Here is a 54,033-nt window from a genome sequence, read left to right as displayed (position 1 = left end):
CCTGCGCCTCGATAGGCATCGACTTGGGTGGTGTTGGTGTAAATGCCCTGGTTCGAAAAATATGCTGCCTGCACATCGTAGACACCCATCAACACCTTGGAGGCCAAGTCGCTTTGGATGAATTGCGCGAAGGTTGAGTTATAAGCGCCCATGTTGCTGACCGCGTTTACGCGGTAACCGATGATTTTGTGGTTCTTGTCAAAGGCCAGTTCAGCGGTGGACACCAGATCGCGGCCCGCATTGTCAGACAGCATGGATTCCGTGCGATCTGCTTGCCACCGGACGGGGCGGTTCAGTGAGCGGGCTGCTTGTGCGACGAGGAAATACTCAGGGTAGTCGAACGCCTTCATCCCGAAGCCGCCGCCGACATCAGGCGTGGTCACATGAACGTCTTTCTTGTCGATGCCAAGCGTCGAGGCAAGCGAGCCTTTCAGCCCCCAAACCCCTTGGCCTGAATAGGCCACATGCAAGCGGTTATCTTCGACGGCCGCCCAACAGCCGCGCGGCTCCATGGAATTTGCGATGATCCGGTTGTCGCCGATCTCGACTTTTGTGGTGAACGCGGCCGCCTTGAACGCGGCGTCGGTCTTCTCCGCGTCGCCGATCCCCCAGTCATAGGCGACATTATCTGGTGCCTCGGGATGAATGGCAGGGCCGCCTTCTGACAGGTCCATGTGAACGGGCAGGTCGTTGTAATCGAAACCGATCAGTTCCGCGGCGTCCTTCGCCTGCTCAAGACTGTCTGCCACGACCATGGCAATCGGCTCGCCCACGAAACGCACGCGCCCTTTTGCCAGAATCGGTCGGACAGGGGCAGCACCTTGGGTGCCGTCTCGGTTTGTAATAATCGAAGCGCCCATCTTATTGACGCCACCTGCGTCTTCAAAACTGTCTGCCGTCAGCACCAGATGCACGCCGTCCGCGGCCTCTGCGTCAGTGACATCCAACTCGGTGATCTCGGCATGAGCAACGGAGGAGCGGAACACGTATCCGAACAGCGTTCCGGCTGGCACCGTGTCGTCAAGGTAGTTGCCATCGCCAGTCAGAAACCGCGTGTCCTCACGCCGTTTGACAGGTTGAGCCGTACCGAATTTGCTGTTGCCAAGGGTCATGATGCGGGCCTCCAATTTAGGTCATATCAGACACTAGCGGTAGCGGCCGCACTGTCCAGCCCGCTTACGTCCCGCGCGGTTTTGCGCGCAAAGTCGGGTCCGCGACGGTCGGATCTTCCGGCCAAGGGTGGCGCGGATACCGCGCCCGCATGTCCTTGCGGACATCGGCGTAAGATCCTGCCCAGAACCCTGGCAAGTCGGTTGTCACTTGCACAGGGCGTGAGGCAGGGGACAGCAGGGTGATTTTCAAAGGGAGGCGATCCGGTCCAGTACGCGGGTGTTGCGTGACGCCAAACATTTCTTGCAATCGCACTTCAAGGGCAGGGGTGCCATCCGCATAATCCAGCGCGAGATCGCGGCCCAAAGGTGTAGTGAATTTTGCAGGGGCGCCGCCATCCAAGGCTTGCATTTGGTCCCAGTTCAACTTCGCGCGCAATGCTTCGGCAACGTCTACACCTTTCAGGTCTTCGACGGACCGCATACCGCTTAGATACGGCAACAGCCAGTCTTCGAGGGTGTGGAGCAGCGCCTCGTCCGACCAGTCCGGCATGCCTTCGCGCATGTACAAAACTCGCGCCCGCAGGTATCTGGCGGCTTTCGACCAATTGAGCGATGCCAATCCCAATTGCCGAACTCCGTCCAGCATGGCTTGCGCGATATGATCGGGGTCGGCGTCTTTCCACGCGCGGTCGTCCAAGATCAAAGCCCCGAACCGTTCCTGCCGGCGGGCCAGCACCTTCCGGTCACGTTTGGACCACTCGCACAGTTCAACCCAAGTGATCTGACCAGCGTAAAGCTCACGCAGCTCTGCCTCGCTTATCGCACAAGCCAGCCGCACCTTGGCTTCTCGTGCATCGCCGTCCAAATCCAGAGCCACAATCAGCCGTTGCCCTGCCAACGTGTCACCTCCGTCGATCACGGCGCCTTTGCCGCCCGACAGGACGTAACGCGCATCCTTGCCCGGGCGTCGCAATCCGATGCGGTCGGGGTAGGCGAGCGCTGCCATCTCGCCCAAGCTGCGTTCGGTGCCGCCAGCAAATCGGCTCAGTCGTTTGGCCTCCGCGCGCACCCGTTCCACCACGCCGCGGTTGACCTGCGGTGGTACTGCGCCGTTCAGCAGTTTCATTCGTGCGGACATATCAGTTCCTGCCGCACGCCCTGACGGGTCACGTTCGCCCAGAAGTGCGGCCAAGGCTGGCCCGCCCGTGCCTGAGTTTGCCAGCATGTGCCCCAAACGCGGGTGCAATGGCATGGCGGCGAGCGTGCGCCCGTGTTCAGTGATCCGTCCAGCATCTAACGCGCCCAACATCTCGAGCAGGGCTTGCGCTTCCGCGAACGCGCCTTCGGGCGGTGGGGTGAGAAAGGCCAGATCCTGTGGCGCGGCTCCCCAGTTGGCCAGCTCAAGTGCGAGTCCCGTCAGGTCTGCCGCCTCAATCTCTGCGGGCGGGAACGCGGGCAATGCGCCTTCCTCCGCCCGGGTCCACAACCGGTAGCATATGCCCGGTTGGACGCGCCCTGCGCGGCCTTGGCGTTGGGTGGCCTCCGCACGTGATACTTTTTCCGTGACCAATCTCGACATTCCCGATCCGGGATCGAACCGTGCCCGCCGCGCACGGCCTGCGTCGACGACGACGCGCACGTCTTCAATCGTCAGGGAGGTTTCGGCAATTGATGTCGCCAGCACAATTTTGCGCACGCCCTCTTCCGGCGCAATCGCCGCGCGTTGCTCTTTGAACGGCAACGCGCCGAATAGCGGGCGCACGGCTGCGCCTTTTGGGACGGTCAGTGCGCCCATCACGCGGCGGATTTCTCCTTCTCCAGGGAGGAATACCAAAACCCCGCCCGTGGTCTCGCTGACCGTGCGGTTGACGAGGTCTGCTGCCGCCGTTTCGAACCGAATGTCTTTGTGCAAGGGGCGGTCCAGCCAGCGGGTTTCCACCGGATGCGCCCGCCCGTCGGATGTTACCACGGGGGCGTTGCCCAATAATTCCGCGACGGGTTCTGCGTCCAAGGTGGCCGACATGACCATCAGTTTCAGATCTGGCCGCAACGCCCCGCGTGCTTCCCAGACCAAGGCCAGCCCCAAGTCACCATTAAGCGACCGTTCATGGAATTCGTCGAACACCACGCATCCGACGCCAGAAAGCTCAGGGTCGCTTTGGATCATACGTGTCAGGATGCCTTCGGTCACGACCTCGATCCGCGTGGCTTTCGACACTTTTGCCTCGCCGCGCATGCGGTAGCCGACGGTTTGACCGACTGGCTCGCCCAAGGTCTGCGCCATCCGCTCGGCGGCGGCGCGGGTCGCCAGACGTCGCGGCTCCAGCATGATCAGGCGGCCGTCATATGCGCCTGCCTCTAGCAGAGCCAATGGTACCCGCGTCGTCTTACCCGCACCGGGTGGGGCCTGCAAAACGCAAACGCCCCCGTCGGTCATGTGACCAACAAGGGCGTCAACAACATCTTCAATTGGAAGGCTCATGGCCCCGCATACCGCGCTTGCGCGACCGCGTCTATTTCCGCTTCATCACCGCGTTGCCATAAAGAGTCTGGGTTACGACTTTCTCAACCCGATATCGACCTTCTGCCGTCTTGGCGTAGAACAGGTTGAACGGAAAGCGCGACTTCTCTGCCATATCCTCGGCCGAAAACCCTGCGAGTCGGCGGTATTCACCGTCGCATTTGATCATATCGCCCTCGGCGCGGGGCGTTGCCAGTTTCACCTGAGACCGACGCTTGCCGTCATACATTTTAACGTTCAGTTTACAGACCTCCGCCGCGTCCACGTCGCGAAACGCAGCATAGAGCGCCGTCATCGGGTCGACGGTGCCTTTCTGGGTCGAAGGCTGGACCGTGTTCGGACCCGGCGTGAAGTCGGACACCATCGGAATGCCGCCCTTGTAGGTAATAGACGCTGATGACTTGCGCTTGCCGGTGTCCGCCTTTTCGTCATATCGCGTCGGGCTGAAGTTGCTCCCCGAAACCGACCCGCTGGAAGACGCGGTGTATTTTACCTTGGCCACCAAACCAACAAGCCCCCCACTTTGTAGCACGCCTGACGCGTTATAGGAGTTTCCGGCCTCTTTGCCTTTGATGGTCAGCGATCCAGCAGTCAGCCCGCGGATCGAGACAGAAAACTTCGCATCGGTTGTGCCGCTTGCCGCCGCAATTTGTGGTGCTGCCATCGAAAGGGGCAGGGCGCAAATGCCCAAAACCTTAAGGAACTGTTTCATATCTTAGCCTCGTTGCATAACTTATGCCTCTCAGGGCATATTGGCCCTCGAACCCTCGGATAACACCCCAGCCTACGGGGAAAACAAGCGAAAGATCGCCAATCCTTGAAACATATTGAAGAGATGGCCGCAAAGATACGGTCGGGAGACAGGCGCGCCTTGGCGCGCGCGATAACGTTGGTAGAAAGTGCGCGTGACGATCACCGCACGCAGGCGTTGGCCCTGATTGACGCGCTACGCGTTGATGCGCCGCAAGCCTTGCGGATCGGGCTGTCGGGAACCCCGGGAGTCGGAAAATCTACGTTCATCGAAGGGTTTGGGCTGCATCTGACCGCACAGGGACTTCGGGTGGCAGTGTTGGCAGTGGACCCCAGTTCTACCAGATCGGGCGGGTCGATCTTGGGGGACAAAACCCGAATGGATCTTCTGTCGCGTGATCCCAAAGCGTTTATTCGACCTTCTCCCTCGCAATCCCATCTGGGCGGCGTGGCGCGGCGAACGCGCGAGGCTGTGACGCTGTGCGAGGCCGCTGGCTTTGACGTGGTTCTGATTGAAACCGTGGGGGTCGGGCAATCGGAAACCATGGTGGCCGAGATGTCCGACCTGTTCATTCTTTTGCTCGCTCCCGCCGGTGGGGACGAGTTGCAGGGGGTCAAACGCGGTATCATGGAAATCGCCGACCTTATTTTGGTGAACAAGGCCGACGGCGATCTGAAGCCCGCGGCGACCCGCACACAGGCCGACTATGCAGGGGCGCTGCGCTTGCTGCGGAAGCGTTCTCAAGATCCAGACGGATTTCCAAAGGCGCGGATCGTCTCGGCCTTGACGGGGCTGGGGCTGGATGAAGCTTGGCAAGACATGCAAGCCCTGCGCGACTGGCGCAAAGAGCACGGGCATTGGGAAACCCGCCGCAAAGCGCAGGGCGTTCACTGGTTTGAGGAGGCGGTAAAGGCAGGGCTGCTGGCCAGGATCAGCGCCGATCGCGAAGCCAGCGCTGACATGCAGGCCCTTGCAACGAAGGTGGCAGAGGGCACGCTTTCGCCGGATCGCGCGGCGGCAGAAATGCTGGCCTCTTTGTCTTAGGCGGGCACTTGGCCCGAGTCGTTTGGGGCGATGAAAATGAGGGCGCTGTGTCCTGAATGCCGGTTTCAAATCGCCGAAGCGTGAGTATCTGCCGCCGCCAAGCCAGTATCGGCAAGAAACAAGGCGTTTCCCGCGCGAAAAGCGCCAATCTCTACTTGACCCCCCAAGAATCTCCCCCTATTCCACGCAGACCGAATTCAGGGCATCGCACGGGCGGTGCCTTCATCTGTTTAAGACCCGGAAGGAAACGCACATGTCGCGCGTCTGTGAACTCACTGGCAAGGGCCCCATGGTCGGCAACAATGTCAGCCATGCCAAAAACCGGACCCGTCGTCGCTTTCTGCCGAACCTGAACGACGTCACACTGATGTCCGAGTCCTTGGGACGCGGCTTCAAATTCCGCATCTCCGCTGCTGCTCTGCGCACTGTGGATCACCGCGGGGGCCTTGACGGTTTCATGGCAAAAGCCAAAGACGTTGAACTGTCCACGAAGGCACTCAAAGTCAAAAAAGACATCGCGAAAGCACAAGCCGAAGCTTGAGGCTAACGCATCGCTTTTGAAGCGGCCTCGCCCCTGACGGGCGGGGCCGTTTTCGTTTGATCTGGCGCAACGTCGCGTGGGGCGCGATTTGTATATTGGCTCTGTCGGCACCGCACCGTATTGATAGGCCCATGACCCTTTTCCGTCACCTCTTTGCAGCATTCGTGATGCTCACGATGGTTGCCACGACTGGCTCCATGGCCGTGATGCGTGATCGCGATGCCGGCACGCATGCGATGGTCATCTGTAATGGGGCAGGATTGCAGACGATCTTGCTCGACGCCAATGGCGACGAGGCCGAGCCCGCGCCGATCTGCCCTGACTGCACCATGGTGTTGCTTGCAGAAGGCCCTTTAGAACAGACATTGGTGCTGCTTGGGAACGTTCGAACGCCCGAGCTAGTGGCGCTGCAAACCAGCCAGTCGTACATTCGTCTGGACAAAAGCGACCTCAAGGCCCGCGCGCCGCCTGTTGGTTGATCTGACCAAAGAACCTCCTTCACAGACAATCACACAGACGAAAGGGCATATATTATGTCTCTGAAACTTATCTCTGCGGCCTTGCTTGCCGCCACGCTTTCCACGGCTGCCTTCGCCGAAGATATGGCCTTCAAGGTCACTGATTCATATGCGCGTAGCGCAAGTGCAAACGCTCAAACCGGCGCGGCCTTTATTACCTTGATGAACATGTCAGGCAAAGATGATCGCTTGATCTCTGCGGCCTCTCCGGCGGCGAAGCGGGTCGAGCTGCACACTCATATTGAGAATGATGGCATCATGAGAATGGTCCATGTTGAGGAAGGCTTCCCTGTCGAGGCTGGTGAGATGATCGAAATGCAACGTGGCGGCAAACATGTGATGATGATGGGCCTGAACGGTGCGCTGGAGCAAGGCGCTATGGTTCCCGTCACACTGACATTCGAGAAGGCAGGGGCCATGGAGGTCATGGTTCCCGTCGATCTGGAACGTATGCCAAAATCAGGCCACGGTATGATGAAGCAGGGCGCAGGGCACGGCAAAGCCAGCGATAGCTAAGGCCCACGCCGCATGAAGTAAGAAGGCGGCTCTTAGGGGCCGCCTTTGTTATTCTTGACGCAGGGGAAACCCGCTCATGTCGTGAGGTCTACGGGCTTAGTGCTTGATTAAGCTTCCTAATTGCCGCTAAATAGCGGCAGCTGGGGAGCTACTATAGTGATTAATAAGATATTGTTTGCCTGTTTGGGCAACATATGTCGTTCGCCGTTGGCGGAGGGCATTGTCAGGGCCAAGTTGCAGAATGCGGGCCTAGAGTTGGAAGTCGACAGCGCTGGCACCAGCGCTTGGCATCGTGGAAATCCACCTGATGCGCGTGCGATCGTAGCCGCGCGTGTGAAGGGCTATTCGATTGAAGATCAGATCTCGCGGGTGATCACAGCTAAAGATTTCCAAGCGTTCGATCTGATTGTCGCAATGGATGAAACCAATCGACAAAACATCGAAGACCTGCGCCCAGAGGGTGCGACCGTTCCGGTGGTTTTGATGTCATCCTTTGCACCGGACGATGTGTCAGCAGAAGTGCCTGACCCCTATTACACGGGCAAGTTCGATCCGGTGATTGCGCAGTTGGAAATCTGTGCGGACGCCTTGATATCGCAGCTCAAATCTTAGCGGCAGTAGCTTTCGGCGTTCGCCCCGAATTCCTTGTAGCGCTTCCAGAACTTTTCGTGGCCTTGATTGTCGGACTGTCGGATGACTTGTGCACGATGTGGATCAGAGAAGAAGGTCGCTGCAAGACGCTGATCGCCAGCATCTAGTGTCAGGTCCGCCACTTGCTGGACGCAGTTGCAAAGCGGGCGTGACGCGGCTTTACGGTCGGATTTGAGGCATGCGCGCTCAATCGGACCTGCTGAAGCTGCGCTTGCCGAAAGTCCTGCAATGACGGCAATGAATGCTAGTTTGAAACCCATGACCCTGCTCCGTATTGGTAGGCGCGATATTCTTCGCGCTCGCTCTTTCGGACGACCATACGGCAAACGGCGTGGCGATTTCAATCACCACGCCGATCACATTTTCGAAGGCCGTGGCCGTTTAGTTGCGGGGCAGGTTGGAGCCCAGAACAATCTGACGCGGCGCGTAAGTGCCGTTCAGCGCAGGCAGGTTCTCAACGAAGATTTCGGTAACGGGACCTTCAGACGCGATTGACCCTGCGCCGGAGCGAGTGCGCGGCAAAGGCTTGGTGTTAGCTTCGGAGTAACCGCTAGCGCGGACAATTTCGGCTTCCACGAAGCCGCGGCCATAGTTGTCTCCAGCGGCATTGTGCGGGCGATAATTAATCGGGTTTGTGTAGCTTCCAACGATTGGGGTGTTGGTGTGGACGTGCGGATAGAGGGCCTGATCGCCTGCAAATGCAGGTGCGGCGGTCACAAGGCAGAGGCTGGCAATGGCAACTCGAAACATTGGGGTCATCCTTATAGGAGGGCAGCAGAACAGAGGTGTTAACTGTCCATTAATGCCATGATCTCGTCAAGTTTTCGCCACTTTTCAGTATGTTACAGGCTATATCTGGTGTGATGCATGAGCTAAACCGCTAGGAGAGGCGGCATTGTTTCCGTCTTGGCAACCGCTGCCACATTGTTGCCATGGTTTGACCGTGAGTGTGATTCTGCCATTTACGCCCTTTGGCACCACGAAAGCCGCATTGATCAATCGTTGCTCGGGTCGCGGGAAGCATGGAACATCAGCGGCATTTGCAACGCCGTTTGCTTGCATTGAGGATGCCAGTGCAGCGCATTTTGGGGCAGGACGTATCATCGGTCGCTCTGGGCACGGCGCAACCGTTCAAATGCCAGTCAAAACAGGGGTGTCGAAAGCGCATCAGGGTGAAACAGGCACCTTGACCAACCCCCGAAAGCAAATCATATCCTGCACCATGACCGAGCTTTCAAAAATCCGCAATTTCTCCATCGTGGCCCATATCGACCACGGTAAGTCGACGCTTGCTGATCGCCTCATCCAAGAGACGAACACCGTTGCCGCGCGCGACATGAAAGAGCAGATGCTCGACAGCATGGATATCGAGCGCGAGCGCGGTATTACCATCAAGGCGCAGACCGTGCGGATCGACTATGTGGCCGATGACGGCGAGGCGTATGTCCTCAACCTCATCGACACCCCCGGCCACGTAGATTTCGCCTATGAGGTGTCCCGCTCCATGCGCGCCGTTGAAGGCTCGCTGCTGGTCGTGGACTCGTCCCAAGGGGTCGAGGCGCAAACGCTGGCCAACGTCTATCACGCGATTGACGCCGATCATGACATTGTGCCGGTGCTCAACAAGATCGACCTGCCTGCCTCTGACTGTGACCGCGTGGCCGAGCAGATCGAGGACGTCATCGGGATTGACGCGTCCGGCGCCATTCAGGTCTCGGCAAAAACAGGGCAGGGCATCCATGAGACGCTGGAAGCCATCGTCCACCGACTGCCCGCCCCCAAAGGCACCCGCGATGCGCCGCTGAAGGCCATGCTGGTGGACAGTTGGTATGACAGCTACCTCGGGGTGATCGTGCTGGTGCGCATCATCGACGGGGTTCTGAAAAAGGGCGAGCGGATCAAGATGCTGTCCAACGGCTCCACCCACCATGTGGACCGCATCGGGGTGTTCAAACCGGCCCTGACAGAAATTTCCGAGCTTGGACCGGGGGAGATCGGTTTTCTGACGGCCTCCATCAAGCAGGTGCGCGATACGCGGGTGGGAGACACGATCACCCACGAGAAAAAAGGCACCGAAGATGCTTTGCCGGGCTTCAAACCGTCGCAGCCGGTGGTGTTCTGTGGTCTGTTCCCTGTGGACAGCTCCGAGTTCGAGGATTTGCGCGACGCTATCGAGAAGCTGGCGCTGAACGACGCGTCCTTCAGCTACGAGATGGAAACCTCCGCCGCGCTTGGGTTCGGCTTTCGCTGCGGCTTCCTAGGACTGCTGCACCTTGAAGTGATCCGCGACCGGATCGAGCGGGAATATGACATCGACCTGATAACCACCGCGCCGAGCGTGATCTACCACGTCTACATGCGCGACGGCACCAAGGTGGACTTGCACAACCCCGCCGACATGCCCGACCTGACCCATGTGGATCACTTGGAGGAGCCGCGCATCAAGGCGACGATCCTTGTGCCGGACGAATACCTGGGCGACGTGCTGAAGCTGTGCCAGGATCGCCGTGGCATCCAGATGGATCTGACCTATGCGGGCAGCCGCGCGATGGTTGTCTATGACCTCCCGCTCAATGAAGTTGTGTTCGACTTTTACGATCGCCTGAAATCGGTAACAAAGGGTTACGCCAGCTTTGATTACCAGATGACCGGCTACCGCGAGGACCGCTTGGTCAAGATGCAGATTCTCGTCAATGACGAGCCGGTGGATGCGCTGTCCATCATGGTCCACCACGACCGCGCCGAGACCCGTGGCCGCGCCATGGTCGAGAAGCTGAAAGACCTGATCCCGCGCCACATGTTCAAAATCCCGATCCAAGCCGCCATCGGGGGCCGCATTATCGCCCGCGAAACGCTGGCTGCCATGCGCAAAGACGTGACCGCCAAATGCTACGGCGGCGACGCGTCGCGCAAGAAGAAGCTGTTGGAGAAGCAGAAGGCCGGTAAGAAGCGGATGCGCCAGTTCGGGAAGGTGGATATCCCACAGGAAGCTTTCATCAGCGCACTGAAAATGGACAGCTAGGAGCTGCAAACACTAGTGGCGTGGCGGGTGAGCTGCAGAATCTTACTGCAATTCAGATGGCTATCCAGTGACCTAATATTTAACTGTAATTGGTTGAAGTCTCGAGCATTTTGCCTGATTGTTTCACCTGCAGCTAATTCAAGCATCTGGGAGTAGACATTTGAAAGACCAGCCAAGATTTGAGCAAAATATTGTCGCGTTAGTCTATGATTTTGACGGTACGCTCAGTCCAGAAGCCATGCAGCATTACGGGGTATTGCCAAGTCTTGAACTTACCCCCGAGGAGTTCTGGGGCAAAGTTAAATCTGAACGTAAGGAAAATAGATCGGAGGAACTCCTCGTTTATATGAGGGAGATGATTAACTTAGCAGACCATAAAAAGGTGAAGCTCGATCGGAAGACGTTCCAAGATCATGGAGCAACCGTGAAATTCTTTGAGGGAGTTACTACTTGGTTTGATAGGATCAACAAATTCACTTCAGAAATCTCTGAAGGAAGCGAAATTAAGGTTGAGCACTACATTATTTCTTCTGGTCTGAAGGAAATGATCGAAGGTTGCGCCATTGCTGATCAGTTTAAAGAAATATTTGCATGCGAATTCAGTTACGACCAATATGGGCATCCCGATTGGCCAAGTCGTGTTATTTCTGACACTTCGAAAACGCAATATTTATTTCGGATCAATAAAGGTGTCTTGGATGTAAATGAGTCAATCAATTCACACATGCCAAACGAACAACGCCGTATTCCGTTCGATAATATGATCTACTTTGGAGATGGTGACACGGATGTGCCAAGTATGGCTGTCATGATGGGAAATGGCGGTCATGCAGTTGCCGTTCATTCGCCCAATGAGAATTCAGAGAAGTGCCTAGACTTGAAAAAGGCAAAACGAATTGATTATTACTGCCCGGCTGATTACTCGGAAGGTTCTGAACTTGACCGTCTCGTAAAAGCAACGTTGAGAGTTATAGTCTCAAGAATTGCGCTCAGGCAGGAAATTTTTGAGTTGCCTCCGGTTGGCAAAATCTAATCGACTTCTTGACTGGTCTTTTAGATAAAAGGCCTCATTCCAAAATTTCGGACTCACCGGTCAGCGGTCGCCGTACCTTCGCCATCTCTAGGCGCGCCCTAATTCAACGCTCGCTGCACTGCGTTCGCCGTGTTGCTCACGTCGCGACCGAACCCTTCGATGGTCTCGCAGCCTGTCAGTAGGGTGATCAGGCCAAAGGCGATCAAGCTTATCCGAACACTCATCTGCACAATCCTCTCTATTGATGACCCATAGTATAACAGTCACGGACATATGTATCCAACCAGGGGCTCAGATCGCCTCATTCACCTCAATCAAATTCCCCGACGGGTCCTCCACATACAGATGCCGCATCCCCGGGATCGCGAACTCTCCCGTCAGCGAATACCGTATCCCCGCCCCCTTGAGCCGCGCCACCACGGCGTCCAGATCGTCGACCTGAAACGCCACATGGCCGCCCAGCGACGGGTTGTGGGTCATCCCGTTCTTTTCCGCGAATTCCGCATCGGGTGCGATTAGGTGCAGGCCGGAATGGCTGTCCCGCCCGTCGGCAAACAGCGCCAGCTTATCAGGAGACCCGGGCAGGTAGCCGCGCGACGCCGGGAAGACCCAGTCCTTTTGCGCCATGCCCAGCATTGCCGCATAGAACCGCGCCGTGGCCTGCACGTCGCGGGCCTCCAGATTTACGTGATGAATTGACCAGCTCATGCGCCCCTCCTTGGCATTTCCTAAGTGTTTCATCATGGGGGAGGGCGGTGAATTTGCAACCGCCCGCCTGCATGACCCAGATCAAGGAATTCCGCTCGCGTGCGGGCTATAGACTTCCGCGTAAACCACGACCAAGGAGTTCGACCCGATGTTCCGTCTTGCCTTTATTTTGTATTCCATGATTGCCACCACCGTCGCAGGCAGCTTGGTCATCGCGGCGCTGACGATGGGGTATGACACCTTGGTGCCGATTGTCGCTGTGTCCGTCGTGGGCTTTGTGATCTCGATCCCTGTAACTTGGTGGATCGCCAAGCAGATCACCGCGAAGATCGTCTAGCTGTCGAGAAAGACCCGCACCGCGGCTTCGAACTCGCGCGGCTTTTCCGCGTGGAGCCAGTGGCCAGCGCCGGGAATTTTAGCAAATTTTGCGTTCGGGAACAGTTGCTTGATGAGGGGGCGGTGCTCGGTCTGGACGTAGTCCGAGCTGGCACCTGACAAGAACAGCGCTGGCCCGTCAAATTGGCCCTGAAGCTGTGGGAAGCCGACGATCTTGGCCATCTCGGCGGCGAGCACATCGAGGTTCAGCCGCCATTTCTTTTGGGGCACGTCAACGGACTGGGCCAGAAACTCCGGCAACCCCGGCTCCAGATCGGTGAGTTGGTCCAAGACATCGGAACGTCGCTCCAGACCGTCGAAGTTGACCCGCCGCATCGCCTCGATTGGGCCGAGTTGGGTGTGCGGATAGGCGACCGGAGCAATATCTGCGACGACCAGCTTGTTCACCAAATCAGGCCGTGTTTCCGCCAAAACCATCGCGGCCTTGCCGCCCATGGAATGACCCAACACATCGACCGGCGCGCCAATTTTTTCAATGACTTGCCCAAGATCAGCAGCGAGATCGTGATAGCTGTGGCTATCGTCCCAGAAGCTTTGAGCATGGTTGCGCATGTCAACCGCGTGCACCTCGCCACGGTCAGACAGACGCTTTGCGATGACGCCCCAATTGCGCCCCGATCCGAACAGGCCATGGGCAATCAGCAGGGGGCGTGATGCAGCGTCAGTGCCAAATGTGGTGTAGGTCAGCATAAACAAAGCCCTAGCAGCTTCCCGCAGACCTTGGAAGTGCGCTATGAGGACGTATGGAAAAGGTAGTTGTCGATCAGTTGGTGGAGCGGATTTCTGCGCTTCTGCGCGAAAAGCTCGGGGTGCGGGGCCGGTCGCTGGAAGTGCGAACGCGCCGTGCAGGGCGGCTTCTGCCGCGCCATGTGCGGCGGGCGGCGCAGGTTTTGGTGAACGCGGAGCGTATGGCGCAAGAGCCTAAGATGCTGCTGCGTCTTGATCCTCAAGAGGTCAGCGGAGCCTACGATATATGTCTGCTCCATCTTGAAAATATTGACGAAAAAGCACTGAAAACTAAGGCCTTTTTCGGCTTTGCGGCGCGCCTGATCGTGCAGGTTGTCGTGATCGGCGGGCTGACGCTGGCCGTCCTGCGATGGCGCGGATTTATCTAATGGGCAGGCTTTATGAAGGTGTTGTTGCGTAGGTCACGCATGGCCTGCCTCAGTTCTTCTTGTGTGTTCATTACGATCGGGCCGTGCCACGCGACGGGCTCCTCAATGGGCGCGCCCGAGATCAGAAGAAAGCGAATCCCGCGCTCGCCGGCCTGCACTGTAACCTCGTCGCCTGTCCCGAATTGAACAAGTGTCCGGTCGCCGGACATGTCGCGGATGTTGACTTCCTCGCCCATGACCTCTTTCTCCAGCAATACCCCCTTGGGTACGGAGGCATCGCGAAACGTGCCAGATCCGTCGAACACATAAGCGAATGCACGGCGATAGGTGTCGATCTTGAACACCTTGCGCACGCCAGAAGGCACAAATATATCCAAATACTGCGGGTCGGCTGCGATGCCATCAACCGGGCCTTTCTTTCCCCAGAACTCGCCCACGATCACCTTCACACGTGTGCCGTCATCGTCAATCACCTCTGGGATTTCTTGGCCTTGCACATCTTGGTAGCGCGGCGCGGTCATCTTCATTGAGCCTGGAAGATTGGCCCAAAGTTGAAACCCGTGCATTTGGCCGTTGGCGTTTCCCTTTGGCATTTCTTGATGAAGGATGCCGGATCCTGCCGTCATCCATTGCACGTCGCCTGCGCCCAAAGTGCCCTCGTTCCCAAGGCTGTCTCCATGCTCGACCGTTCCATTAAGAACATAAGTAATCGTCTCGATGCCCCTGTGCGGGTGCCATGGAAACCCTTGAATGAAATCTTCCGGCCGCTCATTGCGAAAATCATCGAACAGAAGAAACGGGTCCAGCATTGTCGGATCCTGAAATCCGAAAGCCCGGTGAAGCTTGACGCCTGCGCCTTCCATTGTTGGAACTGCGGCGGAGGTGGATTTTACGGGTCTGATGGACATGAGCAATCTCCTTTGATCCGAAGATAGGGGCGTAAGGGCATTCCGGCAATCAGCGGCCCGCGCGCAGATTGCGTTCGCGCACGCACAGTGTCGGCTTTGGGATAGACGGGTCGCTGGCGGTCTTACACCCTCCGACCAAATGTCACAGGAGACGAATAATGCGCATTGGGTTTATCGGGTTGGGAAATGTGGGTGGGAAGCTGTCGGGCTCGCTCATCCGAAACGGACATGATGTCATGGTGCGGGATCTGGACACGCAGTTGGTTGCCGCCGCTGTGGCGAAAGGTGCGCGCTCCGCTGACAGCCCACGCGCGCTGATGGAAGCCTGCGATGTCGTTATCACCTGCCTGCCCCACCCGACGATCTCGGCTGCCGTGGTGGAAGGCGAAGACGGCTTGCTGGAGGCCGCAGGCCCTGGGAAAATCTGGCTGGAAATGTCGACCACTGACGAAGCCGAGGTGAAGCGCCTTGGCGCGAAGGTTATCGCGACTGGAGCGGCGGCCGTCGACTGCCCTGTTTCAGGTGGCTGCCATCGCGCCGACACGGGCAATATCTCGATTTTCGCTGGATGCGACCGCGCCACGTTCGAGCGTGTTTTGCCGTTGCTCACCACAATGGGCCGACGTGTTTTGCACACGGGGGAGCTTGGGTCGGCCTCGGTGTTGAAGGTTTTGACCAATTACCTCGCCACAGCCAACCTGATCACCTGTGCGGAGGCGCTGACCGTCGCGAAAGGCGCGGGCATGGATCTGAACGTTGCTTATGAAGCGATGAAGATTTCCTCCGGCACGTCGTTTGTGCATGAGACGGAAAGCCAGGTCATACTGAACGGATCGCGCGACATCTCATTCACAATGGATTTGGTCCTGAAAGATATCGGGCTGTTCCAAGAGGTTGCCGATAGGGCGGGTGTTCCATTGGAGATGAACCCGCTGATGATCAAGATCTTCAAAGACGGGATCGAGCGTTATGGCCCGCGAGAGCTGTCGCCAAACATCATCAAGCGCTTGGAAGACGCGACGGGTCTCGACATCACCGCGCCGGGATTTCCGGCGGAAATGGTGGATGACGAACCCGAAGAGCAGGGCTACGAGATCGTGCCCCATCGCGGCTGAGGGCTGGCTTCCGACCGTGCCTCGCGCTAAGGCGGAGCGGAGCAGCAGGAAGTGAGCTTGATGACAGAGACAGAAAACGACCATCGATCCGAAGTGATCGCAGGACTGATCCCATCAGCGCCGCGCCGCATGTTCGGGACAGGGGTCTTGTATGGTTTGGGGTTTCTTCTGTTCTATCTGGTTGTGACCCAGCCTCCGCAAGGCTTGCATTTGGTTTTTCTACTTATCGTGATTGGTGCCGCCTCGGTTTATGGCGGCTACAAAATGTGGCAGGTTACGGGCCGCATGATTGAGCTGACGGAGGAAGAGCTTCGGCTTTCGGATGGAACGGTGATCTTCCGTATGGATGATGTCGAAAAGGTCGATCGCAGCTTTTTTGCCTTCAAGCCGTCGAATGGATTTCTCGTGACGCTGAAGACGTCGCACTCGGTGTCTTGGGCGCCCGGCCTGTGGTGGCGCTTTGGAAAACGCGTTGGGGTCGGTGGACTGACGTCCGGCGCTGAAGGCAAGCTCATGGCCGATACACTGGCCGCGATGATCGCTATGCGCGACGGGCTCGTGGACCTTGACGGCATAAGGTAATGGGCGAGGCAGTGCCCCGCCCAAGTTAGTTTACAGACCTTTAGCGCGGTAACTGCTCGCGATGCGGTCGATCGAGACAAGATATGCGGCGATCCGCAGGTCTTCGACATCATCGCGCGCATGCCAAACTGCCCGCATTGCCTGATAGGCCGTGCGCATGGTGTCATCGAGGCCGGAGCGGACCAGTTCGATCTCCCCCGCGCCACGCAGGAAGCGTGCTTTGAAGTCCGGGCTCAACTCCCAGCCTAGTTGCTTGTCGGCTGACAGACGTTCAAGCTCGTTGATTAGCAGGTGGTGTTGCGCCTCTTCCTGACGTTTGCCCATACGGCCGAACCTGATGTGACTCAGGTTCTTGACCCATTCAAAATAAGACACCGTCACACCGCCGGCGTTGGCGTAGAGATCGGGGATAATCACGCAGCCCTTTTTGCGTAGAACTTCGTCGCCACCCGCTGTGATCGGGCCGTTTGCAGCCTCGATAATCAAAGGTGCCTGAATGCGGTCCGCATTTGACAGGTTGATGACGCCTTCGAGTGCTGCCGGGATCAAAATATCACACGGCGCTTCTAGGATGCTTGCACCGTCCTCGACATATTGGCCTTCGGGGCACCCTTTGACGCCACCGTGCTCCGCGATCCAGTCATGAACCGCTTCGACATTTAGTCCGGTGTCGCTGGTCAGTGCCCCGTCGCGTTCAATGATGCCGACAATCTTAGCGCCGTCTTCCTCTGACAGGAATTTCGAAGCGTGGTAGCCCACATTCCCAAGACCCTGCACAATCACTCGTTTGCCTTCGAGAGTCCCATCCAAGCCCGCAATCGCGATGTCTTCCGGGTAGCGGAAGAATTCTTGAAGGGCGTATTGCACGCCTCGGCCCGTTGCCTCTACACGACCGGCGATGCCGCCTGCGTTTAGCGGTTTGCCAGTCACGCAGGCGCGCGCGTTGATGTCTGTGGTATTCATCCGCGCGTATTGGTCCGCGATCCAAGCCATCTCACGTTCCCCAGTGCCCATGTCTGGGGCAGGGACGTTCTGGCTGGGGTGGATCAGGTCGCGCTTTGCCAGTTCGTAGGCAAAGCGGCGGGTGATTTGTTCCAGCTCGTGTTCGTCCCACTCGCGCGGGTCAATACATAGGCCGCCTTTGGAACCGCCGAATGGTGTTTCAACCAACGCACATTTAAACGTCATCAGGGCGGCTAGCGCCTCTACCTCGTCCTGATGGACGTTGGGGGCGAACCGGATCCCGCCTTTTACGGGCTCCATATGTTCGGAGTGCACCGCGCGGTAACCGGTGAAAGTGTGAATTTGCCCTCGTAAGCGCACGCCAAAGCGAACGGTATAGGTGGCGTTGCAAACCCTGATCTTGTTTTCAAGCCCGGGTGGCAGGTCCATTAGGCTGACAGCTCGGTTGAACATCAACTCAACGGATTCACGGAAGGATGGTTCGGTATGTGTGTTCATGACAGCTCTCCTGACACAGCAGGGTTTAACAAATCGCTTAAAAAATGTGCGAGTTGAAAACTCAGCGTAGAGCGGCGCGTTGCAGAAAGTAAGCAGTATTTAACGGGTCTATGCGTCGGGTAAGTGATTCCGTAGATAACCCCGCCCATTAGAGCGGTCGCGGGAACAATGCCTTCTAAAGCTATGAAAAGTTGCCAAAAACACCTGTTAAGCGCCGCATTTCTGCCGGATTTCGTCAAATTCTAGCCACAGTGCTCGGGCTTATTAGGGCACAGGGCGAATTGCGCCTGAATACATCGGCGCGTGCTGGCGCTAGGGAAGGGCAGTCATGAGTGACATGCGTAAACAACGTATCAAGGCCGCTACAAGTGCGGGAAAAGATACATCGCTGTTGAGTCAGGTTGGGCAGCGACTAACTGGTCGGTCACGTGGGTTTGCGCGTGACGAGAACGGTACAATGATCATTTTCGGGCTCACTATCTTCTTGATGGTGCTGGTCGCGACAGGCATGGCCATCGACTTTATGCGCCATGAAAACATGAGGTCCCGTTTGCAGGCCACTTTGGACCGCGCCGTTTTAGCTGCGGCCGATTTGGACCAGACCAACGACCCACAGGAGGTCGTGGAGGACTACTTCGCCAAATCCGGCCTCACCAACTATGAATTGGACGTTGTGGTCGAAGAAGGCCTGAACTTCCGCACGGTGACCGCCAACGCTTCAAGTGTTGTCGACAGCATGTTTTTGAACATGGTCGGTATCGAAAGCATCGATGCGCCTGCAGGCGGCGCTGCCGAAGAGCGGATTGAAAAGGTCGAGGTGTCCCTCGTCCTCGATATCTCCGGCTCCATGGATTCCAACGACAAAATCGAGAACATGCAGCAAGCGGCTGACGAGTTCGTCGACACGCTGATCACGGCAGATACCAAAGACCTGATTTCGATTTCGGTGGTTCCCTACACCGGTCAAACGAATGCGGGCGAGACGCTGTTTAACGCGATCAACGTTGATCAAGTTCACGACTATTCGTACTGCGTGGAATTCGAAACCGCTGATTTCCAGACAGTCCCGCTGAGCTTTTCAAAGCAATATGAGCAAGCTCAACACTACGAATACTCGAGCAGTTTCTACGGATCCTGGGCCAACTACAAGATCCAGAACCCTTGGTGTTCGGACAAAGAAGACGAAGAAATCAAAGCTTTCCAGAACAACAACTCGACGCTTAAAACGACTATCGACTCGTACCGCCCTCGTACCGCCACTGGCATCCACTATGCCATGAAGTGGGCTGCGGCGTTGCTTGATCCGTCCATGCGTTCGGTGGTGAGCTCGATGATCTCCGCTGGTGACGTGGACCCCGCGTTCGAAGGTCGTCCTGCGAATTATGACGACGAGGAGACCGTTAAAGTTATCGTTCTGATGACGGACGGGATGAACGTGGACCAGTATCGTATCAAGAGCTGGGCTTACGATTCGACCTCCGAGTATCAGCACTGGGCGCGGTACACCTTGTGGTATTACCTCAACAACTACGTCTACTGGAGAAACCACGGAGACTATTACTACCGGAAGCACAACTCCGGGACAGCAGATGCCCGTTTGGCAGACATCTGCGAAGCGTCTCGCGATGCCGGTATCGTAATCTTCAGCATCGGTTTCGAAATCAATGACAACCCATATGCATCCAGTGTGATGAGCAACTGCGCGACCTCCGACAGCCACTTCTACGCGGTGGAAGGTGTGGAGATCAGTGACGCGTTTGGTGCAATTGCTCGGACCATTAACCAGTTGAGGCTAATCCAATGACGCATTGCAAGCCGTCTTTGCTTGTCCGGTCCTGGCGCACCCTGATGGGGCGCGAGGACGGAAACGCCACAATCGAGTTCGCTATCCTCTTCCCCGGCTTCATGTTGGTGTTCATGTCGATCTTCGAGATTGGTATGCTGATGACACGTTACATGATGTTCGACCGGGCATTGGATGTGGCCATACGCGAGGTTCGCCTGTCCGAAAACCGCAGTTTTACGCAGGACCAGGTTAAGCAGCTTTTGTGCTCTCAGACAGTTATCTTGCGCAACCACTGCTTGGAGGATGTGTCGCTTGAGATGGTGCGCGTCGACGAGGATGACCAGAACTGGACATTCCCGACAGGGGCCACCCCGTGTCGCGACTATGCGCAGAACGTCATACCGACGACGACCTTCGTCACCGGTGACGCAAACGACCTGATTTTTGTGCGTGCTTGTATGTCGATCGAGCCGTTTTTCCCGACTGCGGCTCTGGGGGAATACCTGACCCGAGACAGCGGCGGTCGGTTGAACATGATTGCCATGTCGGCCTTCTCTGTGGAGCCAAACTGATGAAACAGCTTCTCAAAAAGAGTGCGACCCCCTTTGTTCGGTTCCTGCATGAGACGCGGGCATCCGCAACGGTTGAGGCGGTGTTGATCCTGCCACTTCTTATGGCCTGGTTCGTGGGGAGTTTCGTCTTCTTTGACGGGTTCAAGAACCGAAACACATCGCTGAAGGCCACCTATACAATCGGCGATATCCTGTCACGCCGCACGAATGGGGCAACTGCAGAATACATAGACAACCTGCAGGAGCTGTACGATTCGTTGGCTTATACCAGCGGCAGTTCTGCGCTGCGGGTGACCAGCCTTACTTGGAACGGCAAGAAACACCGTGTTTTGTGGTCTCATTCGACCAAGAGCACCGTGCCAGAGCAGACGAACGAAGCTGTCGCGTCCCACGCATTTAAGAATCGCATCCCTTTGATGGCGATCGGCGAGACGGTTATTCTGGTGGAAACCTTCACCGACTATAACCCGGCTTTCAACGTGGGCTGGAACCACCGCATCTTCGAGAATTTCGTGGTGACATCTCCGCGCTTCGCGTCCTGTTTGTCTTGGGATGACGGCGTGAACGTGCCTAGCTGTTAAACTCGGGCGGCGTATTCGTCGCTCAGATACAATGCAATGTCGGGCAGGGCCTTTCGCTCTGCCCGTTTTGCTGTTTTTCTACCCGTGGTGATCACGGGAGACTTCTATGGGCTACAACGCCTTCCAAATCCTCAAAGAGGGTCTGACAGGAAACAAGGGCTGGCGACCAGTCTGGCGCGACCCTGAGCCGAAGTCCGAATATGACGTCATCATCATTGGCGGCGGCGGACACGGATTATCCACGGCGTATTATCTCGCCAAGAACCACGGCATCACCAATATTGCGGTGATCGAGAAGGGCTATATAGGCGGCGGCAATGTCGGCCGTAACACTACTATCGTGCGCGCCAACTACTTCCTTCCGGGCAATTCCGAATTCTATTCCCACTCCCTCAAGCTTTGGGAGGATATGGAGCAGGATTTGAACTACAACACCATGCACTCGGGGCGGGGGCTAATTAACCTGTTCCACTCCGACGGTCAGCGTGACTCCTTCGCGCGGCGCGGCAATATGATGTGCAACCAAGGTGATGACGCGATCCTGCTGGACCGCGAGGGCGTGCGCAAGCATCTGCCGTATCTCGATTTCGAGAACCACCGCTTCCCAGTCTACGGCGGCCTCTACCACCCGCGCGGCGGCACCGCGCGTCACGATGCGGTTGCGTGGGGCTATGCGCGAGCGGCGGACCAACTGGGCGTCGATCTGATCCAGCAATGCGAAGTCACCGGAATCGACGTCAAAGACGGAGTCGTGCAGGGTGTTCAAACCTCACGCGGCGCCATTCGGGCCAAGCGGGTCGGGATTGTCGTTGCGGGCCGGTCTTCACAAGTTGCCGCGATGGCTGGCCTAGAAGTCCCCATCGAATCCCACATCTTGCAAGCCTTCGTGTCCGAGGGGCTGAAACCCGCTGTCGATCACGTTGTCAGCTTCGGTATGGGCCACTTCTATCTCAGCCAGTCCGACAAGGGCGGCTTGGTCTTCGGAGGGGATTTGGATTTCTACGCGTCATACGCCCAACGCGGCAACCTGCCGATGATGGAGCATGTCATGGAGGCTGGGATGTCGCTGGTCCCCGCGTTGGGCAAGGCCAAAGTGCTACGTTCTTGGGGCGGTATCATGGACATGACCCCCGACGGCTCCTTCATCATCGACCGCACCAAGGTCGAGGGCCTCTACATGGATTGCGGCTGGTGCTATGGCGGCTTCAAGGCCGTGCCCGCGTCCGGCTGGTGCATGGCCCACCTGATGGCCGAAGATAAGCCCCACGAGGTCGCCAAAAAACACACGTTCGACCGCTTCCGCACAGGCGAGGGCATCATGGACGAAGAGGGCACCGGCTCTCAACACAATCTGCACTGAGGACGAAACATGCGTATCAATTGCCCCATCTGTGGCGACCGGGACCGGCGCGAGTTCTATTACCTCGGGGCCTCCGATTATCTCAATCGCCCTGCCGAGGGCGATCTGGATGCGATCCACAAATACCTCCACATCCGCGAAAACCCGGCAGGCGTGACGAAAGACCTGTGGCACCATGAGGCGGGGTGTTCCAGTTGGCTTGTGGTGGAGCGCAATGTGACCACCCATGAAGTCCTAGGTGTAGAGCTTGCATCCGAGGTGGCGAAATGAGGCTAGAGAACAAAGGTTTAGTTGACCGTTCCGAGCGGCGCAGTTTCACCTTTGACGGGATGAGCTATGCCGGCTTCAAAGGCGATACTCTTGCGTCCACCTTGCTTGCCAACAACGTCCATCTGGTCGGGCGCTCGTTCAAGTACCACCGTCCGCGCGGTTTGATCTCGGACGGCACGCAAGAACCCAACGGTTTGGTAGAGCTGCACAGGGGCAACCAGATCACCCCCAATGTGCGCCTGACGGGGCAGGAATTGGTTTCCGGATTGGATGCGCGCTCGCAAAACCACTGGGGCAGTCTTGAGTGGGACGTTCTGGAGCTTAACGATCTTGTGTCGCCGTTCCTAAGTGCGGGTTTCTACTACAAAACCTTCATGTGGCCTAAGGCGTTTTGGGAAAAGGTTTATGAGCCGTTTATCCGCCGCGCTGCAGGGCTCGGGCGGCTGTCGATGGCGCAAAACACCGATCGCTATGACAAGGCCTTTGCGTTTTGTGACGTACTGGTGATTGGCTCTGGCCCATCCGGGATCATGGCGGCGCTGACCGCAGCCAATGCAGGCGCTCAGGTGATTTTAGCCGAAGAGGACTTTGTCTTTGGGGGGCGCCTGAATTCGGAAACCTATGAGATCGGAGGCAAACCGGGCCATATCTGGGCCAAAGAGCAAATCGCGAAACTGGGGCAGATGGACAACGTTCGCCTGATGAAGCGCACAACCGTCACAGGCGCTTACGACGGCGGCACTTACGGAGCTGTCGAGCGTGTCTCGCACCATGTGGCACAATCAGGCGAAGCGCCGTTGGAGACATTCTGGCGTATCGTTGCCAAAGGGTGCGTCTACGCGGCAGGAGCTATGGAGCGCCCGATTGCGTTCCAAAACAACGACCGCCCCGGTGTGATGATGGCCTCCGCCCTGCGCGGTTACCTCAACCGCTACGGCGTCGCGGCGGGCAAGCGCGTCGCGCTGTTTGGCAACAACGATGATGCTTTCCGTACCGCGAAAGACCTGTCGGATGCGGGCGCGCACATCGTGGCCTATGTGGACAGCCGCGCCGACGCCGAGATTTCGGGCGACTTCCCGATCTACAGGGGCGCGCATGTGACCAATGTCAAAGGCCGCAAGCTGGTCGAGGGCGTGACAATCTCGAACGGCGTTGGCGATGTCATGGCGGATTGCCTGGGCGTTTCTGGAGGCTACAACCCGACGGTGCATTTGCCCTGTCACATGAATGGCCGTCCGCAATGGAACGAGCAAATCGCCGCTTTCATTCCAGTGCCAGACATGGTGCCGGGGATGGAGGTCGCGGGTGCTGCGGGCGGTAGTTTCTCGACCAAGGCGTGCCTCAAATCCGGTATCTTCCGCGCGAAGGAAGTGCTGAAGGCGTTGGGCCTCGACGCCCGTGCACCGACATGTCCCGACGCTGAAGATGACCCCACGAAAATCTCGCCGCTCTGGGCGGTGCCTGGCAAGGGCCGGGCGTGGTTGGATTTCCAGAACGATGTGACGGTTAAGGATGTAAAGCTTGCGGCGCAAGAGAACTTCAAATCCGTCGAGCATATGAAGCGCTACACCACCCAAGGCATGGCGCCGGATCAAGGGAAGAACAGCAACGTCAATGCCTTGGCAGTGCTTGCTGATGCAACAGGGCGCGGCATCCCCGAGACAGGAACCACGACGTTCCGACCGCCCTATACACCTGTCTCTATCGCGGCGATGGGGGCTTACGCGCAGGGCAATGGCTTCGCACCTCAACGTTTCACAACATCAGATAAGGTATCGCGCGACCTCGGTGCGCCAATGATCGAGGCAGGGCTTTGGTATCGCCCTAGTTACTTCCCAAAGGATGGCGAGACCCATTGGCGCCAGTCCTGCGACCGTGAAGTCAATATGGTGCGCTCTGCGGTCGGCATCGCGGATGTCTCCACCTTGGGAAAAATCGACATACAGGGGCCGGACGCGGGCGCATTCCTAGACTTCCTTTACATAAACACGTTTTCAACGCTGAAGCCCGGCAAGGTCCGCTATGGCATCATGCTGCGCGAGGATGGGCATGTGATGGATGACGGCACGACGGCTTGCATCGCAGAAAACCACTACGTGATGACGACCACGACAGCCGCCGCAGGGCAGGTGATGCGGCATTTGGAATTTGTTTCCCAGTGCTTACGCCCTGATCTTGATGTGCAGTTCATCTCCGTGACTGAACAATGGGCACAATTTGCGGTTGCTGGTCCTAGGTCACGTGACCTGCTGGCACAGGTGCTGGATGCTGAACTCGACCTGCCGTTTATGGGGTGCGGCGTTGTCTCTATCGGCGGTGTGAAAGCGCGGCTGTTCCGCATCTCGTTTTCAGGGGAACATGCTTATGAACTGGCTGTTCCCGCGCGCTATGGGGAGAGTCTTTTCAAGGGCTTGCTGGCTGAAGCTGAAGCTTTAGGTGGTGGTGCTTACGGGATGGAAGCCCTCAACGTGATGCGGATTGAGAAGGGCTTTATCACCCATTCCGAAATCCACGGGCGCGTGACTGCGGGTGATATCGGGATGGGGATGATGATGTCCAAGAAGAAGGACTTCATCGGCAAAACGGCGGCGATGCGCCCCGGCCTGCTAGAGGACCGCGAGGAGCTCGTAGGGCTTAAGCCTGTCGGTGCAGTGAAAGAGCTGAACGCCGGCGCCTTTTTCTTTGCCGAGGAGGCAGACGCTATTCGAGAGAACCAGCAAGGCTACACGACCTCGGTCGGGTTCTCGCCTGAGCTTGGAAAGATTGGTCTGGGCTTCCTCAAGAATGGCCGCGAGCGTCATGGCGAGGTACTGAAACTGGTCGATCATCTCCGCGAGGTCACCACGCGGGTGGAGATCTGCGACCCAGTATTCCTAGACCCCGAAGGGAGCAAAGCCCGTGATTGAACTTGTCGCAAAATCCGCCGCCGAAGGATTGCTACCTGTCGCTATCGGAAAGCTGTCATTGACCGAACTTCCTTTGCGCACGATGCACTCCATCGCGCCGCAGAACGGGGCGGAAGTGTCCGCCGTTCTGAAGAAGGCGGTTGGCGTTGCGCTGCCGGACGCGGGGGCTTCGACAGCAAAAGGGGACGTCGAAATCCTCTGGACCGCGCGCGGGCAGTATTTTCTGGTCGGGGCAACCCCGCCTGATTTGCCTGCTTCAGTTACGGATCAATCGGATGCATGGTGCGCAGTCCTGTTGACGGGGGAGCGGACCGAGGACGCACTGGCGCGGCTCTGTCCAATCGATACGGCTCAAATGGGAGAGGGCGATGTCGTCCGCTCGCTCATCGGTCATATGTCCGCGATCATTGTGCGGCGTGCGGAGGGCTTTGAAATTATGGTGTTCCGTGCTTTCGCGAAGACACTGGTGCATGAGCTGCGCGAGGTCATGGTCTCTTTGAATGCGCAAGAGGCCCTGCAAAAGCAACGCTGAGCCGCTTTCGAGAAAGAATTAAACTGAGATAGGTTCGCCATCACTGGACTTTGGAGCCGCGCGGCCCGATATTCTGGTCTATGAGCCTGCCACCCGGATTTCTTGACGAATTGCGCTCCCGCACCTCAATTGCACAGGTGGTCGGGCGCAAAGTCATATGGGACCCGCGCAAGTCGAACCAAGGCAAGGGCGATATGTGGGCACCATGCCCGTTCCATCAGGAAAAATCCGCCAGTTTCCACGTCGATGACCGCAAAGGCTATTATTACTGCTTCGGCTGCCATGCCAAAGGCGACGCGCTTGGATTTATTCAAGAAACTGAGAACGTGTCTTTCATGGAGGCAGTTGAGATCATGGCGCGCGAGGCGGGGATGACCATTCCCGCCCGTGATCCACAAGCGCAGCAAAAGTCGGACCGGCGTTCCCAGTTGGCAGACGTGATGGAGCAGGCGACGCAGTTCTACCGGTTGCAACTGAAGTCTGGCGCTGGTGCAGCCGCGCGCGATTACATCAACAAGCGGGGGCTCTCGCAGCAAACGCAGGACCAGTTCGACATCGGCTTCGCACCGGATGGCTGGCAAAACCTTTGGGATCATTTGACAGGGAAAGGCGTCGCAGAGGAGTTGATCCTTGCCGCAGGTCTGGCCAAAGCCTCAACCAAGGGCGGCAAGCCCTATGACACGTTCCGCAATCGCATTATGTTCCCGATCCGCGATCCGCGTAAGCGCTGCATCGCATTCGGCGGACGGGCGATGGATCCGAATGACAATGCCAAGTATCTGAACTCCCCTGAGACCGAGTTGTTCGACAAAGGCCGCAGCCTCTACAACCACGGACCTGCGCGTGAGGCGGCTGGCAAAGGCCTGCCGCTCATTGTGGCCGAAGGGTATATGGACGTCATTGCGTTAACCGCGGCGGGGCTGTCTGCGACCGTGGCACCGTTGGGGACGGCGGTCACCGAGACGCAGTTGCAGCTTTTGTGGCGCATCTCGCCCGAGCCGGTAATCGCACTGGATGGCGACAAGGCTGGCATTGGTGCTGCCATGCGGCTGATTGATCTGGCATTGCCGATGCTGTCCGCAGGGCAATCCCTGCGTTTTTGTGTTCTGCCTGAAGGGCTTGATCCTGACGATCTGATCAAGACCCAAGGCGTAGAGGCCATGCGTGAACTGGTCGAAAACTCCAAGCCATTGGTGCACCTGCTTTGGCAACGCGAAACTGAAGGCAAGGTGTTTGACAGTCCGGAACGTCGCTCGGCCCTGGATCAATCGCTTCGCGCGGCGTTGACTAGGATTTCAGATGGCAACCTGCGCAGCCACTATGGTCACGAGATCAAACGGTTGCGCGCCGAACTTTTCGATTTGAACCCTGCGCCACGACAAAGCGATTGGCAGCCGAGCCAGTCGCGCGGGCCTTGGAAAGGCAAAGGTAAATTCCCCGATAAAGGCGTCGCCGTCGCCTCAACCAAAAATTCCCTTTTGGCGCAAAGTACGGACGTGGAAGAACGGGTGCGCGAGGCCGTAATCTTGGTGATCCTTATGGCGCATCCGGATCTGCTGGCCCACTTCCTGTCGGATCTGGAGACGCTGGATCTTCACGGGGAAGATCACCGCCGAATTCTTGCGGCGCTGTTGCGACACACCGACGAGACCGATCCCGAGCATTTGAAGAACATTCTCACCGCCGAGATCGGGGCGGCCCCCCTTGAAAAGCTCTGGTCGCTTAGCCATGTGCAAATTGCTCCTGCCGTCAGGGCGGGGGCGGACCCAATTCTGACCCGAATGACCATGGCCGAAGAATTGGCCAAGCTTGAAGCCCGACGTGGTGTTCAGCGCGAAATTGAGGACGCTGTGGAAGACCTTGCTGGCGTCGCCGATGAGGCGCTGACATGGCGTGTTGGCCAAGCTGCAGAAGCGCGAAACGCCTCTATGCGCAGCAAGGGCATCTCGGACGGGGGTGACGGCGAGGATCGCGGATCTATGTCCGACTATCTGCAATCTCTCATCGACGGAGAGATTTGGGTGAAGAAAGGGCGCTAAGCCCTGTTGATAAACCGACGTGCGAATCACTCTGATTCGCGTTATTGATTCGCTTAGATTCGCGCGAATCACCCTAAGGCGCTTTTTTGGAGGCATTTCATGGCCAAAGACACCGACGATCAGACGCAGGCGCGCGAGGATGCCGCAGACGGACTCGACATGAGCCAAGCTGCCGTCAAAAAGATGATCGCCGAGGCGCGGGTGCGTGGCTACATCACCTACGACCAGCTCAATCAGGTTCTTCCGCCAGAGCAGGTCGCCTCCGAACAGATTGAAGACGTGATGTCGATGCTGTCCGAAATGGGCATCAATATTATTGAGGAAGAAGAGGCGGAGGACGACGGGTCCACCAAAGACCTCGTGGAAGTGAACAACTCCGCCAAGGATGTTGTGCTCGCATCGTCGACCACCGAAACACTTGATCGCACCGACGATCCCGTCCGCATGTATTTGCGCGAAATGGGTTCTGTTGAATTGCTGTCGCGTGAAGGCGAAATCGCGATTGCCAAACGGATCGAGGCGGGGCGCAATACGATGATCGCTGGGCTGTGCGAAAGCCCGCTGACTTTCCAAGCTATCACTATCTGGCGCGACGAACTTTTGTCCGAAGACATTTTGCTGCGCGACGTAATCGATCTTGAAACGACCTTTGGCAACACGCTCGACGAAGAGAGCGAAGAAACCGCTGCAGTCGTCGCCACGCCGGGAAGCGCCGAGACGAAAACCGAAGACTCCGGCCAAGAGCTGGATGCGGACGGCAACCCGATTGCAAATGACGATGACGAGGATGACGAGGACGAACAGGCCAACATGTCGCTTGCAGCGATGGAGGCCGCACTGAAACCGCGCGTTTTGGAAACCCTTGATCTGATCGCCGACGATTATCTGAAGCTGGCCGATATGCAGGATCTGCGAATTTCGGCTGCAATCAACCACGACGACACCTTCTCCAACAAAGAAGAGGGCGCATATCAGGCGCTGCGGACAGAAATCGTGACGATGGTGAATTCGCTTCACCTGCACAACAACCGTATCGAAGCGCTGATCGACCAGCTTTACGGGATCAACCGTCGCATCATGTCCATTGACTCGAGCATGGTGAAGCTGGCTGACCAAGCCCGCATCAACCGCCGTGAGTTCATTGACGAGTATCGCGGCTACGAACTTGACCCCGGCTGGGTCGAGCGGATTACCAACAAAACAGGCCGTGGCTGGACAGCGCTAATCGAACGCTCCCGCGAGAAAGTCGAAGACCTGCGTGCCGAGATGGCGCAAGTGGGTCAGTATGTCGGCGTCGACATCACCGAATTCCGCCGCATCGTGCAGCAGGTCCAGAAGGGCGAGAAAGAAGCCCGTCAGGCCAAGAAAGAGATGGTCGAAGCCAACCTGCGCCTCGTGATTTCCATCGCCAAGAAATACACCAACCGTGGTCTGCAATTCCTTGACCTCATCCAAGAGGGCAACATCGGCCTGATGAAAGCCGTGGACAAGTTTGAATACCGTCGTGGCTACAAATTCTCGACCTATGCGACCTGGTGGATCCGTCAGGCGATCACCCGCTCGATCGCTGACCAAGCCCGGACCATCCGTATTCCGGTCCACATGATCGAGACGATTAACAAGCTGGTTCGGACCGGTCGCCAAATGCTTCACGAGATTGGCCGTGAGCCGACGCCAGAAGAATTGGCAGAAAAGCTGCAAATGCCGCTCGAAAAAGTGCGCAAGGTTATGAAGATCGCGAAAGAGCCGATCTCTCTGGAAACGCCAATCGGTGACGAGGAAGATTCACAGCTTGGCGATTTCATCGAGGACAAGAATGCTGTGCTGCCTTTGGACAGCGCCATTCAGGAAAACCTCAAGGAAACAACCACCCGTGTGTTGTCGTCCCTGACGCCGCGCGAAGAGCGCGTACTACGGATGCGCTTCGGGATTGGTATGAACACCGACCACACTTTGGAAGAAGTGGGTCAGCAGTTCAGCGTTACGCGAGAGCGTATTCGCCAGATCGAGGCGAAAGCGCTGCGAAAGCTCAAGCACCCATCACGCTCGCGCAAACTGCGCAGCTTCTTGGACCAATAAGAAAAGCGCCCCATGGGGCGCTTTTTTACTGTTGGACCCAAGCTGAAAAGGCGGTCTCGCTTATTTGGCGCAATCTTTGCAGAATGGCGTGTAGGGCAGCAGCTCCAACCGCTCTGCGCTGATCTGGTCGTCGCACTTAACGCAGAACCCGAATTGACCGCCGTCTATTCGCCTGAGCGCGGCATCGATGCGGATGATTTCATCCGCAGCGTTGTTGCCCAAGCTTTCCAGTACTTCGTCGGTTTCGCGCTCGACAGCCAGTTCCTCCCAATCCTTGGAGTTATGTGCATCCAGTTCGCTTTCAACATCTTGGCTGCGCTCCACAAGCTCTGCGCGGCGGGCGATGAGTCTGGCCTTATAATCAGCAGTTGTAGGCATGGCGTTGGTCCTCTGTTTTCGTCAGCCTAGGCTTTGGCTCAGGCCATGGCTTTGACAGATGTCAATTTGCAGCTAATCCATAGCCTGCACACTCGTGCGACACCGCCACGCATTCAACCTTTGGCCGCGACATCTTAAGGTTTACCCATGGCACAGTTCGAACCCGACCCTTATGTGACCGCGCTGACCGAAGGGGCTGACATCGTTGTGTTTGACGGGGTCTGCGTGCTGTGTTCCGGCTTTCTGAGATTTATGCTCCGCCACGACCACCACCAACAGTTCAAGTTTGTCACCGCACAGTCGGATCTGGGCGAGGCGCTCTATGAGCATTTGGGCCTGAAATCCGCGGACTACGACACAAACGTCGTCATCGTCGGCGGGCACATTTTTACCAAGCTTGATGCCTTTGCTGCTGCGATGGGTGCGCTTGGCGGAATTTGGCGTGCCGCGAAGGTTGTGCGGGTCCTACCGTACCCGATTGCTGATTGGCTCTATAACCGCATCGCGCGCAACCGCTACAGCGTCTTTGGAAGAACGGAGAGCTGCATGATTCCGACACCGGACATTCAGGACAGGTTCCTTGCTTAAGAACGTCCTCCTGCTTGGGGCAACAGGTTTGTTCGGTGGACATCTGGCACGTCAGCTTGCGGCGCGTGATGATATCGCGCTGACCATCGCGGGTCGCACGCGGGACGCGCTAGACCAGCTAGCGGATCAGATCCGGGCCAAAGCGCATGCGGTCGACCGCGCTGACCTGAAAGCGGTTCAGCGCGTCTTGGATCAGGTGCAGCCCTTTGCAGTCATCGACTGCTCCGGCCCCTTTCAAAGCTATGGTGCCGCCCCTTATGCCTTCGCTGAGTCGGTCTTACAGGCTGGGGCGCATTATCTGGATATTGCCGACGGGGCGGAGTTCGTCGCCGGGATCAGCGCGCTCGACCAACTTGCAAAGGACAATGGCGTCTGCGCGTGGTCGGGCGCCTCGACAACTCCTGCGTTGTCATCTGCTATCGCGGCTGATTTGGTCCAAGGCTTTGACAGTATCGAGTTGATCGAAACCTCGATCCTTCCCGGCAACAAAACCCCACGCGGCCTATCCGTCATGCAGGCGATCCTAGGTCAGGTGGGCAAGCCTTTTTTGCGCACACGCGGTGGCCAAGTGGAGGCCGCTCTTGGCTGGGACGATAGCAAAAGCATCGCGCCGAGTGTGGGGGAGAAGGCACTCGCGCCGCGACTTGCGGCGCTTGTGAATACTCCTGATGTTGCGCTGTTCCCGGAGTATTTCAGAGCAGCCACCGTGACAGCCCGCGCAGGGTTGGAACTGGTCCTGTTTCACCGCGCGCTGAGTGTTGCACGCTTTATTGTGCCTCTCTTGAACATCAAAGCGCTGGACCGCCTGTCCAAACCGCTTCTCAAGCTATCCAACCAGTTTCTGCGCTTCGGCTCGGATGCGGGCGGCATGCGTGTGCGGGTGGTTGGCGCCACGATTGAAAAGCGGCAGGAACGCGTTTGGGACATGATCATCCCAGACGGTCATGGCCCGAAGACGCCAGTGCAACCCGCCGCCATTCTGCTGGACCAATTGCTGGCCGGACATATTCAGCCCGGCGCACGGCCCGCCTTGGCCGCTTTCACACGGCAAGAGGCCGAGGCGCAACTTGCCACCATTCACGCGGTGTTCGAGCGGCGGGACACAGACCTGACACCCATTTTTGCGCAAGCGCTTGGCGACAGATTCGACCAGTTGCCGGAAGCAGTGCGCCTGCTGCATTGCCCCGCTCATGTGTCACGCTTTGGAGGCTCTGCTGAAGTCCAAGCGGCGACAACTGTGCTAGGTAAACTTGCGGCCCTTATTGGGGGCTTCCCGCTTAAGGGCGGGCAGGTGCCCGCTCGGGTCGAGATCGTCGCGGACCGGCAATCAGAGACTTGGTCTCGCGATATGGGCGGCAAGCTCTTTCAGTCCGTGCTGCGCTATGATCCGGCAAAAGGCATGACCGAGACGTTTGGACCTTTGACCTTCGGTCTCGACCTGACCGTGGAAAATGGCGCATTGCACTTTCCCGTCACACGAGGGCGGGCCTTCGGGGTTTTGCCAATCCCGCACCTTTTGACACCCGTTAGCGAAAGCACGGAGACCGTGGATGCGGAGGGGCGCTTCCAGTTTGACGTGCGGCTCAGCTTGCCGACAGGCGGATTGATCGTGCATTACAAAGGCACCTTGGAGCCGAAATGACCATGTTCACCATCTCGACCCGCGGGCAGGGCCTGTATGAATTCACCCGAGACGTTCAGGGCTGGCTCGCTGCGCAAGCAGCAGCGGACGGGCTACTGACTTTGTTCGTGCGTCATACGTCCTGTTCGCTGCTCATTCAGGAAAATGCCGACCCAGAGGTGCAGACCGACCTGCGCAATTACTTCGCGCGGCTGGTGCCGCCCACAACCGATCCGAGCATGTCCTACCTCACTCACACCTATGAGGGGCCTGACGACATGCCAGCCCATATCAAGGCCGCGATGATGCCCGTATCACTGTCTATTCCGGTACAGCGTGGGCAAATGATGCTGGGGACTTGGCAAGGCATTTACCTGTTCGAGCATCGTGACAGCCCCCATCAAAGACAGGTCGTGGCGCATCTGTCTCACTAGGCTTTGGGGGGTGAATTCCCCACTACCCAAACTGTAGCGGACTGCCTATAGTGCCTGTGGATAACTGGGGAATAACACCCAGACTGGCGGGATAAGGGAAAAAGCAATGCGCTGTCCGTTTTGTGGAAATGTAGATACACAAGTTAAGGACTCACGTCCTGCAGAAGATCATGTAGCGATCAGACGGCGTCGGTTTTGTCCGGCCTGTGGCGGTCGCTTCACCACGTATGAGCGCGTTCAACTGCGCGATCTGGTGGTCATCAAATCCTCCGGCAAGCGTGAAGACTTTGACCGCGACAAGCTTGAACGCTCCATTCGCATCTCCATGCAAAAACGCCCTGTTGATCCGGAACGGATTGATCAAATGATTTCCGGAATCGTACGCCGCCTTGAAAGCATGGGCGAGACTGACATCAAATCCACCGCCATTGGTGAGATCGTGATGGAAGCACTGGCCCGCATCGACACGGTCGCCTATGTGCGGTTCGCCTCGGTTTACAAAAACTTTCAGGCCGCTGATGACTTCGAGGATTTCGTCCACGAGCTTCGCCCGCCTGTAGGCAAAGACGACTGACCCCATGACACAGCCTGATGACCAGCGATGGATGGCCTTGGCGCTGTCGCTGGGCAAACGGGGGCTGGGCCAGACTTGGCCCAACCCAGCCGTTGGCTGTGTGATCGTCAAAGGTGGCCGTCTTCTAGCGCGCGGCTGGACTCAAGCAGGCGGACGTCCCCACGCAGAACAAGCGGCGCTGGCGCAGTTGGCCAAAGGTGCAGCTAAGGGCGCGACGGCCTATGTCACGTTGGAGCCATGCTCCCACACCGGCCAAACCCCGCCCTGCGCTTCTGCTTTGGTTGCTGCGGGTGTTGCGCGCGTCGTCGTCGCGACCGGTGATCCTGATCCGCGTGTGTCGGGCAGGGGCCTTGCAATGCTGCGCGAGGCAGGCATTGAAGTAGTGACCGGCGTTCTCGAGGCTGAAGCACGCCGCGACCAACAGGGCTTTTTGCTTCGCATAACTGAAGGCCGTCCTTTCCTGACGCTGAAGCTGGCGTCGTCCTTTGACGGGCGCATTGCCACCGCCACGGGCGAAAGCCAGTGGATCACCGGACCACAGGCCCGCCAGCAGGTGCAGGCGCTGCGGGCAAGCCATGATGCGGTGATGGTGGGCGGCAGCACTGCACGACAAGATTTCCCCTCTCTTACGTTGCGCGGCATGGGCGACCGGCAGCAGCCGGTGCGTGTCGTCATTAGCGCTGAGTTGAACGTCCCGACCCACGGCCCGTTGGCAGAAGACGAGACTGGCGCTCCGGTTTGGTTGGTTCATGGGCCGGACGCAGCGCCATCGGCGCAAGAGTTCTGGCGCAAGCGCGGAGCTACCCTTGTCTCGGTAGGCGCCGAGCCCTCAGGCCTGGACCTCTCCGCGGCGCTTCAGGCTTTGGCGCAGGCAGGGCTGACGCGTGTGCTATGTGAAGGCGGTGGCTCGCTCGCGGCGTCGCTTCTGTCGGCGGGTCTGGTCGATCAGGTTGTGGGCTTCACAGCGGGTGTCATGCTTGGGGCGAACGGATTGCCAAGCTTGGGCGCATTGCAGTATCGCGCTCTTGATGATGCGCCGCGGTTCACTTTGCTCGGGTCGTCCAGAATCGGCGAAGACGTCATGCATGTCTGGCGCCGAGTCGGCGACTAACCTTCATTTTTTACCCTCTATTTCAACGACCTCACACTTCGTGAGCGGGTTCTCACGCGCCCGTTATCATGTCGTCTGTCTTGAAGGTTTATTGTGCGTAAAAGCGCAGAAGTTCGATTCAAATCAGAAATATATGCATTGAGGAACATTTCGATAGGGCTCATATTGGTTTCATCAAACGGCAACACGCCGAAACAAAACAACACAACCTTCTGGAGTACACACAATGAAAACCATCATCACAATCCTCGCCCTGTCCGTTACTGCACCTGCATTCGCTGACGTTTCCAACCCACAAGCCTTCTTCGCTCTGGGTAATGACTCTGCCGCCGAGCGCGTCGTCTCTGAGACGTCAGTGGGTGACTTGAACGCAGCATTGTTGGTCGGCGTATCGGCCAACGAGAGCGCCGCCGAACAGCATATCTCCCTGCGTGGCACCGATGTGAGCCGTGACGTTCAAGCGAAATTTGCACTGGGCAACGACTCTGCAGCCGAGCGTTTCGTCAACTAATTCCTGACTGGTCTCCTCCCAGACCACAAGAAAGCCCCTTCGCTTTACGGTGAGGGGGCCTTTTTTATCGCCAAAGATGAGCGTATCCCGCCAACGCACCTTGGGCCTTCGCCAGCAATCGGTTGCGCAGGCCTGCGCGGGGCAGGGTGCCGGTGGTCAGGCGCTCGACGACGACCTCCACAGGGCAGGGCTGCCGCGTTATGGGGTCAAAATAGCGCGGATATCCGATCAAGCTGGCATGAACCAACCCGTCTAGGCTTGCATTCGGGCCGCGCCGCGCAGGCACCGGCCCGCGATCATCGGTAAGGCCCCATCCCGCGTAAAACGGTGCACCATAACACGTTACAGGGACCGTACGAAGTAATGCCTCAAACCCCAATAGTGACGTCATCGTGCAGACACGATCCACGACTGAGAGCAGCGCCATAGCATCGGTTCTGGACGCAGTTATATCTGCGACCTCCGCAGGGATCGCGCCAGTGCGAAGCCCCGCTTCTACATCGGGATGCGGTTTGTAGATTATAAAGGCGTCTGGGAAGTCGCGCCGCACGGCAGCAAGCAACGTCTCATTGGTTGATATGTCCTTCGTGCCCTTCAGGATCGAGGCGTCGTCTTCGACTTGACCCGGCACCAAGATAACCTCGCGACCGCCTGCGTCGAAATCCAGCGTCGTCCCGCCCAAATTATATTTGCTCACGCCTGTTTTCACGATCGCATTTCGCAGCCGTTCTGCTCTGCGTAGATCGGCGGTTCCAAGTGTTCCACTGGCCGAAATCAGGGCCTCTAGCGCACTGGGACGGGTCGGGTCATAGTAGATGCCTTTGTCATCGGTCACCAAAGACAGTGGGGCGACAAGATCTGCGCCCAGCCCGCGTGACCGCAGAAACCCGTCCTCCACGCGCAACAGCTTTGTCTTCTGTGTTGAGGTGCGTAAGGCGTAATCGTCGGGTTCACGCCCCGCCCATACCAGAAGCGAGCCGCCGCGCGCCTCTTTTAACGCCTCTTCGGCGTCGGCGATAAACTGCACGTGGGAGTCTTTCCCGAAGCGACGCGCGCCAAACATCTGCTGGAGCGGCCCGCGTTTCCAAAGGCGCATTCCAAAGGCGACATGGCCGTTTCTGTCTTGAACTTGTGCGCGGGTTAGGGCCTCTAACGTGTCGATTACTTGCTCAAGCTCGCAAAGCCTGTCGCGGTAGGGGTCGTACCATTTGCAGTAGCGCAGCATGACGCCTGCAAAGAGTTGAGGCCGCGTTAAGGTCCTTTGACGGCGATCAATGGGTTGCCGATCATCGCTGAGGCCCCAGCCCGCATAGAAGGGCTGCCCGAAAACGACGGGTTTGTGCCCGGCCAGAATGGCCTCAAAGCCCATGCCAGAGCTGACGGTATAAACGGCCACCGCACCTTCCATCAGAGCATAGGGGCTTGCTTTGTGCTCATACAACGAAATGCGCCCGCCAGCGTCGCTTAGGGAAAAATGACCTTTCCGATGCCCCGCTTGCGTCTCGGGATGCGTTTTGATCACGATAGGGGCGTTCGGGTGCTCTGCCTGCGCATAAGCCAGCATTTCGCGAAAATGGTCCGCGCGCGCGCCACCGTGCTTGATGGATGCGTCGCCGCGCGTCTGGTCGATCACGAGCACATATCCCGGCTTTGGAACAGGGGCATTCTCGTCGAAATCGTTGTATTTTGAAAGGTTTAACGCCTTGATGCGGGCCGTGGCGTCACGGGCGCGCGACAGTTCATGCGCGTCATCAAATACATCGTTGGAGAGCAGGGTTTCAAGATCGGACGGACCTGAACTGTCGAAGTAGGGCCGCTGGTGGTCCACGGTCAGACCCAAGGGCGGCTCGCCGTCACGACCGGGACGCAAGGACCGCAGAAATGCGTCCTCGATATGTACCAGCTGCGCCTCAGTATAATCGGCAATCTTTTCCCCGCGTTGGGCGGTCGGGCTTTTGCCCCAGACCGCGATCAGATCATCGGGTGTCGGTTTGCCAAGTCGTAGGTCGTAGCCCGCAAGCTCTAGAATGCGCCGGACGCGCGTTTGGGTGAAGAAGCCCCCGTTGAAATAGAAAAGCCGCGGGCGGAGGGAGGGGCCGCCCGCGGCATCAGTGGCCGAGCCAGATGGCTCCATTTTAGTTAGAGCCACCGAGACTCGAGAGAGCGTTGACCGATTGAAGCGAGCCGGTCAGCGCCGAGATTGTTTTGTTCCATGTCACGAACGGGGCTTCGGTCACGTAGACCGTATCACCGTCGCGGATCACGAAGTCACGCGCCTCGAACATGCCCGTGGGTTGGGTCAGGTCCAGAACGTAGGCAAACCTCTGGGTGCCTTGCAGGTCGGACCGGCCAAGCACCGAATTGGCGATCTCGGCGGGCTCGTTGCGAAACACAAAAACGCCAGTTGGGTCTGCGAGGTTCGAATTCAGACCGCCCACTTGCGCAATGGCTTCGATGGCGGACAAGGTTTGGGTCACAAACTCGATACGGTTTTGCGCACCGGTGGCGCCCAACACGGTAAAGGCGCGGCTATCCTCTTCGACCAGGATACGGTCGTTGGGGCGCAGGGCGATATCGAACTTGGGATTGGAGTACAGGTCTTCAAACCAGATTTTTGAGCGCTCCTTGCCGCGGATCACGGTGATCTGGGCAACCTCTGGCTGAATCGAGATGCCTCCCGCGCGGGCAATCATCGAGGACAGCGTGCGCGTCGGGCGTTCAATCGCGAACAAGCCCTGCTGACCGATACCGCCAACGAGAGACACCGTCGCACCATCGCCAGCCACACGGCGCACGATGACCTGCGGGTCTGGGGTTTGGGTGTCGAGCTTGCCGGTAATGATACGGCGCAGTGCTTCGGGTGTGTTGCCAGCGGCTTTGATACGTCCAGCATAGGGCACGAAGATAAAGCCCGCGCCATCGACCTGCACTTCATTCAGGTCAGTCGCGTTGGCACCTTCGGGTGCCAGAAGGCCGTCATCCACGTTCTCCCAGATCGCGAGACCAAGGGTGTCGCCAGGGCGGATGATGTCGGAGCCGACGACGCCGGCGTTCAAGAATGCGTCGCTGAAACCCAGCACAGGTTGCACTGAAGTGGCCTGCGTGACGCGGCTGTTCACCGCCACGATGAATGCATCGCCCTGCTTTTGCACAGAGCCTGCGAAGATTTGACGTTTTCCGGGGCCGGACTTCGGCAACCCGCAGGACGCGGCCATAACGGCCACAAGCGTAAAAGCTACTATTCGCGTAGCTTTGGGACCCAAGTTTTTCACTGGTGTCCTCCTCGATTATGAGACTGCCTCAAGATTTTTCTTTTTACCCTATAGCACATCTAAAGAATTGCTAGCCCTTTGCTCGGACGGGAAATTCGAGTGTTGCCAGCACGTCGCACTGGCAGGATTTCGCGTAAATTCCCATTCCGCGACGTCCTGCTGGATCGGTTTCGATCTGGCACGCGCCTGCTTGGAGGACTAGGGAGGCGGAACAACTTGAGAAGGTGGTTGTCGCATGACCAAACCCAAGAAACAGGTGCTGTTGAAATTTTGCCTACTTCTGGCCCTTTTGGCAGGGTATTTCGGTTATCTCAGCTACACTTATAACGTGGCCACGGGTGGTGCGGCCGCCGTGCTGACCTGGAGCTTCTTCGTGTTGTGCACTCCTGTCGCTGATGCGGGCTTTTTGTTAGATTTTCCGCTGAGGCTGCTGTTTGGCATTCGCATGGTGGTTTCAGAAGTTGCGGTTTGGGCCGTCGCGATCGGGGCCAATGTACTCATGTTGATCTTTGGGCCGAGCTACTACGAAACAACGCTTCTCACGCAAATCCTGCATCAAATCCTGACTCAGCCTTTCCCTTATTGGGGCGTTATCGTTCTGTCTGGGTTCGGAACTTTTCTATCGATCCGATTTGGCGACGAATTGCTGGACGTCATCCACCACCACGATCGCGCGTACTTTCATTCGCACCATTTCAAACACGAGATGATCCTGTTCGTGTTTTTCCTGTTCGTGATTTTTGGGTATTACGAATTGATCGCCTCCGTCGGGCTTGAGGCGGTGCTAGAGTAGTCGTCAGTTGACCACATGAAGTTGTTGCCGTGGTGTAGCGGTCCCAGCCACAAGCGCGTCGTACGGATCCTCGCGGGCCAGCATCATATCGACAACCTGCCGTAGCAATTGGCGCCGCCCGCGTGCCGAATAGAACCCACCGGGAATTTGCGAGGTTTCGAGCAGGTAATGGCGGTAGTCGCGGTAGGCGCGACTATCGGGGCGGGTTGGCGTGGTGAAAAACTCGGGCAGGCTCTGGGTCGATACAAACTCAGGTTTGTTATAGACCGCATCTCCGAATACCTTCAGCGGTAGACCGCGCCACAGCACCTGTTGCGCCGCCGTGGAATTGACCGTGACCGCAGAGCGCGCGGTGTTCAGCAAGCTCGCCAGCTTTCCGCCGCGCACATAGTGCACACGATCAGGCACACCGTGCGCCGCCGCAATCCGTTTGATTTCGCGACGCATGGGAACGCGGCCGTCTTCCAGCGGGTGCGCCTTAAGCACCAGATGGTGATGCGTCGGCGCGCCTTTTGCGAAACCGTCAATCGCCAGCTCCAGAAAATCGGTCATCGTCTCGAAAGGCGAGTGCATCTGAAAGCTGGAGTCGTGCTCTAGCTGAAGCAATGCAAGATGGTAAGGGAAGCCGCCATGCTTGATACGGAACGTTGCCAACCCGCGCTCCATCGCAGTGAAGGGCATGGTGACCAGCCGCTTCAGATAAAGCTGGAATTCCTGCGTCACACTCAGGGCACGGTGCGGGCGGAAATTGCGGTATTTCCAATTCCGCAGGAACACGAAGTAATGGTAAACCATGCCGTAGAACACATGCTGGCGCATGTCACCCCAGCGGGCAGGCGCGTCGGGCAAATCAAGATCCAGACCTTCAAGCGCATCGCGCATGTCAGCGACAGACATATCCATCAACCGCGAATGGCCGTTGACGCCGCCACGCTCGTAGCTGACCCAATAGGGGCGCAGATAGCCTTCTTCGAAGACGTGGATACGCAGCCCTAAGGCGCGGGCCTGCTCAATCGCTTGCGCATGGATCGGACGGGTATCGCCATACAGCACCAGATCCGTGATAGATTTTTCCTGTGCAATCTCTGTAAAGCGCTGCACCCAGTCGTCAGGTTTGCCCAGATATGGAATGTAGTTTTTGTTAGAGAACCAGAACGCGTCGTCGCCCTTGTTAAAGCCGACACGCCATACATCCGCGCCCGCCGCCGTCAGCATTTTGCCAAGGCGGTAGAAGAAAGGCCCGTGCGGGCCTTGCAGGAACAGAAATGTTTTGCCCTTGCCGGACAGGGTCATGATCGTGCCCTCAACTGGTCAACCCACACTCATACATCTTGCAGCCAAGATGCCCAGCCCGTAGGGCGCGCTTAGGGCCTAATTCCGGCGGAACTGTGGCCCAATTTCCTTGCAAATAGGTCAAACACCGCGCTACCTCACGTGGTGACAACGAAAGGGACAGGCCAATGTTTACAGGCATCATTACCGATGTGGGTCGCGTCACGCGGCTCAAGCAAGAGGGCGACCTGCGCGCGCGCATTTCCTGCGCCTATGATCCCAAGAGGATCGAAATCGGGGCGTCCATTGCCTGCAATGGGTGCTGTCTTACGGTGATCGACCGCGGACAGGATGAAACACCTTGGTTTGATGTCCAGATTTCGGCCGAAAGCGTCTCCAAAACCAACATTGGCGACTGGGCCGACGGCACCCGTCTGAATCTGGAGCGAGCGTTGAAGCTGGGCGACGAGCTTGGCGGGCATATCGTCTCCGGTCATGTTGACGGCGTGGCGACGGTTGTATCCATGACGGACGAGGGCGACAGCACCCGCGTTGTGTTCGACGCGCCGGAAGATTTGGCGAAGTTCGTTGCGCCCAAAGGCTCGGTCGCGCTGAACGGGACGTCCTTGACGGTGAACGAGGTCGACGGCACCCGTTTCGGTGTCAATTTTATTCCGCATACGAAGGTCGCCACCAATTGGGGTGACACGAAGGTCGGCGACCGGATCAATCTGGAGATCGACACACTCGCGCGCTACGTCGCGCGATTGCAGGAATGGGGCAATTAGCGGGCACGACATCGACGTAGCAAAACCTCTGGTGACGGGCAAAATTGAAGCCTAAGATTGCGCCACGCAAAAAGAGGATACGCCATGTCGGTTGCCAAGATCGGTCACAACAACGGCCCCACAATGGAGGCCGGTTTCGCCTTCCGCAAATATGCGTGGGGCAAGGCGCGTGCGGATCTTATCCCGAACCTGCCGATCGAAATCCTCAAAGGCCGCGTGAAGCGGGCGAAAGCACTTGGCCTTCCTTACAAAACCTATGCCTCGGTGCGGGCTTCCACTGGTCGTGATGTCGTTGGTTTCTTGTTTTCAAACAACGCATTGCGCGTCATGCGTGATGGGCAAGACACCCCGCGTTCTGAGAAGCTAGCACAGGTGGAAGCAACCCTGACAGGGCTCGTTCATCAGCCCGTGTCGCCCGACGCTGTGAAGCAAACAATGGCCGCACAAGGGCTTGAGATTTTCACCGCTCGGGCACCGCATTTTGCCCAAAGCTGGTCCGACATTCGCGTGGCTGTGCAGGCCCCCTTGCGGCAGGCCAATCTGCCCCTCGACGGTGTGCTGGTGATTGGCGACACGTCTCACGAACGCGATTGGTCGGAGGCGGCGCGTCTTGCCGGTTTCTTGACGTCAGATGCCTATTTCGAAGCATAGCGTCGCCCTAACTTCGCCAAAAATTTAAACGATACAACACCATCACATTGATGGAGGTATCGCTGATGAAACGTCTTGTACTTGCGCTGAGCCTTGTCTCAACCCCCGCCCAGGCGGGGCAGCCGATCTACGAGTCCATGGCGGAATGCGCAGGCATTTTCAAGGCGATGTCGGAAATGATGGAAACGCAGGAAAAGCGTGATCGATTGAACGGTGCTTATCTAAACTGGGCGAAAGCCAGTGCCGACGAAGCGGGTCACGACATGACGCCCCTGATCTCGGAGAAGGCAGAAGATTGGAGGTCAAAAGGTGCCAAAGTGGCGTTCACACAAGATTTTCGCGACTGGACGAAATATTGTCGCTCCCTTGCGAAACACAAGCACTTGGTTATCGACCCCAACAAGTAATGCCATTTGAACCACCGGCTGGCAGGTCGACCACGTAAAGACTTTGCGCGGAACCCTTCCCAAGGCGCGTCAAACCCTCTAATTGGCAGCAATCATTATACGCTGCCAGAGACTGACATTTCGAGTGCCAACCCCGTATTGGAACTTCGTCTGGTTGATCTTCGGCGCTTGCCCCATCGAAGGAGCCTGACCATGGCCACTGCAGAGCAACACCACATCATGGACACGCCTCAGTTTGACAAGCCGGTCAAGCTCGCCATCGTCGTATCGCCTTACTACAGGGACATCGCTGACAATCTGATCGCAGGGGCCAAGGCCGAGGCCGACAAGGCTGGCGCCACGGTCGAAGTCATCAACGTCCCCGGCGCGCTGGAAATTCCACCTGCTATTCGTATCGCGTTCCGCCAGTCCAATTTCGACGGCTTCGTCGCGCTGGGCTGTATCATTCGCGGCGAAACCACACATTACGACACGGTGTGCAATGACAGCTCACACGGGCTGATGCTGCTAGGTTTGCAGGGCGCGAATATTGGCAACGGGATCCTGACTGTGGAGAACCGCAATCAGGCCGAAGTTCGTGCGGACCCAAGCGATCAAAACAAAGGTGGCGGCGCGGCTGCTGCGGCCTTGCATCTCATCGCGTTGCAGCGCAAATACGGCGCTTCCAATTCGGGCGTAGGATTCTTGCCGCGCTCTAACGACGATGATGAGAGTTTCCAGATCGCATGACCACCTCAGGTAACCAAAAACGCGCTATGCGCTCCGCCGCACGGCTCTATGCCGTGCAGGCCTTGTTTCAGATGGAGCATAGCGACCATTCCATCGACAAAGTGCGTGAGCAATTTGAAGACCACCGCTTTGGCGAGGTGATCGACGATAACGAGATGATCGAAGGTGATATCGACACCTTCCGCGGCTTGCTTGAAGGCGCTGTGGCGGAACAATCCACGATCGACCAGATGACCGACCGCGCTCTGGTGGCCAAGTGGCCGATTGATCGCATCGACCCGACATTGCGCGCGTTGTTCCGTGCGGCAGGGGCCGAACTGGTCGCAGGCAAAACGCCCCCCAAAGTGGTGATCGTGGAATTCGTCGATGTGGCCAAAGCTTTCTTTCCCGAAGGCAAAGAGGCGAAGTTCGTCAACGCCGTGCTGGATCACATGGCCCGCGACGCACAACCGGACGCGTTTTAGGCTTTTCGTGCCACGATATATCGGCTGCCATAATCTTCGGCCTCGATGATCTCGTAGCCCGCATCGGCAATTGACTGTTCCAGATAGGCAGGTTTGATCAGCAGCACGTCGGGGGCTTTGCCAAAGAGCTGCATCACCCAAAGCAATGGTGCGAACAACCACTTCTTGGAGCCGAGGCACGGTGTCTTGGTGATCAGTAAACCGCCTTCGCGCGTGATCGAATGGATATGACCCAGCGTGGTGGGCAAATTTTCGACCAGATGCAGCAGGTTATACGCCATGACCGCGTCATAAGCCGTGCCAAGCGCGTCGCTATCCGCATCCGCCACGATGAAATCCAGATTGCTTTGACCCGCCTCCGCCAGCTTGTCCTTAGCGATTGCGATCATCTTCGGGGACACGTCGGAGCCGGTATAAAGCGCGACGCTCGGGGCCAGCAGCAATGCGGTCGAGCCTGTGCCGCAGCCCAGTTCCAGCACCCGGTCGCTCTCGCGGAGGTAGGAGCGCGTGCGCTCCAGTGACAGGTGATATTGCTCGGGATTACGTATCGCCATCTTGGCGTATTTCTCCGCCACGCCGTCCCAAAATTTTGCAGGTGTCATGTCGTGTCTCCATTGCTTGGGGACGTCATACATATGCGCAAGTCATATAGTAATTGCCTAATTTTGGCGATCTCCTATACATAAATGCATGAATTGGACCGCCATCTCCTTCGACTGGAACCATGTCCGCGCCTTCCTTGCGACGGTCGAGGAAGGCTCGCTCTCCGCCGCCGCCCGCGCAACGGGTCAAACGCAGCCGACGCTGGGCCGCCAGGTTGCCGCGCTGGAAGAGGCCATCGGGGTGACCCTGTTCGAGCGGGTCGGCCGGGCGCTGACCCTGACCACATCGGGCGCGCAACTGGTCGATCATGTCCGCGCCATGGGCGAGGCCGCCAGCCGTATCTCGCTTGCCGCGTCCGGCCAGTCGCAAAGCATTGAAGGTCTGGTGCGTATCAGCGCCAGCGATGTGCTCTCGGCCTACCAGTTGCCGCTGGTCATCGCCCAGCTGCGGGACCGTGCACCGGGGATCGAGGTCGAGGTTGTCTCCTCCAACGCCATCTCGGACCTGTTGCGCCGCGACGCCGACATTGCCCTGCGCCATATCCGGCCTGAACAGCCGGACCTGATCGCGCGCAAACTGGCGGACAGCGATGCCTATCTCTACGCGACGCCGGACTATCTGGCGCGGGTTGGCAATCCCAAGGTGGTGGACGATCTGAAAGCCGCCAATTTCATCGGCTACGGGGCGCCGGACGAGATGCTTCCACATTTCGTCGCCATGGGCCTGCCGCTGACCCGTGACAATATCCGATATCATTCGGATAGCGGGGTGGTGGGCTGGCACATGGTTCGTCAGGGGCTTGGGATCGGGGTGATGTCCGAGCATGTTGCCGCTCTGACGCCCGACATTGTGCGTGTAATGCCGGACTTGCCACCGGTCAGTTTCCCGACATGGCTGGTCAGTCATCGCGAGCTGATCACCAGCAGCCGCATCCGGTTGGTCTTCGATCACTTGGCCGAAATGCTGGGTTAAGCCCCGCAAAACCCGCGTATTGTCGCGCGTCGCGTATTGTCGAACACTGCGAAGCCGGAAGCCCCACCTGAGTTGATCCGCACCTCTGCTCCTGCGATCTCGCCGCCAGAAACTTGCGTCTGGCCCAGGTCGCCATGGCGCAGCACGTCATCCACGTCGATGGTGAAGCTGATCTCCGCGCCCTCAGGCCAGTCTGATACTGATAGGCTTAGCACGTCCGCCCCATCGCTGACCGTCACAGACGCCACGTCTCCACTTACGGCTTCGAAAGGCTGAAATACCTCGACCCCTGCGCCGCCGTCCTCAGTGTCAAAGATCAGTCCACCTGCGCTACCTGACATATCCAGCACAAGCGTCGTTTGCCCAAGGGCGCAGCCGGAGTTGGTAAAGCTGAATGTATCTTTTGGCGCACTTTCCACGAAGCGGGCCGCGATTTGGGCTATGGCGGGCAAGGGGGCGCACAGGGCAAGAATTAGGAGGAGGCGGGTCATGGGCGGGTTCCATTTTTCGGCGTTGTCTCGCTCATGTAGCGTCAAAATGTACCAAATCCAGCGTTCCACTTTGAACTGGGGCCCTGATCGGGTGTACCTTTATGACGGAAAGCGACTCAGGGAGATCCGAACATGCCCAAGCTCATTACGTTTTTGTTGCGCCATGCGCTTGGTGGCGCGGTCGCAGGGGTCGCATTTTCGGCATTGCTGATTTGGTCGAATGTCGCTGGTTTGCGGCATCTGGTGCTTGAGACCGCTGACGGTCCACTCGCTGCGGGGATCATGACAGTGTTTTTCATAATCACCTTCGCCTCGGTTCAAATGGGGCGCGCGATTATGGCAATGGCGGAGCCTGAAGATCACGACGACCTGACGCCGCCACGGGGCGGTGTGCTAATCCCTATCAAGGTCAGTGAGCGCGGGTGAGCGACGGAACCACCACAACCGTGGGAGAACTTATTCCCGCAGACCTGTATGTACAGGTGGGCACCAGGTAACTAGACCAGGGTCTAGACAGAGCCAGCTCCCGCGGAATTGCTTAAGGCCACCGGAATGTAGTCTCCATGTACGAGGAGGGCAGAACCGTCACTTCAGCAGATAGGCCTGCGCAGATCACAAAGCAAGGGTAAGCCTATGGTCAACTCCGAAAACAAGACCAAGCCGGAGCCGACTGACCCCGCCGCAATGATCGCACGCGTCGCACATCCACAGCGCCGCGCAGATGCGGAGGTCTTGCTGCCATTCTTTACCCGCATCACGGGTTGGCCCGCGCAGATGTGGGGGGCAGCGATCATCGGTTTCGGGCGCTACCATTACAAGTATGACAGCGGACGAGAGGGCGACTTCATGGTCACCGGCTTCAGCCCTCGCAAAAGCTACACGTCCGTCTACATTCTGCCCGGCTACCGTGACCTGTCAGAGCCTTTGTCGCGGCTGGGCAAGGTCAAGCACGGGAAATCCTGCCTCAATATCAACAAGCTGGCCGATATCGACATGGCCGTCTTAGAGGAACTCGTGCGCGACGGTGTGACCTATATGAAGGCCAACTACACCACCGCCGCGCGCTAGGGTTACTCCGCGTGGGCGTCCGCGCGCATCCGTCCCAGATGCTCGTCCCAGCCCTTGTCGAGCGCCAGCGTCAGGCCAAATGCTTCGGCTCCTTGTGGCAAGCCGGAATGCTCCAGTGATAAACGTGTCCCGCCAGCAACATCCTCAAGCGACCATTTGACGGTGCTGGTCGCATCACCCATCGGGGCGATTGTGAATGTGTATTCCAAATAGTCGTGCGGGCGCGCTTCATTGACATTGCCCCACATCAGCTTATCGCCGCTTTCGGTGCCATACATCGCGTATGCTTCTCCATCGACCAGCGCCGTTTTCGGTTTGTGAAACCAGATCGCCAGCTTGTCCGGGTCGGTGAGGTAGTCCCACACCTGTTGTTTGGTGGCGCGAAGGTAGATGGTTTTTCGGATTACTGCGTCAGTCATTTGGTTGATCCTTTTCGATTGCGGATTTCAAGTCGGAGAGACGGTCATCCCAGAACTGCTCGAAGAAGGTGAGCCAGTCGCGGACAGGGGCGAAGCCCTCGGGGTTCAGGGCGTTGATGCGTTCGCGGCCTTTGGTGCGAACGGTGATCAGGCCACCATCGCTCAGCACGGTGAGGTGCTTTTTGACAGCGGCGCGGGTCATGTCGAAATTGTTGCTGACTTGGGCGATGGTCATGTCGCTAGCGGCAAGCTGGCGCAGGATTTCGCGCCGCGTCGGGTCTGCCAGTGCTTTGAAGGTGGGTTGTTCGGTTATCATGGAGTGACCTCAGAAGTGGTACCGTTTGGTATCGTAATTTATATGAAACCGTTTGGTATCATGTCAATGATATTCTCGCCCTTGATTTTTGTTTACCTTTTGTTCACATTATTTCTATGCGTGACGACCTCACATCTCCCCTACAACCCGGCCAGCTTTTGGCGCGTGGCGTCGCGCGTCATCTGACGTCACACGGCTTTGCCTGCCTTGAGGAATTCGTCCCCGAGCGTGGCAAGCGCGTCGACGTGATGGGCCTTGGTCCAAAGGGGGAACTCTGGGTCGTCGAGTGCAAATCCTCACGTGCGGATTTCCAGTCTGACTGCAAATGGGAGGGCTATCTGGAATGGTGCGACCGCTATTTCTGGGCGGTGGATGAGAACTTCCCGACTGATCTGTTGCCCGATCAAACAGGCTTGATCATCGCAGACTCCTATGACGCCGAAATTATCCGTATGAGCCCAGAGGACAAGCTGGCCGCAGCACGGCGCAAAGTAGTGATCCAGAAGTTTGGGCGTGTCGCGGCGCTACGGCTTAATCAATTGCGTGATCCGGATTTAGGTAAGTTCGCATAGAATGCGCAACGCCGAGGGTAACCCATGGGTTACCCAAAACACAGCCTAGTCAACAGAACACCCTGTGCCGCCGATGCCGTCATCTTCGCCGGGGACGCAGTTCTCGATTTTGGTTTTTGGCGCTGGGGCAGTCTCAATTACCATAGGTTCCGCCAGGACGACCTCTGCCGCGCCGACCTCCGCCTGAGGGACGGCGCAGCCCGCCAAGGCCAGTAGCATTGCTGCCGCTACAATCCTCTTCATGTCGAGTCCTCGTGGTAGAAGTATCCGCCTGCGCGGAACCTGACGGGCGCGACCTCCGAGGGCAAGGCTTTCATCGCGGCGGCATCTTTGTTCAATTGTTCCAGCAACTTTGCTTGGCCTTCACGAAAACTCAGCTCCAAAGCTTGAACCTGGTCGGGCGCGAGGGCCGCGTAATGCACCGCGCGCTCGAAAAACGGCGGGGTGTCAGAGGTGATGTTGGTTGTCGCAGCACTCAGGTGGTCGCCCATGTTGCGAGCAAGGTAGGCCATCTGGTCCTCGGATCCGGCGAGTGGCTGATAGGAAGACTCTAGCAAGGTGACCGTCTCCCCCTCCACAGCGACTGTGCCGGCGGCCAGCAACGTGTCGAGCATGGTTCGAGGATGGACGTCGCGGCGGACCTCCCATGCAAGTGCTTCGAAAGACGGGGTAGGGCCGCTTTTGGTGAGGGGCTTGCCTGCGTACTCATCCTCGGTTTGCCACAAGGAGACGAGGCGGGACAGGTGCGTCAGACGCGGCTCGTTCGGATGAAAGTCTCGCAGGCGCGCAATGTCGCGACGTTGCAAACCTGTCATCACAGATAGGCGGCTGTCGGTGGGTTTGCCGTCGCAGGCCTTACGCGCGGCCTCGACGTAATGTGCTTTAAGCCGCTCCGCCAGATCGGCGAAGGGCACGCCAAGCGCCACCATTAGGCGTGCAAAGGGGGCGAGGAGGGCATCAAGCAAATCCAACATATGCGCAATATGCACATTTTTCTTGACGGGGGCAAGCGAATTGGCGATATGTGCAAAATACACATTATTTGGAGACCCTTTATGACCAGAACACTTTTAGCCCGCCGCTTGGCCTTTTTGTCCGCTGCGTTCCTGGCCGCCTGTGACGCCCCAAGTACCTATTCTGAAGGCGTTCTGGAGGAGCCCATGGTCTCCGTTGAGGCGGCGGCAAGCGCGAAAGCCAGCCCCGTTATCGCACCCGCACCAATGCCGGAACCGCCCGCGCGGAACCCCGGTCGAGTGCGTCGCGGAGTGATCACGGCAGGCGACATCGACGATGCGCTGAACCTTGCTGCGTTTACCCGCTACCAAGCCAAAGCACGACAAGATCTGAAGCTGCCGATGACGAACCTTTCGACCCCCGTTTTGGCGCAGTTGCGTGGCGCGGATGGCAAACCGGCCCCTGGAGTTCGCGTGACATTGCGCAAGCCCGGCGCAGCGGAGCCGTTCTATGAGGGGTATTCCGGCGTGGACGGCATGATCTCGGTCTTTCCGGCGAGCCTTGGGGCAGGGCAGCTGCGGGAGGTGGAGTTGCGCGCGATCCCCGACGCGCAGGGCGCACCGATGGTGCAACGCTTGAAGACTGGCCAACGTGCGCAAGTGCGGCTCCCGTTTAACGGGGCATGGGCGCCGGACTTTCTGGATTTGGTCTTTGTGGTCGACACCACGGGGTCGATGGCAGACGAATTGGCATGGTTGACCAAGGAGCTGAAGGGTTTGGTGCGTCAGGCCAAACGGGCGGCGCCCGGTGTCGACATCCGCTACGGGCTGGTTGTCTACCGTGACGATGGGGACGCCTATGTGGTAAAGAATTACGGGTTCACCAAGAGCCAGTCGGATATGCAGGGCTGGCTGCGCAAACAGTCTACGGGCGGTGGTGGCGACTACCCAGAGGCGGCAGCGCGCGCCTTGGCGTCAGCTGCCGCGATGCAGTGGCGCAGTGGCAAGGGGGAACGCTTGATGATCCATGTCGCAGATGCGCCGGAGCACAACAACCGTGCCAAAGGCTACTTACAAGCGGCCCGCGCGGCGGCGGATAAGGGCGTGCAAATCTTCGGGCTGGGGGCCAGTGGTGTTGGTCCGGAGGCAGAGTATCTGATGCGTCAGGCGGCTGTGCAGACGGGCGGACGCTACATGTTTCTGACAGATGACAGTGGCGTTGGTTACGGCCATATGGAGCCGACAGTTTCGTGCTACCGCGTCACAGCGTTGTCGGATTTGGTGAGCCGTGTGCTGCGGTCGGAGCTTTCAGGTCGGCGGATCGAATCTGCGCCTTCACAAATAGTGCGGCAGGTTGGCAGCTATCGCAACGGCGTCTGCCTGAACTAGCGCTTCTTGCCTTTTTGACCCATTGCGCGGGCGCCAGCCGCGGCCGCGCGGATTTCTTCCGCAATTTCTTCGGCCTCGTCTGGGTCAAAGTCGAAAGGCAGCTCGATGCCATCTGCCTCGACATAGATGCGGACCATGCCGTCGGTGGTGGGGCCGATTTGCAAGTTACCCGCAATTTCGCTTTCGCTGTTGATACCCATGGGATCCTCTTTGCCTTGGCTGGAGCTTGAGGTATCCCTGTTGCCACGCTGAGGCAAGGGGGCAGTATGCAAGATGACATTAAAGCCAAGGCCGCGCGGTCGGCGCTGATCACCGGCGCGGCACTAGTGACGATGCGGGATTTGCAGATCGGTGATGCGGGATGGATCGCGGCGCGCCACGGCGAGCTTTATGCCAAGGACGAAGGCTACGATGCCACTTTCGAGGCTTTGGTCATGCGGATACTTGCGGATTTTATCGACTCGCGTGACCCGACAAATGAACGGGCGTTCATTGCCGAGATTGTGGGCGTGCGGCTGGGGTCGGTTTTTTGCGTAATGGATGACCCTGCTACCGCCCGTTTACGGATGTTCTTTCTGGAGCCTTTTGCCCGTGGTTCTGGCGTTGCGTCGCAGATGCTGGAGGCGGTGATCGACCACGCGAAGGCGGTTGGCGCATCCAAGTTGGTGCTTTGGACCCATGCCAGCCACGTCGCGGCCTGCCGCCTTTACCTAAAGCGCGGATTTATTCTGACAGAACAGCGTGAGTCACACGCCTTTGGTCAGGACACGGTCGAGCAAGAGTTCGAACTGCCACTTTAGGCCGAAAATGTCGCGCTAACGGTCTTGCAATCACGAAGCGTCGTAGGTAAATCACCCGATACGTGCCGCCTTAGCTCAGTAGGTTAGAGCGCTTGATTGTGGATCAAGAGGTCCCTGGTTCGAGACCAGGAGGTGGTACCACCCCCCCTTTTTTGTCTGGCTCTACGGCTCTGGCGGTTTGACTACCACTGTGAGCGGTACATTCAGCTTGGCTGTGATGTCTTTGCCGTCAAGTTTCAGCCAAGCCGTGAACTCCAGAACAAAGCGTCGCGACCAACGATCCTCATCCGTAAGAACAATGGATGTCAGCGCGTGTCCCTGCACCGCAGCTTGCATTGGCGGCAAAATATAAAGCTGTGAATTTGGCAAGTCGTAGGTCGCGCCAGGGGCCAGCTTTACCGACGTTTCTTTTATCGCGTCTGCATCGACTGGGCCCGTCGTATCCTCGGGTTCCGACTTGGCGGATTTTCCCTTCGCATTGAATTCGGTTACATTGGTGACGTCGAAGGCCCGATCCACGACCGAGCCGTCATGGTGAGTGAGTTCCACTGGACGGTTGCTGGTATTGGTCACGTGTAATCTGGCCGCGTGCGGCCATGGGTTGAACTGGGCCGACGGATCCACGCATAGCGTCGGCGCGCCGGTCACGGTCAGGCGAAGCGGCCCTGCATCCACTGAGGCGAGCTGTTCTTGGGTCATGGTGCAGGTCTCGAACATTTCAGCAAATCCTGTATTCGCGGTGGATATGAAGAGCGCGGTCAGTGCGACCCCGCATCGGCGCAGATTAAACAACTTTGACAACCGCAATTATCCCCTCCGATCTCAATAGCGCGTCGACCTCGATTGAAATCCAGTGAAACAGGTATTTCGGGTAGGTCGTGTTTCCGTTGATCCCCATCACGGTGGCATTGTCAAAGGCAAATGACGTGGCCGGGCGCGGCGGAATTCGGGACGTTGACAGCGTGACCGTCTGGTTTGGATCAGAAGCGCCTTTGTAGTTCAGGCTGGGGGCGGGCGTCGCGGCGGGGCGGTTGTAAGTGTATTCATCGGACAGCCCGAAGGTGTGGCCGACCTCATGGATCATCGTCCAGCTCACATTCCCAGTTCCGTTGAGATACAGCGTCATGCGCGTGCCATGTGCCACATTGGAGGACGGGGTCGGGGCCGGGGTGTTGTCGACGCTTACCGAGACGTCCGCGTTGCTTGTGGTGATTGACGCTACATATTTGATAGTCAAATCCTGAGGGCTGCAGCCCGGTTGCTCTATGCGCACCTTGTATGACGCCGCAGCAGCTTCCCATGCGGCCATCGCGTCGGTGATGGCTGTCGTCGCGGTGGCGATGTGGGTGGTGGTGTTCGCCCCATTGGCGGCGCTGAGAGAGAAGGTTTTGGTGATCGTGACAGAGCCAGCCGTCGCTGTGCGCACGATCGCGATATGCGCCTTGTTCAGCCGCGAATAACTGGAAGACCTGAATGTCGTCGGGACGTAATTTGTATTGCCGTTCGTGGAAATCCGTCTGTCTGCCGGGCAAGCACAGCATAGCGCCGCCCCGCCTGAGGTGCCGCTCGGTGGGGAGCCCGGAACAGCAGGACCGGCGCCCGATGGCGTGGTCTGACCAATGCCTGTACATCCACACATTAGCTCGCCCCCGCTTTAGCGTCTGATAGAACCTTGCGCCCGCGCTTCATGGCGTAGTCCCCGATCGGAAGCATGGCGTCGTCAAGGGTTGCATGAGAGGCGACCAATTCGATTGCAAACGGGTAGAACGGGTCCTCGAAAAAGCAATGCCCCAGCATATAGGACAGCAGGACTGCGATACCCTGACTATGCGCAGAGGTGACGCCATGAGTCTTCTTGCAGTCCTGCTCGACCCAGGTCAGCACTGCGGCAAGGCGGTCCTTGTCATCTTGAGTGAGGTGTCCCAGCCCCGGCTCGATAAGCGCGCGGGCGTGCGCGGGGCTGAACTCGGCCCAACCGCCTTTGCCACGCAAATAGGTGGCCGTGCGTTGGTAGAGCTGGGCCCAACCTTCAAACGGTGCGCTGCCTTCCCCGTTGAGGGCTGCGTAGGCGGGTGGGAACGCCTTTTCCAGATGAACGCGTCGCGCTTTGCCATCTCCCTTCAAAATGCGCTCGACCTCCGGCATGCGGCCGGATTTGTGGACCCACCCTCCCATGAGGCTCATCATATAGAGCAGGTAGACATACTCGTCCTTAAAGGTGAAATGCAGAATGTCGCCTTCGCGCAGGCCGTGATCCACGACCGCATATAGCTGCTCTTCAGAAAAGGGTTTGTAGCGTTGCGGGTCCATGCGGAGCAGCCAATCGGCCAGTTCCTTTCGGAAGCGGGGGCGGCGGGCGGAGGCGAAGATCTGTGCGTCGCGGGGCTGGAAAACGAATGCAGGTGGGCGGTCTTCAGGTAGCGTGGCCGGATCGGGCGCAAAGACATGCGCTGTGGCGGCAACGGAAGAGATTGATATGATCCGGTCAACCAGCGTGCCTTCTGCCAATCGGTAGAATTGAGCCATGCGGTCAGGCCAGGCGCGAATTGCATCGAAGTATAATACCGCCTGCTCGGGGTCGTAGAAGCGGAAAAACTGCCACTCGGCACGATCGCCCTTTGGAACGCCCTCCATGCGCACCTTGGTGAATTTTCGAAAATGGGCACAAAGAAGCTCAAGTGACGCCATTGAGCGCAGGTATATGCCTGCATCCTTGTCCCAATGCGTCCAGGGGGCAG

Annotated in this window: 62 protein-coding genes and 1 tRNA gene (2 of these 63 only partly in view); 39 read left to right on the top strand and 24 right to left on the bottom strand. The window is 57.9% G+C overall.

Annotated features, from left to right (window positions below; all coding sequences use genetic code 11):
- The 3 genes from BM352_RS15990 to BM352_RS15980 form a co-directional block, all read right to left on the bottom strand.
- A protein-coding gene (locus tag BM352_RS15990; protein ID WP_090218852.1) for a xanthine dehydrogenase family protein molybdopterin-binding subunit crosses the window boundary here: on the bottom strand, positions 1–1,112 show its beginning. The gene continues 1,177 nt to the left of window position 1, outside the view; 1,112 of the gene's 2,289 nt are visible here — the first part of the coding sequence; the start codon lies at positions 1,110–1,112; the stop codon falls past the left edge of the window.
- Between the two features lie 64 nt (positions 1,113–1,176).
- Entirely contained in the window at positions 1,177–3,594 is a 2,418-nt protein-coding gene (gene hrpB, locus BM352_RS15985) for an ATP-dependent helicase HrpB (protein WP_090218851.1), read from the bottom strand.
- 31 nt (positions 3,595–3,625) lie between these two features.
- Entirely contained in the window at positions 3,626–4,345 is a 720-nt protein-coding gene (locus BM352_RS15980; RefSeq protein ID WP_090218850.1) for a DUF3108 domain-containing protein, read from the bottom strand.
- A 123-nt stretch (positions 4,346–4,468) separates the two neighbouring features.
- Here BM352_RS15980 and meaB point away from each other — a divergent pair, with 123 nt between their 5' ends.
- The 5 genes from meaB to BM352_RS15955 all read left to right on the top strand — a co-directional run bounded on the left by meaB (position 4,469) and on the right by BM352_RS15955 (position 7,615).
- Positions 4,469–5,428: a methylmalonyl Co-A mutase-associated GTPase MeaB gene (gene meaB, locus BM352_RS15975; RefSeq protein ID WP_090220355.1), complete on the top strand. Its 960-nt coding sequence runs from the start codon at positions 4,469–4,471 to the stop codon at positions 5,426–5,428.
- A gap of 253 nt (positions 5,429–5,681) precedes the next feature.
- Positions 5,682–5,969 (top strand): 50S ribosomal protein L28, encoded by a 288-nt coding sequence (rpmB, locus tag BM352_RS15970; protein WP_090218847.1) that lies wholly within the window; start codon positions 5,682–5,684, stop codon positions 5,967–5,969.
- Positions 5,970–6,100: 131 nt separating this feature from the next.
- Positions 6,101–6,448: a hypothetical protein gene (locus BM352_RS15965; protein ID WP_090218844.1), complete on the top strand. Its 348-nt coding sequence runs from the start codon at positions 6,101–6,103 to the stop codon at positions 6,446–6,448.
- A 54-nt stretch (positions 6,449–6,502) separates the two neighbouring features.
- Positions 6,503–7,003 carry a copper chaperone PCu(A)C gene (locus BM352_RS15960; RefSeq protein ID WP_090218842.1) on the top strand — a complete coding sequence of 167 codons (501 nt, stop codon included), beginning with the start codon at positions 6,503–6,505 and terminating at the stop codon, positions 7,001–7,003.
- Between the two features lie 156 nt (positions 7,004–7,159).
- Positions 7,160–7,615, top strand: a complete 456-nt coding sequence (locus tag BM352_RS15955; RefSeq protein WP_090218840.1) for a low molecular weight protein-tyrosine-phosphatase — start codon at positions 7,160–7,162, stop codon at positions 7,613–7,615.
- On the opposite strand, the gene BM352_RS15950 is transcribed toward BM352_RS15955, so the two are convergent.
- Entirely contained in the window at positions 7,612–7,914 is a 303-nt protein-coding gene (locus BM352_RS15950) for a hypothetical protein (protein ID WP_090218838.1), read from the bottom strand. The genes BM352_RS15955 and BM352_RS15950 overlap by 4 nt on opposite strands.
- A gap of 121 nt (positions 7,915–8,035) precedes the next feature.
- Positions 8,036–8,404, bottom strand: a complete 369-nt coding sequence (locus BM352_RS15945) for a hypothetical protein (RefSeq protein ID WP_090218836.1) — start codon at positions 8,402–8,404, stop codon at positions 8,036–8,038.
- Between the two features lie 472 nt (positions 8,405–8,876).
- Here BM352_RS15945 and lepA point away from each other — a divergent pair, with 472 nt between their 5' ends.
- Positions 8,877–10,676 carry a translation elongation factor 4 gene (lepA, locus tag BM352_RS15940; RefSeq protein ID WP_090220353.1) on the top strand — a complete coding sequence of 600 codons (1,800 nt, stop codon included), beginning with the start codon at positions 8,877–8,879 and terminating at the stop codon, positions 10,674–10,676.
- A gap of 160 nt (positions 10,677–10,836) precedes the next feature.
- Entirely contained in the window at positions 10,837–11,709 is an 873-nt protein-coding gene (locus tag BM352_RS15935) for an HAD family hydrolase (protein WP_090218832.1), read from the top strand.
- Between the two features lie 98 nt (positions 11,710–11,807).
- Here BM352_RS15935 and BM352_RS15930 read toward each other — a convergent pair whose 3' ends face one another.
- On the bottom strand, positions 11,808–11,933 hold the full coding sequence (locus BM352_RS15930) for an entericidin A/B family lipoprotein (RefSeq protein ID WP_090218829.1): 126 nt from the start codon (positions 11,931–11,933) through the stop codon (positions 11,808–11,810).
- Between the two features lie 67 nt (positions 11,934–12,000).
- Complete coding sequence (locus tag BM352_RS15925; protein WP_175500710.1) at positions 12,001–12,417, bottom strand: VOC family protein; 417 nt, start codon at positions 12,415–12,417, stop codon at positions 12,001–12,003.
- 148 nt (positions 12,418–12,565) lie between these two features.
- Here BM352_RS15925 and BM352_RS15920 point away from each other — a divergent pair, with 148 nt between their 5' ends.
- Positions 12,566–12,754, top strand: a complete 189-nt coding sequence (locus BM352_RS15920) for a CTP synthetase (protein WP_090218824.1) — start codon at positions 12,566–12,568, stop codon at positions 12,752–12,754.
- Here the strand turns inward: BM352_RS15920 and BM352_RS15915 are convergent.
- Positions 12,751–13,503 (bottom strand): alpha/beta fold hydrolase, encoded by a 753-nt coding sequence (locus tag BM352_RS15915; protein ID WP_090218822.1) that lies wholly within the window; start codon positions 13,501–13,503, stop codon positions 12,751–12,753. The genes BM352_RS15920 and BM352_RS15915 overlap by 4 nt on opposite strands.
- A 53-nt stretch (positions 13,504–13,556) precedes the next feature.
- On the opposite strand from BM352_RS15915, the gene BM352_RS15910 reads away from it, so the two are divergent.
- Positions 13,557–13,928, top strand: a complete 372-nt coding sequence (locus tag BM352_RS15910; RefSeq protein ID WP_090218820.1) for a hypothetical protein — start codon at positions 13,557–13,559, stop codon at positions 13,926–13,928.
- On the opposite strand, the gene BM352_RS15905 is transcribed toward BM352_RS15910, so the two are convergent.
- Entirely contained in the window at positions 13,925–14,836 is a 912-nt protein-coding gene (locus tag BM352_RS15905) for a pirin family protein (protein ID WP_090218818.1), read from the bottom strand. The genes BM352_RS15910 and BM352_RS15905 overlap by 4 nt on opposite strands.
- Before the next feature lie 158 nt (positions 14,837–14,994).
- Between BM352_RS15905 and BM352_RS15900 the strand changes: the two genes are divergently transcribed.
- Together BM352_RS15900 and BM352_RS15895 are read left to right on the top strand one after the other, a co-directional pair.
- Positions 14,995–15,951, top strand: a complete 957-nt coding sequence (locus tag BM352_RS15900; protein ID WP_090218816.1) for an NAD(P)-dependent oxidoreductase — start codon at positions 14,995–14,997, stop codon at positions 15,949–15,951.
- A gap of 60 nt (positions 15,952–16,011) precedes the next feature.
- The gene (locus tag BM352_RS15895; protein WP_090218813.1) at positions 16,012–16,533 is read left to right on the top strand and encodes a hypothetical protein; all 522 of its coding nucleotides are present in this window, start codon (positions 16,012–16,014) and stop codon (positions 16,531–16,533) included.
- A 30-nt stretch (positions 16,534–16,563) separates the two neighbouring features.
- Here BM352_RS15895 and BM352_RS15890 read toward each other — a convergent pair whose 3' ends face one another.
- On the bottom strand, positions 16,564–17,994 hold the full coding sequence (locus tag BM352_RS15890) for a Glu/Leu/Phe/Val family dehydrogenase (protein WP_090218811.1): 1,431 nt from the start codon (positions 17,992–17,994) through the stop codon (positions 16,564–16,566).
- Positions 17,995–18,322: 328 nt separating this feature from the next.
- On the opposite strand from BM352_RS15890, the gene BM352_RS15885 reads away from it, so the two are divergent.
- The 9 genes from BM352_RS15885 (at position 18,323) to rpoD (ending at position 30,119) form a co-directional block, all read left to right on the top strand.
- Positions 18,323–19,798 (top strand): TadE/TadG family type IV pilus assembly protein, encoded by a 1,476-nt coding sequence (locus tag BM352_RS15885; RefSeq protein WP_090218809.1) that lies wholly within the window; start codon positions 18,323–18,325, stop codon positions 19,796–19,798.
- Entirely contained in the window at positions 19,795–20,352 is a 558-nt protein-coding gene (locus tag BM352_RS15880; protein ID WP_090218807.1) for a TadE/TadG family type IV pilus assembly protein, read from the top strand. The genes BM352_RS15885 and BM352_RS15880 overlap by 4 nt, the downstream gene beginning before the upstream one ends.
- Positions 20,352–20,933, top strand: a complete 582-nt coding sequence (locus BM352_RS15875; protein ID WP_090218804.1) for a TadE/TadG family type IV pilus assembly protein — start codon at positions 20,352–20,354, stop codon at positions 20,931–20,933. The genes BM352_RS15880 and BM352_RS15875 overlap by 1 nt, the downstream gene beginning before the upstream one ends.
- Before the next feature lie 106 nt (positions 20,934–21,039).
- Positions 21,040–22,293, top strand: a complete 1,254-nt coding sequence (locus tag BM352_RS15870) for a sarcosine oxidase subunit beta family protein (RefSeq protein ID WP_090218801.1) — start codon at positions 21,040–21,042, stop codon at positions 22,291–22,293.
- Positions 22,294–22,302: 9 nt separating this feature from the next.
- On the top strand, positions 22,303–22,563 hold the full coding sequence (locus BM352_RS15865) for a sarcosine oxidase subunit delta (RefSeq protein ID WP_090218799.1): 261 nt from the start codon (positions 22,303–22,305) through the stop codon (positions 22,561–22,563).
- Positions 22,560–25,469: a sarcosine oxidase subunit alpha family protein gene (locus BM352_RS15860; RefSeq protein WP_090218797.1), complete on the top strand. Its 2,910-nt coding sequence runs from the start codon at positions 22,560–22,562 to the stop codon at positions 25,467–25,469. The genes BM352_RS15865 and BM352_RS15860 overlap by 4 nt, the downstream gene beginning before the upstream one ends.
- The gene (locus tag BM352_RS15855; RefSeq protein WP_090218794.1) at positions 25,462–26,001 is read left to right on the top strand and encodes a sarcosine oxidase subunit gamma; all 540 of its coding nucleotides are present in this window, start codon (positions 25,462–25,464) and stop codon (positions 25,999–26,001) included. The genes BM352_RS15860 and BM352_RS15855 overlap by 8 nt, the downstream gene beginning before the upstream one ends.
- Positions 26,002–26,081: 80 nt before the next feature.
- Positions 26,082–28,040, top strand: a complete 1,959-nt coding sequence (gene dnaG / locus BM352_RS15850; RefSeq protein ID WP_090218792.1) for a DNA primase — start codon at positions 26,082–26,084, stop codon at positions 28,038–28,040.
- Between the two features lie 99 nt (positions 28,041–28,139).
- Positions 28,140–30,119, top strand: coding sequence for an RNA polymerase sigma factor RpoD (gene rpoD, locus BM352_RS15845; protein ID WP_090218790.1), 1,980 nt, complete (start codon positions 28,140–28,142; stop codon positions 30,117–30,119).
- Positions 30,120–30,179: 60 nt separating this feature from the next.
- Here rpoD and BM352_RS15840 read toward each other — a convergent pair whose 3' ends face one another.
- Complete coding sequence (locus tag BM352_RS15840) at positions 30,180–30,497, bottom strand: TraR/DksA family transcriptional regulator (protein ID WP_090218788.1); 318 nt, start codon at positions 30,495–30,497, stop codon at positions 30,180–30,182.
- Positions 30,498–30,644: 147 nt separating this feature from the next.
- On the opposite strand from BM352_RS15840, the gene BM352_RS15835 reads away from it, so the two are divergent.
- From BM352_RS15835 to BM352_RS15810, 6 genes are all read left to right on the top strand, one after another.
- On the top strand, positions 30,645–31,085 hold the full coding sequence (locus BM352_RS15835) for a thiol-disulfide oxidoreductase DCC family protein (RefSeq protein ID WP_090218785.1): 441 nt from the start codon (positions 30,645–30,647) through the stop codon (positions 31,083–31,085).
- Entirely contained in the window at positions 31,078–32,727 is a 1,650-nt protein-coding gene (locus tag BM352_RS15830) for a saccharopine dehydrogenase family protein (RefSeq protein WP_090218783.1), read from the top strand. The genes BM352_RS15835 and BM352_RS15830 overlap by 8 nt, the downstream gene beginning before the upstream one ends.
- Positions 32,724–33,140, top strand: coding sequence for a secondary thiamine-phosphate synthase enzyme YjbQ (locus BM352_RS15825; protein WP_090218781.1), 417 nt, complete (start codon positions 32,724–32,726; stop codon positions 33,138–33,140). The genes BM352_RS15830 and BM352_RS15825 overlap by 4 nt, the downstream gene beginning before the upstream one ends.
- A gap of 106 nt (positions 33,141–33,246) precedes the next feature.
- Positions 33,247–33,714, top strand: coding sequence for a transcriptional regulator NrdR (gene nrdR / locus BM352_RS15820; protein WP_090218780.1), 468 nt, complete (start codon positions 33,247–33,249; stop codon positions 33,712–33,714).
- Positions 33,715–33,718: 4 nt separating this feature from the next.
- Entirely contained in the window at positions 33,719–34,825 is a 1,107-nt protein-coding gene (ribD, locus tag BM352_RS15815) for a bifunctional diaminohydroxyphosphoribosylaminopyrimidine deaminase/5-amino-6-(5-phosphoribosylamino)uracil reductase RibD (protein ID WP_245781007.1), read from the top strand.
- A 226-nt stretch (positions 34,826–35,051) separates the two neighbouring features.
- Positions 35,052–35,336, top strand: a complete 285-nt coding sequence (locus tag BM352_RS15810) for a hypothetical protein (protein WP_090218779.1) — start codon at positions 35,052–35,054, stop codon at positions 35,334–35,336.
- A 64-nt stretch (positions 35,337–35,400) separates the two neighbouring features.
- Here the strand turns inward: BM352_RS15810 and BM352_RS15805 are convergent, their stop codons facing one another.
- Both BM352_RS15805 and BM352_RS15800 read right to left on the bottom strand, forming a co-directional pair.
- Positions 35,401–37,470, bottom strand: a complete 2,070-nt coding sequence (locus BM352_RS15805; RefSeq protein WP_090218777.1) for a capsular polysaccharide biosynthesis protein — start codon at positions 37,468–37,470, stop codon at positions 35,401–35,403.
- A 1-nt stretch (position 37,471) separates the two neighbouring features.
- Positions 37,472–38,551: a polysaccharide biosynthesis/export family protein gene (locus tag BM352_RS15800; RefSeq protein ID WP_090218775.1), complete on the bottom strand. Its 1,080-nt coding sequence runs from the start codon at positions 38,549–38,551 to the stop codon at positions 37,472–37,474.
- A 292-nt stretch (positions 38,552–38,843) separates the two neighbouring features.
- Between BM352_RS15800 and BM352_RS15795 the strand changes: the two genes are divergently transcribed.
- Positions 38,844–39,401, top strand: a complete 558-nt coding sequence (locus BM352_RS15795; protein WP_090218772.1) for a hypothetical protein — start codon at positions 38,844–38,846, stop codon at positions 39,399–39,401.
- A gap of 3 nt (positions 39,402–39,404) precedes the next feature.
- Here BM352_RS15795 and BM352_RS15790 read toward each other — a convergent pair whose 3' ends face one another.
- The gene (locus tag BM352_RS15790; RefSeq protein WP_090218770.1) at positions 39,405–40,694 is read right to left on the bottom strand and encodes a capsule biosynthesis protein; all 1,290 of its coding nucleotides are present in this window, start codon (positions 40,692–40,694) and stop codon (positions 39,405–39,407) included.
- Positions 40,695–40,861: 167 nt separating this feature from the next.
- Here BM352_RS15790 and BM352_RS15785 point away from each other — a divergent pair, with 167 nt between their 5' ends.
- The 5 genes from BM352_RS15785 to nusB all read left to right on the top strand — a co-directional run bounded on the left by BM352_RS15785 (position 40,862) and on the right by nusB (position 43,712).
- On the top strand, positions 40,862–41,461 hold the full coding sequence (locus BM352_RS15785; protein WP_090218768.1) for a riboflavin synthase: 600 nt from the start codon (positions 40,862–40,864) through the stop codon (positions 41,459–41,461).
- An 84-nt stretch (positions 41,462–41,545) separates the two neighbouring features.
- Positions 41,546–42,112 carry a hypothetical protein gene (locus BM352_RS15780; protein WP_090218764.1) on the top strand — a complete coding sequence of 189 codons (567 nt, stop codon included), beginning with the start codon at positions 41,546–41,548 and terminating at the stop codon, positions 42,110–42,112.
- Between the two features lie 65 nt (positions 42,113–42,177).
- On the top strand, positions 42,178–42,519 hold the full coding sequence (locus BM352_RS15775) for a hypothetical protein (protein WP_090218762.1): 342 nt from the start codon (positions 42,178–42,180) through the stop codon (positions 42,517–42,519).
- Between the two features lie 192 nt (positions 42,520–42,711).
- A complete protein-coding gene (locus BM352_RS15770; protein WP_090218760.1) occupies positions 42,712–43,248 on the top strand; it encodes a 6,7-dimethyl-8-ribityllumazine synthase in 537 nt (178 codons plus the stop codon).
- Positions 43,245–43,712 carry a transcription antitermination factor NusB gene (gene nusB, locus BM352_RS15765; protein WP_090218757.1) on the top strand — a complete coding sequence of 156 codons (468 nt, stop codon included), beginning with the start codon at positions 43,245–43,247 and terminating at the stop codon, positions 43,710–43,712. The genes BM352_RS15770 and nusB overlap by 4 nt, the downstream gene beginning before the upstream one ends.
- Here the strand turns inward: nusB and BM352_RS15760 are convergent.
- A complete protein-coding gene (locus BM352_RS15760; RefSeq protein ID WP_090218755.1) occupies positions 43,709–44,314 on the bottom strand; it encodes a class I SAM-dependent methyltransferase in 606 nt (201 codons plus the stop codon). The genes nusB and BM352_RS15760 overlap by 4 nt on opposite strands.
- Positions 44,315–44,402: 88 nt before the next feature.
- On the opposite strand from BM352_RS15760, the gene BM352_RS15755 reads away from it, so the two are divergent.
- Entirely contained in the window at positions 44,403–45,287 is an 885-nt protein-coding gene (locus BM352_RS15755) for a LysR family transcriptional regulator (RefSeq protein ID WP_175500709.1), read from the top strand.
- Here BM352_RS15755 and BM352_RS15750 read toward each other — a convergent pair.
- On the bottom strand, positions 45,284–45,778 hold the full coding sequence (locus BM352_RS15750) for a hypothetical protein (protein ID WP_090218748.1): 495 nt from the start codon (positions 45,776–45,778) through the stop codon (positions 45,284–45,286). The genes BM352_RS15755 and BM352_RS15750 overlap by 4 nt on opposite strands.
- A gap of 132 nt (positions 45,779–45,910) precedes the next feature.
- Here BM352_RS15750 and BM352_RS15745 point away from each other — a divergent pair, with 132 nt between their 5' ends.
- Positions 45,911–46,204, top strand: coding sequence for a hypothetical protein (locus BM352_RS15745; RefSeq protein WP_090218746.1), 294 nt, complete (start codon positions 45,911–45,913; stop codon positions 46,202–46,204).
- Positions 46,205–46,411: 207 nt separating this feature from the next.
- Positions 46,412–46,846, top strand: coding sequence for a DUF1801 domain-containing protein (locus BM352_RS15740; protein WP_090218743.1), 435 nt, complete (start codon positions 46,412–46,414; stop codon positions 46,844–46,846).
- A 2-nt stretch (positions 46,847–46,848) separates the two neighbouring features.
- Here the strand turns inward: BM352_RS15740 and BM352_RS15735 are convergent, their stop codons facing one another.
- Entirely contained in the window at positions 46,849–47,265 is a 417-nt protein-coding gene (locus BM352_RS15735) for an SRPBCC family protein (RefSeq protein WP_090218741.1), read from the bottom strand.
- A complete protein-coding gene (locus tag BM352_RS15730) occupies positions 47,258–47,581 on the bottom strand; it encodes an ArsR/SmtB family transcription factor (RefSeq protein WP_090218739.1) in 324 nt (107 codons plus the stop codon). The genes BM352_RS15735 and BM352_RS15730 overlap by 8 nt, the downstream gene beginning before the upstream one ends.
- A 116-nt stretch (positions 47,582–47,697) precedes the next feature.
- Between BM352_RS15730 and BM352_RS15725 the strand changes: the two genes are divergently transcribed.
- On the top strand, positions 47,698–48,153 hold the full coding sequence (locus BM352_RS15725; protein ID WP_090218737.1) for an MmcB family DNA repair protein: 456 nt from the start codon (positions 47,698–47,700) through the stop codon (positions 48,151–48,153).
- Positions 48,154–48,198: 45 nt separating this feature from the next.
- Here BM352_RS15725 and BM352_RS15720 read toward each other — a convergent pair whose 3' ends face one another.
- Positions 48,199–48,396 carry a hypothetical protein gene (locus BM352_RS15720; protein WP_090218735.1) on the bottom strand — a complete coding sequence of 66 codons (198 nt, stop codon included), beginning with the start codon at positions 48,394–48,396 and terminating at the stop codon, positions 48,199–48,201.
- Positions 48,393–49,127 carry a DUF6502 family protein gene (locus BM352_RS15715; protein ID WP_090218733.1) on the bottom strand — a complete coding sequence of 245 codons (735 nt, stop codon included), beginning with the start codon at positions 49,125–49,127 and terminating at the stop codon, positions 48,393–48,395. The genes BM352_RS15720 and BM352_RS15715 overlap by 4 nt, the downstream gene beginning before the upstream one ends.
- Before the next feature lie 81 nt (positions 49,128–49,208).
- On the opposite strand from BM352_RS15715, the gene BM352_RS15710 reads away from it, so the two are divergent.
- Complete coding sequence (locus tag BM352_RS15710; RefSeq protein WP_175500708.1) at positions 49,209–50,495, top strand: vWA domain-containing protein; 1,287 nt, start codon at positions 49,209–49,211, stop codon at positions 50,493–50,495.
- On the opposite strand, the gene BM352_RS15705 is transcribed toward BM352_RS15710, so the two are convergent.
- Complete coding sequence (locus BM352_RS15705; protein ID WP_090218728.1) at positions 50,492–50,695, bottom strand: DUF6324 family protein; 204 nt, start codon at positions 50,693–50,695, stop codon at positions 50,492–50,494. The two genes, BM352_RS15710 and BM352_RS15705, sit on opposite strands and share 4 nt — an antisense overlap.
- A 66-nt stretch (positions 50,696–50,761) precedes the next feature.
- On the opposite strand from BM352_RS15705, the gene BM352_RS15700 reads away from it, so the two are divergent.
- Positions 50,762–51,295, top strand: coding sequence for a GNAT family N-acetyltransferase (locus BM352_RS15700; protein ID WP_090218726.1), 534 nt, complete (start codon positions 50,762–50,764; stop codon positions 51,293–51,295).
- 64 nt (positions 51,296–51,359) lie between these two features.
- Positions 51,360–51,436 (top strand) — tRNA-His (locus tag BM352_RS15695).
- 21 nt (positions 51,437–51,457) lie between these two features.
- Here the strand turns inward: BM352_RS15695 and BM352_RS15690 are convergent.
- The 3 genes in view from BM352_RS15690 to BM352_RS15680 are tightly spaced (each overlapping or abutting the next) and all read right to left on the bottom strand, a layout consistent with a single transcriptional unit that may run on beyond the window.
- On the bottom strand, positions 51,458–52,087 hold the full coding sequence (locus tag BM352_RS15690) for a hypothetical protein (protein ID WP_139229852.1): 630 nt from the start codon (positions 52,085–52,087) through the stop codon (positions 51,458–51,460).
- The gene (locus tag BM352_RS15685; protein ID WP_139229851.1) at positions 52,080–52,934 is read right to left on the bottom strand and encodes a hypothetical protein; all 855 of its coding nucleotides are present in this window, start codon (positions 52,932–52,934) and stop codon (positions 52,080–52,082) included. Before BM352_RS15685 ends, BM352_RS15690 begins: the two co-directional genes overlap by 8 nt.
- On the bottom strand, positions 52,934–54,033 hold the 3' portion of the coding sequence (locus tag BM352_RS15680; protein ID WP_090218718.1) for a DUF4123 domain-containing protein. 385 nt of this gene lie beyond the right edge of the window; the window shows 1,100 of its 1,485 coding nt (coding positions 386–1,485); its start codon lies beyond the right edge, outside the window; its stop codon occupies positions 52,934–52,936. Before BM352_RS15680 ends, BM352_RS15685 begins: the two co-directional genes overlap by 1 nt.

The organism is Litoreibacter janthinus, from assembly GCF_900111945.1.
Lineage (GTDB): Bacteria > Pseudomonadota > Alphaproteobacteria > Rhodobacterales > Rhodobacteraceae > Litoreibacter > Litoreibacter janthinus.
Note: the sequence above shows the minus strand (reverse complement) of the source record. Positions and strands in the feature narration are given on the sequence as shown.

What these genes read in the sequence shown, in the direction of transcription:
- hrpB (WP_090218851.1), bottom strand. Translation starts at nt 3,594, where the DNA reads ATGAGCCTTCCAATTGAAGATGTTGTTGACGCCCTTGTTGGTCACATG.
- BM352_RS15980 (WP_090218850.1), bottom strand. Translation starts at nt 4,345, where the DNA reads ATGAAACAGTTCCTTAAGGTTTTGGGCATTTGCGCCCTGCCCCTTTCG.
- meaB (WP_090220355.1), top strand. Translation starts at nt 4,469, where the DNA reads ATGGCCGCAAAGATACGGTCGGGAGACAGGCGCGCCTTGGCGCGCGCG.
- rpmB (WP_090218847.1), top strand. Translation starts at nt 5,682, where the DNA reads ATGTCGCGCGTCTGTGAACTCACTGGCAAGGGCCCCATGGTCGGCAAC.
- BM352_RS15965 (WP_090218844.1), top strand. Translation starts at nt 6,101, where the DNA reads ATGACCCTTTTCCGTCACCTCTTTGCAGCATTCGTGATGCTCACGATG.
- BM352_RS15960 (WP_090218842.1), top strand. Translation starts at nt 6,503, where the DNA reads ATGTCTCTGAAACTTATCTCTGCGGCCTTGCTTGCCGCCACGCTTTCC.
- BM352_RS15950 (WP_090218838.1), bottom strand. Translation starts at nt 7,914, where the DNA reads ATGGGTTTCAAACTAGCATTCATTGCCGTCATTGCAGGACTTTCGGCA.
- BM352_RS15945 (WP_090218836.1), bottom strand. Translation starts at nt 8,404, where the DNA reads ATGTTTCGAGTTGCCATTGCCAGCCTCTGCCTTGTGACCGCCGCACCT.
- lepA (WP_090220353.1), top strand. Translation starts at nt 8,877, where the DNA reads ATGACCGAGCTTTCAAAAATCCGCAATTTCTCCATCGTGGCCCATATC.
- BM352_RS15930 (WP_090218829.1), bottom strand. Translation starts at nt 11,933, where the DNA reads ATGAGTGTTCGGATAAGCTTGATCGCCTTTGGCCTGATCACCCTACTG.
- BM352_RS15925 (WP_175500710.1), bottom strand. Translation starts at nt 12,417, where the DNA reads ATGAGCTGGTCAATTCATCACGTAAATCTGGAGGCCCGCGACGTGCAG.
- BM352_RS15920 (WP_090218824.1), top strand. Translation starts at nt 12,566, where the DNA reads ATGTTCCGTCTTGCCTTTATTTTGTATTCCATGATTGCCACCACCGTC.
- BM352_RS15915 (WP_090218822.1), bottom strand. Translation starts at nt 13,503, where the DNA reads ATGCTGACCTACACCACATTTGGCACTGACGCTGCATCACGCCCCCTG.
- BM352_RS15910 (WP_090218820.1), top strand. Translation starts at nt 13,557, where the DNA reads ATGGAAAAGGTAGTTGTCGATCAGTTGGTGGAGCGGATTTCTGCGCTT.
- BM352_RS15905 (WP_090218818.1), bottom strand. Translation starts at nt 14,836, where the DNA reads ATGTCCATCAGACCCGTAAAATCCACCTCCGCCGCAGTTCCAACAATG.
- BM352_RS15900 (WP_090218816.1), top strand. Translation starts at nt 14,995, where the DNA reads ATGCGCATTGGGTTTATCGGGTTGGGAAATGTGGGTGGGAAGCTGTCG.
- BM352_RS15895 (WP_090218813.1), top strand. Translation starts at nt 16,012, where the DNA reads ATGACAGAGACAGAAAACGACCATCGATCCGAAGTGATCGCAGGACTG.
- BM352_RS15890 (WP_090218811.1), bottom strand. Translation starts at nt 17,994, where the DNA reads ATGAACACACATACCGAACCATCCTTCCGTGAATCCGTTGAGTTGATG.
- BM352_RS15885 (WP_090218809.1), top strand. Translation starts at nt 18,323, where the DNA reads ATGAGTGACATGCGTAAACAACGTATCAAGGCCGCTACAAGTGCGGGA.
- BM352_RS15880 (WP_090218807.1), top strand. Translation starts at nt 19,795, where the DNA reads ATGACGCATTGCAAGCCGTCTTTGCTTGTCCGGTCCTGGCGCACCCTG.
- BM352_RS15875 (WP_090218804.1), top strand. Translation starts at nt 20,352, where the DNA reads ATGAAACAGCTTCTCAAAAAGAGTGCGACCCCCTTTGTTCGGTTCCTG.
- BM352_RS15870 (WP_090218801.1), top strand. Translation starts at nt 21,040, where the DNA reads ATGGGCTACAACGCCTTCCAAATCCTCAAAGAGGGTCTGACAGGAAAC.
- BM352_RS15865 (WP_090218799.1), top strand. Translation starts at nt 22,303, where the DNA reads ATGCGTATCAATTGCCCCATCTGTGGCGACCGGGACCGGCGCGAGTTC.
- BM352_RS15860 (WP_090218797.1), top strand. Translation starts at nt 22,560, where the DNA reads ATGAGGCTAGAGAACAAAGGTTTAGTTGACCGTTCCGAGCGGCGCAGT.
- dnaG (WP_090218792.1), top strand. Translation starts at nt 26,082, where the DNA reads ATGAGCCTGCCACCCGGATTTCTTGACGAATTGCGCTCCCGCACCTCA.
- rpoD (WP_090218790.1), top strand. Translation starts at nt 28,140, where the DNA reads ATGGCCAAAGACACCGACGATCAGACGCAGGCGCGCGAGGATGCCGCA.
- BM352_RS15840 (WP_090218788.1), bottom strand. Translation starts at nt 30,497, where the DNA reads ATGCCTACAACTGCTGATTATAAGGCCAGACTCATCGCCCGCCGCGCA.
- BM352_RS15835 (WP_090218785.1), top strand. Translation starts at nt 30,645, where the DNA reads ATGGCACAGTTCGAACCCGACCCTTATGTGACCGCGCTGACCGAAGGG.
- BM352_RS15825 (WP_090218781.1), top strand. Translation starts at nt 32,724, where the DNA reads ATGACCATGTTCACCATCTCGACCCGCGGGCAGGGCCTGTATGAATTC.
- nrdR (WP_090218780.1), top strand. Translation starts at nt 33,247, where the DNA reads ATGCGCTGTCCGTTTTGTGGAAATGTAGATACACAAGTTAAGGACTCA.
- ribD (WP_245781007.1), top strand. Translation starts at nt 33,719, where the DNA reads ATGACACAGCCTGATGACCAGCGATGGATGGCCTTGGCGCTGTCGCTG.
- BM352_RS15810 (WP_090218779.1), top strand. Translation starts at nt 35,052, where the DNA reads ATGAAAACCATCATCACAATCCTCGCCCTGTCCGTTACTGCACCTGCA.
- BM352_RS15805 (WP_090218777.1), bottom strand. Translation starts at nt 37,470, where the DNA reads ATGGAGCCATCTGGCTCGGCCACTGATGCCGCGGGCGGCCCCTCCCTC.
- BM352_RS15800 (WP_090218775.1), bottom strand. Translation starts at nt 38,551, where the DNA reads ATGGCCGCGTCCTGCGGGTTGCCGAAGTCCGGCCCCGGAAAACGTCAA.
- BM352_RS15795 (WP_090218772.1), top strand. Translation starts at nt 38,844, where the DNA reads ATGACCAAACCCAAGAAACAGGTGCTGTTGAAATTTTGCCTACTTCTG.
- BM352_RS15790 (WP_090218770.1), bottom strand. Translation starts at nt 40,694, where the DNA reads ATGACCCTGTCCGGCAAGGGCAAAACATTTCTGTTCCTGCAAGGCCCG.
- BM352_RS15785 (WP_090218768.1), top strand. Translation starts at nt 40,862, where the DNA reads ATGTTTACAGGCATCATTACCGATGTGGGTCGCGTCACGCGGCTCAAG.
- BM352_RS15780 (WP_090218764.1), top strand. Translation starts at nt 41,546, where the DNA reads ATGTCGGTTGCCAAGATCGGTCACAACAACGGCCCCACAATGGAGGCC.
- BM352_RS15775 (WP_090218762.1), top strand. Translation starts at nt 42,178, where the DNA reads ATGAAACGTCTTGTACTTGCGCTGAGCCTTGTCTCAACCCCCGCCCAG.
- BM352_RS15770 (WP_090218760.1), top strand. Translation starts at nt 42,712, where the DNA reads ATGGCCACTGCAGAGCAACACCACATCATGGACACGCCTCAGTTTGAC.
- nusB (WP_090218757.1), top strand. Translation starts at nt 43,245, where the DNA reads ATGACCACCTCAGGTAACCAAAAACGCGCTATGCGCTCCGCCGCACGG.
- BM352_RS15760 (WP_090218755.1), bottom strand. Translation starts at nt 44,314, where the DNA reads ATGACACCTGCAAAATTTTGGGACGGCGTGGCGGAGAAATACGCCAAG.
- BM352_RS15755 (WP_175500709.1), top strand. Translation starts at nt 44,403, where the DNA reads ATGAATTGGACCGCCATCTCCTTCGACTGGAACCATGTCCGCGCCTTC.
- BM352_RS15750 (WP_090218748.1), bottom strand. Translation starts at nt 45,778, where the DNA reads ATGACCCGCCTCCTCCTAATTCTTGCCCTGTGCGCCCCCTTGCCCGCC.
- BM352_RS15745 (WP_090218746.1), top strand. Translation starts at nt 45,911, where the DNA reads ATGCCCAAGCTCATTACGTTTTTGTTGCGCCATGCGCTTGGTGGCGCG.
- BM352_RS15740 (WP_090218743.1), top strand. Translation starts at nt 46,412, where the DNA reads ATGGTCAACTCCGAAAACAAGACCAAGCCGGAGCCGACTGACCCCGCC.
- BM352_RS15735 (WP_090218741.1), bottom strand. Translation starts at nt 47,265, where the DNA reads ATGACTGACGCAGTAATCCGAAAAACCATCTACCTTCGCGCCACCAAA.
- BM352_RS15730 (WP_090218739.1), bottom strand. Translation starts at nt 47,581, where the DNA reads ATGATAACCGAACAACCCACCTTCAAAGCACTGGCAGACCCGACGCGG.
- BM352_RS15725 (WP_090218737.1), top strand. Translation starts at nt 47,698, where the DNA reads ATGCGTGACGACCTCACATCTCCCCTACAACCCGGCCAGCTTTTGGCG.
- BM352_RS15720 (WP_090218735.1), bottom strand. Translation starts at nt 48,396, where the DNA reads ATGAAGAGGATTGTAGCGGCAGCAATGCTACTGGCCTTGGCGGGCTGC.
- BM352_RS15715 (WP_090218733.1), bottom strand. Translation starts at nt 49,127, where the DNA reads ATGTTGGATTTGCTTGATGCCCTCCTCGCCCCCTTTGCACGCCTAATG.
- BM352_RS15710 (WP_175500708.1), top strand. Translation starts at nt 49,209, where the DNA reads ATGACCAGAACACTTTTAGCCCGCCGCTTGGCCTTTTTGTCCGCTGCG.
- BM352_RS15705 (WP_090218728.1), bottom strand. Translation starts at nt 50,695, where the DNA reads ATGGGTATCAACAGCGAAAGCGAAATTGCGGGTAACTTGCAAATCGGC.
- BM352_RS15700 (WP_090218726.1), top strand. Translation starts at nt 50,762, where the DNA reads ATGCAAGATGACATTAAAGCCAAGGCCGCGCGGTCGGCGCTGATCACC.
- BM352_RS15685 (WP_139229851.1), bottom strand. Translation starts at nt 52,934, where the DNA reads ATGTGTGGATGTACAGGCATTGGTCAGACCACGCCATCGGGCGCCGGT.